Here is a 56,246-nt window from a genome sequence, read left to right on the forward strand (position 1 = left end):
GGACGAAAGGCCGGATCGATTCCAATCGTCGGTGTATCGGCCCAAAGGTCAGGCTCCAGCGTGGTGATCGCGGCCCATTCATCTGGACAATGATCAGCGGCAATCTCGGGACGACTGATTTGTTCCAGGTCTTGCGCCACAGACATCCCGCCCAGAGACGTTAAAGTAATCGCCAAGCACACACACGTGTTCGTCACACCCTTCCTGAGGCGCGAGGTCAAAGCAAACGCCCCTGCGGATCATTGCTGACCGTCACGCGACCATCGGCAAACTCGATCTCAAGCTCCCCTGCCTTCTCGGCGGAAGCCCTGTCCGTCACGACATCCCCGTCGCCGCGCACGACCGCATAACCGCGTTTGAGCGTTTCGACATAGCCCAACGTCTCGCGCAGTCGATCCAGCGCTTCCAGCCGCGCGACCCGTTCGGCCTGCTGTCGACCCGCGCGGTCCGACAGGCGCTGCAAGACCACCTGCAAACGCTCCGTTTGCCGCGCAAGCCGCGCCTGCAAAATCTCACCACGCAACCCACGGCCCGCCCGGTCAAGCGCCACCGCGCCATCCCGGGTCCTGCGTTTTAACGCAGGCACGAGCCGCGCCGCCAAACCATCCAGCCGCCGCCGATCCTCGGCAATCCGGCGGGTCAGCAGTCCGGGCCGCAATGCCGCCTCGGACATCTGCAACCGCTTTTTTGCCGCCGCCTGCCGCAACGCATTGGGCAAACGGTCAGCCAGATAATCCAGCCGCTGACGCGGGCTTTCCACCAGTGCCTCGGCCTGTGGCAAGGCGCGCGCCAGATCACGCACCCGCTGCTGCCGCTGTTGCAACCCGGTCGTCAGCGCCCGACTCAGCCGCGCGCCCTGCCCGTCGACCCAAGCGAGCAGTTCCATCCGCACCGGCACCGCCAATTCCGCCGCCGCCGTCGGTGTCGGCGCACGCTGGTCGGCCACGAAATCAATCAGCGTCGTGTCCGTCTCGTGCCCCACGGCCGAAATCAACGGTATTTCTGACGCTGCCGCCGCCCGCGCGACGATCTCTTCGTTGAAGCCCCACAAATCCTCAAGCGATCCGCCCCCGCGCGCCACGATCAACAGATCAGGGCGGGGCAGCGCACCGCCCGGCGTCAACCTGTTGAAACCCTCGATCGCCGCAGCCACGTCGGGCGCACATTTCTGCCCTTGCACCGCGACCGGCCAGACCAGCACCTTGCGCGGAAACCGGTCGCGCAGCCGGTGCAGGATGTCCCGAATCACGGCCCCCGAGGGCGATGTCACGACACCGATAATCTCGGGCAGGTAAGGCAGCGGCTTCTTCCGCTCGGGCGCGAACAACCCCTCGGCCTGCAACTGCGCCTTCCGCTTCTCCAGCATCGCCATCAGGGCACCAGCGCCCGCGGGCGCGATATCCTCGATCACCATCTGATACTTGGACTGGCCGGGGAACGTGGTCAGACGGCCCGTGGCCACAACCTCCATCCCCTCTTCCGGGCGATGGGCCAAAGCCTGCGCGCGGCCCTTCCAGATCACCGCCGCCAGAACAGCACGGTCATCCTTCAGATCAAGATACAGATGCCCCGAAGCGGGCCGCGACACGCGCCCGATCTCGCCACGTACCCGCACATGCGAAAACCCACCTTCGATGGCTTTCTTGACCGCCCCCGAAATTTCCGCGACCGAGAATTCAGGGGTGTTATCACCGGCTTCATCCTCGAAAAGGTCGCTCAATCAATCCACCTCGGCACGCATGTTCTGTAAGGGAAGCGATGAGAATTTCCATCGCAGGAATAGCGAACTGCCTATCACGAGGCTGCCGAACGCCGCAAACAAAAATGAGCCGAAGATGATGGCCAGCGCAAAGGCCGCAATCCCGACGATCCACATCAGCGCCGTCGACAAGGTTACGGTATCCACATCAGGGTCAGGCCAGAATTGGACGGCGGGACGACCGAATTCCTGCGTGTAGTATTCCAGCGTCCGCTCATATGCCGGATCTTCATCGATCGGAACATCACTGGGGGTGTGATGGATCGTCCGGCCAATAACGCGCGGGCAAAAGTCCTCGAAATAGGCCTTTTCATCGCTGACATGCAGGCGCCAGACAACATCCACGATCGGTGAGGGCGAAAGCGTTTCACCGGTGCTGCCCATCAGATACATGAAACGGCGATACTCTTCGACGAGGATATAGCAGACATCGATCGAATGCCCCGTCTCCTCGCGCAGACGATCGATCAGCGACCGGGACAGCGGTCTTTCATGAAAGCTATAACCTTCCAACCGGTGCCATAACCTGCGATCGCGCTTTTCGTATTTCATCCGTCACATCCGCCTTGCCGCGGTATCCCGCGTGAACCCAAAATGCTCAGCCGCGAAAGGCGAACGCCTCCGGCCACACAGGACGGGCTGCGTTCTTGTCCCCCATCACGGCTTGGTCTATCCGCAACTGTAACTTGCGTATGCAAGGCGACCTTGGCGATTTGATGGCAAAGACATGAACATTCTTATCCTCGGCAGCGGCGGGCGCGAACACAGCCTCGCTTGGGCGATCAAACAGAACCCGAAATGCGACCGCTTGATCGTCGCACCAGGCAATGCCGGGATCGCCGCGATCGCCGATTGCGCGCAGATCGACATCCTCGACGGCGACGCCGTGGCCGTCTTTGCCGAGGAAAACGCGATCGACTTCATCATCATCGGGCCAGAGGCACCTTTGGCCGTCGGCGTCGCAGACCGGTTGCGCGCGGCGGGATGTCTGGTGTTCGGACCCAGCAGGGCAGCAGCCCAACTCGAGGCCTCCAAATCTTTCACCAAAACCATCTGCGACGCCGCCGGCGCACCGACGGCCGCCTATGCCCATTTCACCGATGCGGACAGCGCCCGCGCCTACATCCGCGACCAGGGCGCGCCCATCGTGGTCAAGGCGGATGGGCTGGCCGCTGGCAAGGGTGTGATCGTCGCCATGACCGAAGATGCGGCGCTGCAGGCCATCGACGACATGTTCGACGGCAGCTTCGGTGACGCGGGCGCCGAGGTCGTGATCGAGGAATTCATGGAAGGGGAAGAGGCGTCTTTCTTTGTCCTTTGCGACGGCAAAACAATCCTGCCGATCGGCACGGCACAGGACCACAAACGCGCTTTTGACGGCGACAAGGGCCCGAATACTGGCGGTATGGGTGCCTACTCTCCTGCTCCTGTCATGACAGACGCGATAACGAAAAAGGCCATCAGCGAAATCATCCGACCCACCATGGATGAGATGACCAGGCGCGGCACACAATTCCAGGGCGTCCTTTTCTGCGGACTGATGATCCAGAACGGGCAACCGCGGCTGGTCGAATACAATGTCCGCTTCGGCGATCCGGAATGCCAATGCCTGATGATGCGGCTGGGCGGGCAGGTCCTTGACCTGATGCAGGCCTGCGCAGAGGGACGATTGGCCGAAACCCAGGTCAACTGGGCCGACGATCACGCGCTGACGGTGGTGATGGCCGCCAATGGCTATCCGGGCGATTACGAAAAAGGATCGGTGATCGCAGGGCTCGACCGGCAGCCACAAGACAGCGCGCACATGGTGTTCCATGCCGGGACAACGACGAAGGATGGCCAAGTCACTGCAACCGGCGGTCGCGTGCTGAACGTGACAGCGCGGGGTGCAACGCTGACTGAAGCGCATGAAAGGGCTTACGCCATGGCGCAGGGCATCGACTGGCCCGGGGGGTTCTATCGCTCTGACATCGGATGGCGGGCCCTTTAGGTAGGACAAACCAAAAGCGCTTTGGCGCGGAACTTCGCCGACACGATATCAGAAATTGCTTTCGAAATCCGTGCTGGCTAAGCTGCAACAAAGTTATTTGATTCAGTTTCTAGTCTGCATTTGCACCACTTATCCATGTCATGGTCCCGCATCACCGAAACACCACTTGGGCTGGCCGCCCGATCGGTATACGAATCCGATCAGTCCCGGCAGTACCACAACTGGGCACACGTGAACCGGCTTTATTGGCATGCGCGCGAGACATTCGATCTGGACTACGACCCGGACCTCGATCTGGCTATCCTCGCCCATGACGTCATCTACGACGCCGCGCCCGACAAAGAGCGCCGCTCGATCGCGTGGCTCCAAGACAACAGCGACACCGACATCGGGGGGGCACGCGCGCATATCCTCAAAACGATCGAACACCGCCCTTCCGAAGATAACCGGATGATCATGCTTGATTTGGCCGATTTCCTCTATCCCGATCGCGCGACGCAGAATCTGGACAAGATCAAAGCGGAATCGCAGGCGCTTTACGGCGTGACCACAGCTCAATTCCTCGTCGCCAACATCGCGGTCATGACCGGCCTCTACGACCGGATCGGCGAAGGCCTGCCCGGCGACGTGCCGAGAGCCGAAAGAACCTGGCTGACGAAAATCCGCACGGGGATTCAGAACAACATCGCCGAGGCGAAAAGACAACTGGCCAGCGCTTGACGCAACGACCGTAACGATCGTAACGATCGTAACGATCGTCGCGCTGAAGCGATCAGATATAAAGCGTCAGTTGCTCGCGCCGCTTTCGTTCAGGCGCAAACTGTCCACATAATCCGCTGCGTCGTCGGTCTCACGGTTTACCGCCGCATCCCCGAAAAGAAAGTTGTCGATGTCCATCGACCCATTCGACCCAACCATCACGGCTGGGATGCGGCCCGAATGCTGAGTCGTAAAGATATCAAGAAAATACCGCGTGATCTCGGCATCGTTCAAATCCGCTTCGCGTGCGGCACCGACGAAATGCCGCACGTGACCCTGAACAACACTGTTGCCACTGTCGGTGTCACCTTCCGTGGACAGTACCGCAAGATCATCGATGATCTTGGACGCGAAATAGTCCAGTTTACGTTTTTCCGCATCCGACGCTTCGATCTGGGTGGATTGCGCTGCCGGTTGCGTTGTCATGACCGGCTGCAGGGCAAGGCATGCTGCCGATACTGCGATTGTTTTTGAAATGGTATACCGCATACTTCTACTCCATCGCTGCACGATTAGCTGCCAGCTGGCGTAACAACGGTAAGCCCAACCGACAACCAGCCCTGCATGCCACCGCGATAATAGCGGATTTTCTCAGGTGGATAGCCGACAGAAAGAAGGTTCTCGATCGCGCGGTGCGACTGCCCGCACCATGGCCCGTTGCAGAACATTGTCAGTTCCAGCGGGTCGTCGAACGTCCACGCGCCGTTAGCCTGCTCGCCACCCAGTAACTGCAGCACCGGCACGAGAAACGGGTTGGAATCCGGATTTTCGAACGTCGTGAAAGACAGACTCATCGCACCCGGGATCGTCCCGCGATCGTACCACTCCCTCAGGCGCGCATCGATGAGGACGCCCGTGCCTTTGGCGACATGCTCTTCCAGAAAGGCCAGAACCTCCAGTTCGCCGACAGTCTCAACGCCCTCGCCCGCCGACATGGGCTGAACGCAAAACGGTGGACATTGGCGGGACGTTTGCGAGAAAAAATCAGGGATCCGTGCTTCGGGGTCCTGGTTGCGCTCAATAAAGACAAACTCAGACCCGGTGTCGAATTCGAGAAATGGCAATTCAGGTGTAATCAAAACATCCTGCGCCTGCACCGGCATCGCGCTGAATACAAACGCAGTCGCAAGCGACAGTTTGCAAATCTGTGCCCACGCGCGCGCGGTCGTACGGCTCAAGGAAAAAAGCGATTATGTGTCAGAAACATCGTGACGACCTATCAGTAACGGTTATGTCCAAGGCAATTCTAAAGCCGAGTATTTGTATTGGCTTTGACCAAACACGCCAAACATGTTCGAAAAAGGGTCACAACTTGTTATTATGAAAATTGTAGGCATTTTTTTCAACGGGGAAGCTGCCCAAGCGAAGGGTAATTAAGACAGCCTTGCGTTATAAATGTGATCATGATCCTCTTCAGTATTTTCGATGCGCGATCGTCGATCATTCCCCTACAATAAGATGTGATCTTTAACGCCGACGTTTGGCAAAACCGACCGCACAGCTTTGATCCTGACACTCCGCCCCACAAAAAAAACCGCGCTCGATCGGCGCGGTTTTCGTACATTTTTAACGATGATCAGGCCGCGCGGCTCACCAGAACAGAGTCGATCTCGGCCGCAGCTGCATTCTCATCATTGCCAGCCACAGCCGCGATTTCGCGGGTCAAACGCTCCAGCGCGGCTTCGTATAACTGACGCTCGGAATAGCTCTGTTCGCGCTGGTCGTCCTGGCGGTGCAGGTCACGGACAACTTCCGCAATCGCGATCAGATCACCCGAGTTGATCTTTTGCTCATACTCCTGCGCCCGGCGCGACCACATGGCTTTTTTGACCTTTGCCTTGCCGCGCAAGGTCTTCATCGCATGGCTGACAACATCGGGCGTTGCCAATGCGCGCATGCCAACTTCTGTCGCCTTGTGCGTGGGCACACGCAGGGTCATCTTGTCCTTCTCGAACGCGATCACAAACAGTTCCAGTTCAAAACCGGCCACTTCCTGTGTCTCGACCGAGACGATTTTGCCAACCCCATGTGCCGGATAGACGACAAACTGCTCTGGGCTGAATTCGCTTTTCTTCTTGCTCATAACATTCCTTCCTTGGTCCCGTCCGCAGACGACAAAAAACCGCCGGGGACCCCTGTCACCGCCGGTCAAACACCTGTTTGTCTGTTGTTATGTCGTTCGCAGCATTATGCATAGTATACCACAAAAACGCCGCTCTCGGAAGCGCGGTGATTGTGTAACGAAATATGGAAAACGTGGCGTTTTTGCGCCGAATCAGCCGCCTTCGCCGGGCGCTTCGGAAAACAGCTCCATCTTGCCCTCTTTACCGTCCATTTCCTCGGCGGTCGGCAACGGGTCTTTCTTGGTGATGATCACTGGCCACATCTCGGAATATTTCCGGTTGAACTCGACCCACTTCTCCATGTCCGGCTCCGTATCGGGCCGGATCGCGTCGGCAGGGCATTCGGGTTCGCATACCCCGCAATCGATACATTCGTCAGGATGGATCACCAGCATGTTCTCACCCTCGTAGAAACAATCCACAGGGCAAACTTCGACGCAGTCGGTATATTTGCAGGCGATACAACTATCGTTGACGATATAGGTCATAAGGGGTTCCGCATAGCTAACGATGGGTAGCTATGACAGACGCATCGGACGTTCAAGGTCCAAAGCCATGTCGCCTTCATCGTGCGACATCATACCTAACGTCGCATTCGCTGATGCCACGCGGCACCAATGATCAAGTATCTTGATCCAGACCAGAAGTCGTCTAACCTGTCATGCATTGAACCAAATCCGATTTAAGGAACATATTATGATTGATGGGGGCGCTATCACCAGCCCGGTGACAGACGGGCCGTGCCATTTGATAAAGCATGTGCCGACGAAAAAACTGATCGATTTGTACCGTGCAGAGCACGGCATCGATGTCAGCCGCTTTTTCAGCGGTCTGGAAAGTATCGATCTGATGCAGTGTGACACGACCGGATACGAATTCTTCCATCCCTTCTCGGTCGAAGGCGATCCCGCCTTTTACACAGACCTTTATTCAAAGGATCAAAGCAAAGATTGGGCCTACAGCGCACGTCGCTGGGAATTTGACTGGGTAACCGAACGGCTGGACAAAACGGACCGCGTCCTTGACGTCGGCTGCGGCAGCGGGGAATTCCTCCTCGGTCTGTCCGGCAAGGTGGCCCGCGTCCGGGGATTGGAAACCAGCGATTTCGGCTGCGCAGAAGCAGCAAAAGCCGGTCTCGACGTCGTGCAAGACACGATCCAGACCCACGCGATCGACAATGCCGGTGCCTACGACGTCGTCACTTGCTTTCAAGTCCTCGAACACATCCAAGATGTCGGTCCATTCGTGGAATCGCTGATCACCGCGACGGCACCCGGCGGCAAGATCATCATCGCCGTACCCAATAACGCCAGCTTCGTCGGTGAGCAGGACGAGCTCACGCTCAACTTCCCCCCGCATCATGTCGGACATTGGCGGCGGGACAGCCTCGCGGCACTCGCCCCGGCCTTGGGGCTGGAATTGATCGCGGCCGACTGCGAACCGCTTCAGGAGGAACTGATCGACTGGTACAAAACCTGGGTCGAGCGCAAATACCTTCCCAAATCCCGCCTTGCCCGCAGCCTCTATTATCGCTTCGGCGGGTCCACCGCGTTGGGCCGATACCTGTCCGACAATCGTCAGACGATCCAGGGCCACACCGTGCTCGCTGTCTTTCAACGCAAGGAAGGGGGCGACAGCTCAACTCCATGAACAATCTGCACATTCCGCGGATATAATCACAGCATCGCCCCCATCAGGCGCTTGATCGGGGTGGCTGTTTCACGGCTGACGGACCGTTCATATTCAGTTTTCGCGCGCGGAAAGAAAATCCTCGAATGGTTTCAAAGCGACTATGTGCCGACATAAAACCCGAAAGGTCACCAGCAAAGGAACCGCCATGATCATTCCCATTATCGACCATAGCCAAGCCCAGAACGCGACAGCGATCAGGATCACAACTGTGTTAAGGCGCAGCTGCCGCCCCACGAACCAAGGCGTAACAAACTGACCTTCGATTGACGTCAGGGCGAAATAGACGACCGCAACGATCGCGGCGTCAAAACCGGTGGGAAGCGACACCAAGGCAACTGCGAAAGACAGCGCGATTCCGACCACAGCGCCCAAAAACGGGACATAGTTCATCCCGAAGGCAAGCAGGCCAAATATTGCCGGGTTCGGCATGCCCAGCGCCGCCATGGCCAGCCCGATCGCCATCCCCAAACCCGCATTGATCAAAGTAATCGAGAACAGGTATCGCGACACTTCATGCTCGACATCATAGGCTATCTGCAGCGCTCTTTTCTTGTCCGACAACGTCGGCATGATACCGACGAGCCGTTCATAAAAAAGACTGCCTGACGCCAAGATGAACAGCATCAAGATCAACACGAAAATGGTTTGGGCCACAATCAATGGTGCGCCCAGCGCAACGGTCGTCAGTGGGCCACCATCATCGATGATAACTTCGACAGGTTGGTTGGTATTGCCGGTTTGTGCGCCGGCGGCTTTTTCAACCTCTTCACTAGCTTCTATCACGGCGTTGGCGATGCCAACGATGCTTTTTAATTTTCGCTCGGCCTCGCGCGCCATTTCTGGCGCATTTTCAATCCAACTTGAAACGGGAATTGCCAGTATCGCCGTTGATGCAATAATGGCGGCGAGCAGAAAAACAGTGATAACCGTCGCAGATATCGGTTCTGGTATGCCGCGCCGCCGCAGCCATCTGCAAAGGGGACTGAACACAAGCGCCAGCAGCATTGCCAGAAAGACGGGAACAACAAAAAGACGCGCCACAGCCAACGCGGTCAACGTTGCAAGAATTGCCAATACGGCAAGAGACCAGGCTATCGCAGTGTCTTGATTACTGGCCAATACACTTTTCCTGAACGGTCACGCTGAGTAATATCTTCAAGGTCTCAATTCCGCTTTGGAATCAAAGCACGAAACTCACTATTGCGGCGACAATGACGACCAATCCGACAAAATAAATGATCCGGTTCATAACGTGCTCTCCTCATATTCATAAGCTACGTTATGATAAAAGGGCCAAACGCTCGGTTTGGTTCCACACAATAAGTGAAGATTACTATCCTGCTGGCGTTTCTTGCAAAAAACGAGGCCGAGCATGTCAGTCCATTTCCATGTCCCGCCGATCTTTTTTGGTCGGGCGCCCACCCTTTTCGTATTTCGGGTTTGCGCCCCGCGCCTCCACCGGGCGATCCTTGGGGGTGGGTGTCAGGTCTTCATATAGCGCCTGTGCCTCGGGCGCGGGTCCGCGCCGTTCGCCGCAGGCGATGATCCGCACCACCTTCGTTTCGCGCGCCTGGATAAAGGTCAGCACATTGCCCGGCCCCACCGCGCGTGACGGCTTGCTGACCGGCTGACTGTCAACCCGTACCTTACCCGCACTGACGACGCCGGCGGCCAGGCTGCGCGATTTGAAAAACCGCGCGTGCCACAGCCATTTGTCCAGACGGATCGTGGACCGGTCCTCTGTCAATCCTTCTTGAACCCGGCCAAGGCCGCGGCAAAGGGATTGTCAGGGTCAATCGCCTTTTCCTTCTTGGGCTTGGCCTGATAGCTTTGTGGCTTGTTGCGGTCGCCGCCGGGCTTGCCTTTGGGTTTACCCTTTCCGCGCGGCTTGTGCTGTCCTTGCGGGCGCTGGTTCTGGCGCGGCGCACGACCACCCCATGTGAAGGTGTAGAAGACTTCCATCTCGGGGCCGGTATCGGGCGCTTCCAACGTCACATTATTCGGCGCCTCATCTGTTGGCGGCGGCACCTCGACAGGTGCTTCACCGGGCGTTTCCGCCGGGCCATCGGGCGGTGTTTCATCGGGCGTTTCGACAGGCACCTCTGATGGTGGGGTATCAGGTGCCGGCTCCTCGCGCCCGACAGCCTCGGTCGCCACCGCCCGCACCTTCTCACGCTCGCCCTTCTCGGCCTTGTAGCCAAGACCCGTCATCAGATCGGCGAACTGATCCAGCGTCATGCCGGTGATCGACAGCATATCCGGGTTCGCCTCGAACCCGCCCCGGCTGTCCTGATCGCGCAGCATGTCTGCAAGACGTTCCAGCATATCGATCCGGATCGCCCGTTCACCCGCAGCGCGATAGCCCGCCATGGCATAATAACCTGGCACCGCATCCTTCGCCGCAGGCACTGTCACCAGACCGGGCGGCGGGCTTTCAGGGAACTCGGACAGACCTTTAGACAGAGACCACAATACCAACCGCAGCCGCGTCGGCGCGGGCTTTAACAAGAGCGGCTGAAAGATCGTGAACTGCCCGAACCGCACACCATGCTTGCGCAGGGACCCGCGCGCGTCCTGATCCAGCGCCTTGACCTCATCGGCCACTTCACCGCGTGGAATGATCCCGAACCCTTCGGCCATGCGATAGGCAAAGCCCTTGGCCCCGCCCTCAAGCGTCTCATCATTCTTCAGCGCCAGCAGGCCCTCGAACCCCGACGCGACCTTGCGATCAATGAAATGCTGCAAACGGCGCTGCACCTTGGCAGTCACATCCGGCCCCGCCTCATCATCGACAAAGGCCACGACACCCGGCTTGTACGGATCGTCACCCGCGACCAGCTTGCCCACCGCCTGATCACCCCACATCAGACCGCCCTGTTCGGTGAAATCGATCTCTGGGTCCGGCGCGTTATAGAATCGATCCGCCAACAGATGGAAATGCGGGACCAATGCAGCGACCGAGGCCTGCCGCAGCGTCTTGGCCTCATCCGGGCTGCCCGCCTTGTCCATGCGGAACCGGAACCCTTCCAGCCGCCCGACGAACTCGCCCTCAACCGTTACTTCACCCTTGTCGTTCACGTCCGCCACAAGGCTCTCCTTCTGTTTGAGCCGGCGAAGCAGGATACTGGTCCGCCGGTCCACAAATCTTTGCGTCAACGCGCCGTGCAGCGCATCCGATAAACGGTCTTCTACCGCGCGGGTTTCGTCGCGCCAATGAGATTCGTCGCGCAGCCAGCCATTGCGTTGGGCCACATAGGTCCATGTGCGGATATAGGCGAGCCGCTTGGACAGCGTATCGATGTCGCCATCGCTGCGGTCAATCCGCTTGACCTGCAGGGCGAACCAGTTGGCATCAACATGCCCACTCTGGTGCAAATCGGTGAAGATGCGGGTCAACAGGTTCGCATGTTCGCCCGCTGATATCCCTCGGAAATCCGGCACACGGCAAACATCCCACAAGAGGCGGACCGACGGCCCGTCCGTCGCCCGCGCGACAACCTCCGCGTCATCCGCCAACGCCTTCAACGCCCGCAGGTCGTCGCTCTCCCGCACGCGGGTCAGCCAAGGGTCATCGGTCCGTGCCTCCAAATTGCTGATCAGCCGCTTGATCGAGCCAAATTGCAGATCGCTGTTGCGCCATTGCAGTTTCTTGACGGGGCGAAAGCGATGATCACAGATCGCCTGCGCCACACCTTCGTCCAGCGGCTCGGCCTCGCCCGTGACGCCGAAAGTGCCGTTGTCTGTATAGCGCCCCGCCCTGCCCGCAATCTGCGCCAATTCCTCGGGCTGCAAATGACGCATCCGGCGGCCATCAAACTTTGTTAACGCAGAAAAGGCCACATGGCTGATATCCAGATTCAGCCCCATCCCTATCGCATCGGTCGCCACCAGATAATCCACATCGCCATTCTGATACATCTCAACCTGCGCATTCCGCGTGCGCGGGGACAGCGCGCCCATCACAACAGCCGCCCCGCCTTTTGTGCGGCGGAGCAGTTCGGCCATGGCATAGACATTCTCGACCGAAAACCCGACGATCGCCGACCTAGCAGGCATCCGGCTGAGTTTCTTCGACCCAGAATAGGTCAGCTGCGACATTCGCTCCCGGCGCATGAATTGTGCTTCCGGCACCAAAGCGGCAATCGCCCCGCGCATCGTCTCGGCGCCTAGAAACAAGGTCTCATGCGTCCCCCGCGCATGCAGCAAACGGTCGGTAAAGACATGCCCCCGCTCGGCATCGGCACAAAGCTGGATCTCGTCCACGGCAAGAAAATCGCAGCCCATCCCCTCGGGCATCGCCTCAACGGTACAGATCCAAAAGGCAGCACGCGGCGGCACGATCCGCTCTTCCCCCGTGACCAAAGCCACGACAGACGGCCCACGCACCGCAACGATCCGATCATAGACTTCGCGGGCCAACAGGCGCAAAGGCAGCCCGATCACACCCGTCCGATAGGACAACATGCGCTCGATCGCGTAATGGGTCTTGCCGGTATTGGTGGGGCCTAAAACAGCCGTCACGCGGGACGCTAACATGTCATTCCCCGATCGGGCGACAGGCTTACAGGGCCTGCCCCTCTAGTTGCACACGCAGATATTCGACGGCGGTTTCCGACTCGACCGATTGCGGACTCATTTCCAGGATCATCTCATGTAGTTCCAGCGCATCCTCGGGTCGCTCTAACTCAATCATGATCGAGGCCAGACCACGCATCGCCTCGAAATGGCGCGGGTTCAGCTCCAGCGTCATGCGGATATCCTCAAGCGCCGGGCCGATCTTATCGAGCAGGAAATAGGCGGTCGCGCGCCCGTAATACCCTTCGGAAAAGTCCGGCGCATGGTCGACAAGCGCGGTGAAATGCTCGGCCGCCACATCCGGCGTGCCTTCTTCCAATGCTTCCTGACCGCGCCGCAAAAGCAGATCCATCGCTGGCGATCCACTCTTTTCCCACTCGGCGATGATCCGCTGTTCGATGCGGGCATAGCTTGCCTCATCGGCCTCTGCGAGGTCCTGATAAAGCGTGTCCAAGTCCGATTGCTGGGCGTGACCGGGTAAGGAAAACCCGACTGCGAAAAAAAGTGCCGCAACGATACGTTTGAAGCGATGTGTGTGCGTAAACATAGTGGTAATGTAACGCACTGTACGGTCAGCGCCAGAGGGCCGTCAGTCACATCAACCAGAAGGATGAAAAATATGAGTGATGTCGTGACCGAGGCCGTGGCCGCCCTGAACGCAAAGATGGACGGTGGCTTTGACGGAACCGCGAAATTCATCATCGAAGATGAAGGGTCGATCATGATCGACGAAAATGGCGCGCGCGCAGGCGACGACGATGCCGAGGTGTCGATGACCGCCACCGCCGAAACCTTCAAAGCCATCCTTGATGGTGAACAAGACCCGACAGCCGCCTTCATGACCGGCAAGCTGACGGTCGATGGCGACATGGGCAAAGCCATGGCATTGGCAGGTGTGCTCAGCTAAATGGACAAGGCGCCCCTTTACGACGACATCGCCGATGCACCTGACGGAGGGGTCGCCCACTGGATCACCACATCCGATGGCCTGCGCATCCGCGTCGGCCATTGGACCAAGCCCGGGGTCAAAGGAACGATCCTGATCTTCCCGGGCCGCACTGAGTTTGTGGAAAAATATGGCCGCGCAGCCAAAGCGCTTTTAGAACGGGGATATGCCAGTATCGCCATCGATTGGCGCGGGCAAGGCATCGCCGACCGGATGCTGCCAAACCGGGCCATCGGCCATGTGGGCAGGTTCAGCGACTATCAAAAGGACGTCGCTGCTGTGCTAAAGCATGTTAAAACGCTCGACCTGCCCCGCCCCTATTTCCTGATCGGCCATTCCATGGGCGGCTGCATCGGCCTGCGCGCCGTGATCGAAGGGCTGGATGTGAAGGCGGCCATGTTCTCCGCCCCCATGTGGGGCATCCAGATGTCTGTCGCGCTGCGCCCCGTGGCATGGGGCCTCTCCGCCGTCAGCACGCCCCTTGGTTTCGACGATAGCCTCGCGCCCGGCCAATTCGAACAATCCTATGTCTTGCGCGCCGATTTCGAAGGCAACGCGCTCACGAATGACCCCGACATGTTCTGCACCCTGCGCGAACAACTGGAAAATCACCCAGACCTCGCCCTTGGCGGGCCATCTCTGCGGTGGCTGAATACGTCATTGCGTGAAATGCACTGGCTCAGCCAGCAACGCGCGCCCAACCTGCCCTGCATCACGTTCTTGGGCAGCAAAGAGGCCATCGTTGACCCCTATCGCATTCAGGACCGGATGCGCGACTGGCCCGACGGTGCGTTGCATACGATCGCCAACGGGCAGCATGAAATGATGATGGACGCGCCGCAAATCCGCGAGACGATCTTTGATCAGACAACGGCGCTGTTCGACAAGAAGCTGGCGGCCTGAAACAAAACACTTGTTTTGCAAAACACAAACGCTTAGGTCAGCCCCTCACACAGAGGAGCCGTCATGATTACGGTCTTGGAAAATCTGACACCACGCGCTGCATCAGCTTCGGCTTTTGCGGGCGAAGATGCGTGGAAGATCGACCTGCCTTTGTGAGGAACACTCTCGGAGGCTGATGGCCTCCTTATGTTGCGACGCAACCCCGGATGGCCAGACGCCCGCCGGGTTTTTTTATTTTCGGGCCACGGCCTGAACACAAGATTTGGCGCGCCAGATGCCAATGGCCGTCCTGCCCCGCTTGGCCAGCGGATGTGGGGCGGCGCTCGTAGCAAGAAGGAGTTAGAAAAATGGCTACGAAACTGAACATGAATGTCGGCACCATCGGTCACGTCGACCATGGCAAAACGACCCTGACCTCGGCCCTGACGCAAGTGCAGGCCGCCCGCCTTGGCGGACAGGCTATGTCGTTTGACCAGATCGACAAGGCACCCGATGAAAAGGCGCGCGGCATCACGATCAACACGTCCCATGTGGAGTATGAATCGGGCACAAGGATCTATGCCCATATCGATTGTCCGGGCCACGCCGATTATGTGAAAAACATGATCACCGGCGCGTCCCAGATGGACGGGGCGATCCTGCTCGTGGACGGCACGGAAGGCGCGGCCAAGCAAACGATCGAGCATATCCTGCTCGCCCGTCAGGTAAACGTCGGCCATATGGTGGTCTTCGTAAACAAGATGGACATGCTGGGCGAGGCCGAGCGTGCCGACATGGCCGAACTGATCGAGATGGAAACAGGTGCGCTGCTCGAAGCGCAGGGCTATGAAAACACGCCCTTCGTCTTCGGCTCTGCCCTGCAAGCGCTTGAAAAGGCCATCGCCGGGGAGATCGATGCTCCGGAAGTGGACTGTGTGAAAGCACTGGTCGACGCCATGGATCGTCATTTCCCGGACCCGGTCCGGGATTATGACAGCCCGTTCATGATGCCGATCGAGGCGGTTCACACCATCCCGGGTCGCGGCACGGTCGTCTCTGGCCGGGTTGAGCGCGGGTCGATCAAGGTCGGTGAGCCAGTGGAGATCATCGGTCTGTCCAATGACGGGGCCGAGGTTGTCGTGACCGGCACGCAGGCATTCCGCAAGGATATCCCCGAGGCGCGGGCAGGCATGAATGTCGGCCTCCTGCTGCGGGGTCTCAAGCGGGACGAGGTCCAGCGCGGCCAGATCCTGTCTGCACCGGGCGTGATCAAACCGTTCACGCAAGGCCGGGCCGAGATCTTTGTGCTGAACGCCGATGAAGGGGGCCGTCATACGCCCTTTTCCACCGGCTACGCGCCGCAGTTCTTCTTCGGCGTGACCGATGTGAGCGGCGTGGTGAACGTGACGGACGACCTGCCCGTGATGCCCGGTGACCGGGCCGAGGTCGGGTTCGTCCTGCACAAGCCGGTGGGCATTGAGCCCGGCATCCGCTTCGCCCTGCGCGAAGGGGGCCGGACCGTCGGCGCCGGTATCGTGACCGACGTCACCGCCTGAAAGCCATAGCCATGGCCCCGCGCAAGTGGGGCCATGGCGACGTAGGGTGGGTGAAACCCACCCGGTGCAAATATTTACCTCTCGATAACATCTGTGGCGCGCGGTCGGTTAAGCCCATGAAATCCCGCAAGGTGGTCCGATGGAATTCCGATACAATTCCGATGGTTTTCCGATAGCGATTTTCAGCGTCATTGCCCTTGTTAACATAGGCTTCCAAGCGATTAACGGCGGCCCGACCGGCCAGGCCCGTGACCCGCACCCAACATGCGCTATCATCCCTTTCATGACCGACGTCCTCACCTTCACCGACCGCGGAATATACTGCCCCGCAGGCGATTTCTACATCGACCCCTGGCAACCCGTGGACCGCGCCCTGATCACCCACGGCCACAGCGACCACGCCCGCCCCGGCATGCAGCGTTACCTCGCAACGAAAGGCACAGCGCCCGTCATGCGGCACCGGCTGGGAGAGATTACGCTTGAGACCATAAGCTACGGGGAACAAAAACAAATCGGCGATGCGACCGTGTCATTCCACCCCGCCGGCCACGTCCCCGGCTCTGCCCAAATCCGGGTAGAGGTCAAGGGCGAGATCTGGGTCGTCTCCGGCGATTACAAGACCGTCGCCGACGGCCTTTCCGAGCCCTTCGAGCCCGTCAAATGCCACGCCTTCATCACCGAATGCACCTTCGGCCTGCCCATCTTCAAATGGACGCCGCAGGACATTCTCACCCAACAAATCAACGACTGGTGGGTCACAAATGCCGCCGCCGGACGCATCTCGATCCTCGGCGCCTACGCGCTTGGCAAAGCTCAACGCCTGCTCGCCAAAGTGAACCCCGATATCGGCCCCATCATCACGCACGGCGCCATTGAAAACACCAATGAAGTACTGCGAAATCAGGGGCTTACCCTGCCAGATACGATCTACGCCACACCCGAGATCACGGCAAAAACCCACCCCGGCGCCCTCGTCCTCGCCACGCCAAGCGCCCTCGGCACGACCTGGACACGCCGTTTCGGCCCCGCCTCCACCGCCTTTGCCAGCGGCTGGATGGCCTTGCGTGGCGTGCGCCGCCGCAGGGCAGCTGACCGTGGGTTCATCGTGTCTGACCATGCCGATTGGGACGGGCTGAACGACGCGATCAAAGCCACTGGCGCCACCAAGATTTTCGCCACCCATGGCTACACCTCTGCCTTCCAGCGTTGGCTCTCTGACCAAGGTTATGACGCCCACATCGTCAGCACCGACTACCACGGCGAAAGCCTTGATAATGCTGAGGAAGTCGACGCATGAAGGACTTCGCCACCCTCTTCACCCGCATTGATGAAAGCACCAAAACCACGGTCAAAACAGCCGCATTGGCCGACTATTTCCGCACCGCTGACCCCAGCGACAAGCTCTGGACCATCGCTCTGTTCACAGGGCGGCGGCCCAAGCGGACCATCACCGCGACTCGCTTGCGCGAATGGGCGGCCGAGGTCGCGGGCCTGCCCGATTGGCTGTTTGACGAAAGCTATAACATCGTCGGCGATCTGGCCGAAACTATCGCGCTGGTCCTGCCCCCCGCCGAACAGGATGATGACCAGTCTTTAACCTTTTGGATCAATAAGATCAAAACGCTCTCAACGCTTGAGGAGGACGAGCGCAAAGCAGGCATCCTGCAGGCCTGGAACAGCCTGCCCACGACGCAACGGTTCCTGTTTACCAAACTGCTGACGGGTGGTTTCCGCATCGGTGTCAGCGCCAAATTGATCACCCGCGCGCTTGCGCAAGCCACAGGGCAACCCGAGCCGGAACTGACCCACAAGTTGATGGGCAACTGGACGCCCGATACCGCCACTTGGGAAAGCCTGATCGAGGCGGATGATCCTACCGCCGATCTTTCGCGCCCCTATCCGTTTTATCTGGCCTATCAACTGGATAGCCTTGATGACCTTGGTGAACCGAGCGATTGGAACGCCGAACGTAAATGGGACGGCATCCGCGGCCAGCTGATCATCCGCGGCGGTGAACATCATCTCTGGTCGCGGGGCGAAGACCTGATGACCGACCGCTTCCCGGAACTGGCACAGCTGAAGGACTACCTGCCCGATGGAACCGTCATCGACGGCGAAATTCTCGCATTTGCCGACGAAAAGCCGTTATCTTTCAACGCCCTGCAGAAACGGATCGGACGCAAGACGGTCCCGAAGAAGCTGCTGACGGAATCGCCTGTGGTACTGATGGCCTATGACCTGCTCGAACATGATGGCAAAGACATCCGCGAAACCGCTCTAAAAGAACGACGCAACCATCTGAAAACGCTCATTAATGAAGCGCCAAGCGAATCTCCCATTCGCCTCTCGAGCGCTGTCGATTTCACCACATGGGACGACCTCGCCAAAGCCCGCGCACAATCTCGCGATATCGGCGCCGAGGGCCTCATGCTCAAACGTCTCGACAGCCCTTACCTGTCCGGGCGCAAACGCGGCGATTGGTGGAAGTGGAAGATCGACCCGCTGACCATCGACGCGGTCATGATCTATGCGCAAGCCGGTCACGGCAGGCGCGCAAACCTGTTCACCGACTACACATTCGCCGTCCGCGCGGGCAACGATCTGGTCCCCTTCACCAAGGCTTATTCCGGCCTGACCGACGCCGAATTCCGCGAAATCACATCGTGGGTCCGCAAGAACACGCTGCAACGCTTCGGCCCTGTCAGACAGGTGCCGCCCGAACATGTGTTCGAGATCGCGTTCGAAGGCATCCAGGCCAGCCCCCGCCACAAATCCGGCGTCGCCCTGCGCTTTCCACGCATGTCCCGCTGGCGCAGGGACAAGCCGGTGGATGAGGCGAATACATTGGAAGACCTCAAGGAAATGTTGGCGGCCTACGGCTAGCAACCCATGTCGCCACGGCCTATGTAACGCGAAACAATCAGAGGTGAGACATGCAATTCCCGACACCCGTTTTCGACGCGAACGCCAACGGTAGCAAGGACCTCGGCGATCTGCCTGAATGGGATCTCAGCGATCTTTACAAAAGCACCGACGCGCCCGAGCTATCACGTGACCTGAAATGGCTCGAAGGTGAATGTGCTGACTTCGCAAAGACTTACGAAGGGAAACTCGCCGAACTGGATGCCGCCGGCCTGTTGAAAGCTGTCCAACGCTATGAACAGATCGACGTTATCGCGGGCCGCATCATGTCCTTCGCTGGTCTGCGGTACTACCAGATCACGACAGATGCCGAGCGGGCAAAGTTCATGTCCGATTGTCAGGACAAGATCACGACGTTCACCACACCGCTGGTCTTCTACGGCCTCGAATTCAACCGGCTGGACGATGATCACCTGAACGGCCTGCTCACTGAAAACGCCGACCTCGCACGCTATAAGCCGGTGTTCGATCGCTTGCGTGCGATGAAGCCGCATCAGCTGTCGGACGAGATGGAAAAGTTCCTCCACGATGCCTCGGTTGTTGGCGCCTCTGCTTGGAACAAGCTCTTCGATGAAACGATGGCGGGGCTGGAGTTTGACGTGGATGGCGAGACGCTGCCATTGGAAGCCACGCTCAACCTTCTGACCGAACAAGATCGCGCCAAGCGAGAAGCTGCCACCCACGCGCTGGCCAAGGTCTTTCATGACAACATCAAACTCTTCGCCCGCGTCCACAACACACTCGCCAAGGAAAAGGAAATCGAGGACCGCTGGCGCAAGATGCCAACACCGCAAACCGGACGGCACCTGTCCAACCATGTCGAAGCCGAAGTTGTCGAGGCGCTGCGCAACGCTGTTGTCGCCGCCTATCCGCGCCTGTCGCATCGGTATTATGCGCTGAAAGCTAAGTGGCTGGGCCTTGACAAAATGCAGGTCTGGGACCGTAACGCGCCGCTGCCGATGGAAAGCGACAAGATCGTCGGTTGGGACGCCGCGCGCGACACGGTGATGGACGCCTATGCCGAGTTCGACCCGCAAATGGCCGAGATCGCCAAGCCATTCTTTACCGATGGCTGGATTGATGCCGCGGTGAAACAGGGCAAGGCACCGGGGGCGTTTGCCCATCCGACGGTGACGCCGGTGCATCCTTATGTGATGCTGAACTATCTGGGAAAACCACGTGATGTCATGACCTTGGCGCATGAACTTGGGCATGGGGTGCATCAGGTTTTGGCGGCAGAACAGGGTGAACTCTTGTCCTCTACGCCGCTAACACTTGCCGAAACGGCATCGGTCTTTGGTGAAATGCTGACCTTCCGCAAGATGCTCGACGGCACGGACAGCCAGGAGGAACGCAAGGTCCTGCTCGCCAACAAGGTCGAGGACATGATCAATACGGTCGTCCGCCAGATCGCGTTCTACGATTTCGAATGCAAACTGCACGCCGCGCGGGCCAAGGGCGAGTTGACGCCCGACGATATCAACGCGCTCTGGATGTCGGTGCAAGCCGAAAGCCTTGGGCCCGTTTTCGAATTCGCCGAGGGCTATGAGACATTCTGGGCCTACATCCCGCACTTCGTCCACTCGCCCTTCTACGTCTATGCCTATGCGTTCGGCGACGGCCTCGTGAATGCGCTTTACGCCGTCTATCAGGAAGGTGATCCGGACTTCCGCACCAAGTATTTCGACATGCTGCGGGCGGGTGGGTCGAAGCACCACAAGGAATTGCTGGCCCCCTTCGGCCTCGACGCCTCGGACCCGAAATTCTGGGACAAGGGCCTGTCGATGATCGAAGGCTTCATTGACGAGTTGGAGGCGATGGAGGCGTGATCACGATCCAGCCGTTGCAACGCGCGCAAAAGGATCGCGTGGCGCATTTGATTCTGACTGAGCCACAGTACCCCTTTGTGGGTGAAATACACGAATTGACGGCGGAGAAAGACCCGCAGACCGATTTTCACACCGGTTTGCGGGGTGAGACCCATGTGGGTTTTTTCAAGATCGACCGCGATTTCTCGCGGGTCGTGGATCGGCTGCCCATGGGGACTTTCGGGTTTCGCGGTCTCTTGATTGGCGGGCAATATCAGGGGCTTGGCTACGGGACAGCGTTGTTGACCGCTTTGCCGGACTACCTGCGCAAGACCTATCCAGAGCTGACCGAGATCTGGTTATCGGTCGACAAGGCCAATGACCGCGCGATCCGATGTTATGAAAAGACCGGTTGGTTGGTCGACGGACCGGGGCGCGATGGACGGTCAGGGCTGGAGCAGGTGATGCGGTTGGGTTTGTCATAAACGAAACGCAGTCCCGAATTTAATCTGGGACCTCAAAGCCAACTTCGTAAGAGGCCCCGGATTACGTCCGGGGCTACGCCACCTTCAAACTCAATCCAATTCCGTCCACGGCCACGGCTTCACCTCGCTCGCCGCGGTCTGGTATCGTGCGGCCTTGGCCATCCAGACGCCCATGGTCGTCCCGATCTCGGCCAGTGGCTCGTTCGGTTCACGCTTGTTGAAGACCATGATCACGAATTGCGCGATCGTCAGGAGCGCCAGCAGATTGCTCGCAATCCCCATCAGCACCGCGATAATGATCATGTGGACGAGACGCAACCAGATGCTCTCAAAGTCTGATTCAGCCTCAGCCGCTTCGTGATCTTTTGCCATGCTGCCCTCCTATGCCGCCCCGCCGGCGGCAAAGACCATATCTATCATTCTCTGCGTCCCGCGCGAAAACTCAAGGGGGCATGGATAGGGCGCACCACCTTCGGCAGCTTTGACGAAGTTTTCCACCTGCAGAACGTAATGATTGGTGGATGGCCAGCGTTCTGTCGTGACAGTCTGGCCACCTGTTTCCAGCGTGATCTGAGCGATATCGAAGACATTGGCGTTGAATGGACAGGTCAGGCGCAAGACGCCTTTTTCACCGATGAATGTGATCCCTTGATGGGGGAACATCCGCATCGAGACGACCGCAGAATAGGTGAAATCGGGGAAGTCAGCGGCGACCTGAGCAAAGACATCCACCCCATTTTCAAAGCGCAGGTTGGCATGAGGTATCGCGGTGGGTTCTTGTCCGGTCACGAACCGCGCGGACCCAAACGTGTAAACCCCGATATCCCGCAATCCACCACCGCCTGCATCCGCCTGATTACGAATGTTCCCGGTATCGTCGTTGTAGAAACTAAACGTCGCGTCCACATGGACCAACCTGCCAATCGCGCCGCCCTGCACCAGCTCGCGGGCGCGGATAAACTGCGGGTGGTGCACGATCATGAAGGCTTCGGCGGCGAACTTGCCTGCCTTGTCGCGCGCCGCGATCAGTTGGTCGAAATCGGACTCAACCAGCGCAATCGGCTTTTCGCACAGCACATGTTTGCCGGCCTCAAGCGCTTTGACGGTCCATTCCACATGCAAGTGGTTCGGCAACGGGACGTAGATCGCATCAATGTCCGGATCGGCGACGAGAGCATCGTAGTCCCCATGCACCCGAATTCCCGGCGCGAAGGCCTGAAATCCTTGGGCCTTCGCCGGATCCGACGTGGCCAAGGCCGCCAGTTCTGCACCCTTCGCCGCGTGGATCGCCGGCCCCATATACTCACGCGCGAAATTTGCTGCGCCTAGAATGCCCCACCGCATCAAAAACTCCATTTTTGCGGATGTTAGCGCCAACGGTTACCCAAGGGAAAGCGCCCCACCCCTCTTTTGGCCAAAAATATCCCCGCCGGAGGCATCCGACGGGGAAACTAGATTAGATGGTTTGAGCGAGGCGCTAAGCCTCGACCAGCATACCTTTCTGCTTGGCCAAGTCCTTCATCTTCTTCTGCAGCTTTTCAAAGGCACGCACCTCGATCTGTCGGATCCGTTCGCGGCTGACATCGTACTGGCCGCTCAGATCTTCCAAGGTGACGGTCTCTTCTGCCAGACGACGCTGCACCAGAATGTCCTTTTCGCGGTCATTCAGCACATCCATCGCCTCGGCCAGCAATTCGCGACGCGCCTCGAGCTCATCGCTTGCCTCGTAATCCGCGGCCGTGTTGGCGCTTTCATCCTCAAGCCAGTCCTGCCATTGCATGGACCCTTCACCATCCGATCCGACCTGCGCATTCAGCGAGGCATCGCCGCCCGACAGACGCCGGTTCATCGAGATGACTTCATTCTCTGTCACGCCCAGATCGGTCGCGATCCGCTTGACGTTTTCGGGGCGCAGATCGCCATCCTCCAATGCACCGATACGGGATTTCGCCTTGCGCAGGTTGAAGAACAGTTTCTTCTGCGCGGACGTCGTGCCCAGTTTCACCAGCGACCATGATCGCAGAATGTATTCCTGGATCGAGGCACGGATCCACCACATGGCATAAGTCGCCAGGCGGAAGCCTTTTTCGGGGTCGAACCGCTTGACCGCCTGCATCAGGCCCACATTGGCCTCGGAAATGACTTCGGCCTGCGGCAATCCATAGCCGCGATAGCCCATGGCGATTTTAGCGGCGAGGCGCAGGTGCGATGTCACCATCTTATGCGCCGCTTCGGTGTCTTCATGATCGACCCAGCGCTTGGCCAGCATGTATTCTTCCTCCGGCTCCAACATGGGAAATTTCCGGATTTCCTGCATATAGCGGTTCAGGCCTTGTTCCGGCGAAGGCGCCGGTAAATTCTGATAATTGCTCACTGTCGTGCCCTCCTAATGTTTAAAGGCTTAACATGGATATGGTAACGTTGACGTGACGTTTCAAGAGAAAAAGTTAACTTTTGACAAAACTGAATATGAACTGACCGGTTTAGTTTGAAAAGTCACATTTAAGTGCGCTCACGCACATGGCATTGTTTGTTTCGGACCAGAACCGCCAAGAGCGCGCAAAAGTTCACGCATGTCGGCAGGAAGTTCGGCAACATACTGCACCGTCTCACCGCTGACCGGATGAATGAAGCCGAGTGTGGCCGCGTGCAATGCCTGTCGCGCAAAGACGGCGGCAGTCTGCGCACCGATCGACCCCACCGCCTTTTCCGACAGTTTCCGCCGTCCGCCGTAAATCGGATCCCCGATCAAGGCATGCCCGCAATGGGTCATGTGCACCCTGATCTGATGCGTTCGCCCCGTCTCAAGCCAACATTCGACCAAAGCCGCCGCCGCAGGCTGTCCCAATGGATCCAGAATGCGCACCCGCGTTACCGCATGTCGGCCTTTGTCAAAATAAACGGCCTGCCGCTGTCGGTCCGTCTTGTGTCGTCCCAGGAACGTCTGAACCTTCAGAATGTTCCCTGCCTCGAACGACGTTCCCTTTATCCCACGCAAACGCGGATCGTTCGCATCGGGCACACCGTGACAAATCGCAAGATAACGGCGTTCGACGCTGTGGGCCGCGAACTGGTCGGCAAGATGATGATGTGCCCGATCGGATTTCGCGACGACCAGCAGGCCGGATGTGTCCTTGTCGATGCGATGCACGATGCCGGGCCGCTTCATGCCCCCCACCCCCGACAGGCTGTCGCCGCAATGATGGATGAGGGCGTTGACCAAGGTGCCGCCCGGTGTGCCCGGTGCCGGATGGACGACCATGCCAGCCGGTTTGTTGACCACGATCAGGTCGTCATCCTCAAACACGACATTCAGGGGGATATCCTCGGGGCCGATATGGCTTTCCTCGGCGGCTGCAACTGCAACGCTGACTTCGGCCCCTTCGCCGATCCGAAAACGGGGATCGGTGATGATCGTGCCATCAACGTGAACTGCACCGTCCGCGATCAGTTTGACAAGGCGCGACCGGCTGAGGGCGGCATCCGCGGGCACGTCACGGCCAAGCGCTTTGTCCAGACGTGGCGGTGGGTTGGGGCCGATCATGAAAGTGACGGTGGTCATATCGTTGCGCTCCAGTTGCCACCGGGTGTGACCACATTTGGCTGCGCCAAACGTTTCCCCACACTCTTTCAAAATTCTTGAATTTTGAAAGTGGTACCACCTCCTGGTCTCGAACCAGGGACCTCTTGATCCACAATCAAGCGCTCTAACCAACTGAGCTAAGGCGGCACTGGCAGCGGATTTAGCCCTAGAGGGCTATGAATGCAAGAGGGCTATAGCCGGATTTGCCACGTCTCCTCGACCAGATCGACACCGAAAGAATGCACCGGCGCGGCCTTGATCCGGGCGAACCCGTTGCGCCGGTAAATGCCACCGGCCGCGCGGTGGCTTTCGTGGGTCCAAAGGGTCATATCCCGATACCCAACGTCGCGCGCGAAGCCAAGGCATCGATCCAAAAGCGCCTGCGCCACCCCCCTGCCCCGCGCCGTGTCGACCACGTAGAATAGACGCAGCTTGGCTGTTTCGGGCGTCAGTCGGACGCAAAAGACTGTCCCCAGGCGGTCTTCGCCATCATGGGCCATCCATCCAGCCTCGGCCAAAGGGTCGTGATCAGCAAGGAATTCCGCAACGATCCCCGCGACGAGCGGGCCGAATGTGTCGTCGAACCCTTCCACACGGGCATGGTGATCGGCGTGTTGGGACACTAACCAACCGGCATCCGTCGGAGTGAAGGGCCTTATCGTAAAATGCATGACCACACCTTGCCAATCAAGCTGCCAAGGCGCTAGGACAAAAGCCAAAGTCAGTGAGGTGCGGCCATGGGGATCAACAGCGAAAAAGACATCGAAGCCAACCTGCAGATCGGGCCGACCGATCAGGGCATGGTGCGCATCTTTGTCGAGGCTGGCGGCATCGAGGTGCCGATGGATTTCGACCCGGAAGAAGCCAACGAGATCGCCGAAGAGATCAAGGCGGCCGCAATAGCGGCGCAAGCGATGGGCAAAGCGAAACGGTGACGATCTATTGGATCGTCGAACGGTGCCGGCCGACATATGTCCTGCTGGACAGATATGACACATAGTGCAATCAGTATTGCATATACGATTTTCTCTAAGGGATTGATAAGATGGGCACACTGAAGATTATCAGCGAAACCGGCATGTTCCACAGCGCATGTCAGGTCACCACGGTGCAGGGTGCCAACTGGTACGGCTTTCTACCGGCGGTCAAAAGCAGCCCATATGCAGACGGCAAGATCGACCGGCAAGACAGATCGGACCTAATCAATCATTTTGTGACGTTCTCTGTCACCGACACGATACTGGATGCTGCCGTCACGCGGGTGACCGCTGATTATGCAGGTAAGAAATACGCTGTACTGGTAAGGGACTGCGTCAGTTTTTCAGCCGATTTGGGGCGTTACTGCGGGCTGACCATGCCCCCGGTAAACATGACGCCTTACGGGCTTATTGAAATTCTCAAAGTATATAATGACTATGAAGACAGTGCTTGATCTTACAAATACGCGACGCAAAGCATCTGTCGGTCGGATGACCTGCCGTCAAAAGGTGATCACCATCGCTGGGTCCCTGGCCGCCTGCGCGCGGATCGCGGCGTGCCGGGCGAATTTCTGAACCATGACCTTGCGGCGGGCGGGGGCAAGTTTGCTTTCGGGACCCATCCGAATGATTTCGGCATCATAGGCATCGGCAATGATCAGACCGGTATCGTCGGGCAGTAACTCGGTCGGGAATTCACCATCGACCGCCCAAAAGAACCTGTCGCACCATTCCAGATAACCCTGCCATTTGTGGTCAGACTGAAAATCAGCGCGGCTGGATTTGCATTCCACGATCCAGATTTCGCCTTTCGGGCCCAAACCCATGACATCCACGCGCAGACCGGATGTGGGAACCAGTTCCTCGACACTGACGAAATCATGGCCGCGCAGATGACGGCTGACCCCGCGCGCCAGTAGTTGGCCGGGCATGAGCGGGGGCTGAAGAACGTCATCGGGCATATCGGAAACCATGAACAATACGTGAACAAAAATCAAGTGCTTGACATGATACCTTTCGGTATCATACGCATGAGATACCAAAAGGTATCACTTTACGGAAACGCCATGCCAGACACGCAACCCACCTTTCGCGCGCTTGCCGACCCGACACGGCGCGACATTCTGATCATGCTGCGCAATCGCGACATGACCATCGCCGAGGTCGCCGACAATTTCGACATGACCCGCGCCGCCGTCAAAAAGCATCTGACCGTGCTGTCGGATGGCGGACTGATCACGGTACGGGCGCAAGGCCGCGAACGTATCAACACCCTCAACCCCTTGGGCATGGCGCCCGTTCTGGATTGGCTGACCTTCTTCGATGCCTTCTGGGATGACCGTCTGAGCGCCTTGAAATCCGCTATCGAAAAGGACACCACATGACGATCAACAAATCCATTTACCTGCGCGCCAGCAAACATGACGTTTGGGAATATCTCACCGAACCCGACAAACTGGCCATCTGGTTTCACAAACCGCCACAGGCGCTGAAAGCGGGTGAAAGCTATGAAATGTTCGGCAGTGAAAGCGGAAACAAGTTGATGTGGGGCGAGGTGTTGACGGCGGATCCGCATGACTTGCTGGTCTATACATTTACCATCGGCCCAATGGGTGATGCGGTCAGCACCGTGATATGGACGCTGGAAGAGGTTCCCGGTGGCACGCGCTTGTCGCTACTGCATGAGGGGCTGCCTATGGGGATTGCGGCGTTCGACCTGACGCTGGCCCTCGACAAAGGATGGGACGATCATATCGGGCGCATGCGGAACGATTTGCATGAAACCGTGCCCGCCTGAAGTGGCAGGTCTTTGCCGACGCGAATCTGATTGTCATACCACGATCGGATTCGCGCTGACGCCGCAGCTCCAGATTTCGAATAAAACGCTTCAAAATCAGTGCGTTCATCTTCGGCTGGCTGAATTATCTTTTGAATTCAGTAGATAAGCGAAATCTCGCCGACAGGTCGTTCATCGAAACCGCGCAAGAATGTGACGCGATTGGGGCGGGTGCTGTAGGTAAGTGGATGCAAAACCACGCCCGCGTCACGTTTTTGACCGGATTAACCTCCATAAACATAAGGGTAAGACGTTAGGAGGCTCACATGGCACTGTTCGCTGATATCACATTTCTGGAAGTCTGTATGGCGCTTCTGACTGTGGGTCTGGCTGAACGCGCATTGCTGGCCTATGCCCCGATCGAAATGGTTGGTCCCGATGGTTGGCTTTTGAAGGCCGACGTCGAAGAATAGTCGCACGACACCTTGTTATCACCACGATACCCGCCTAAATCTAACCACGGCGGGTTTCTGCGCCTCTCGTAGCTTCCGGCACAAATCCAGTGGCCTTAAGCAAATCCGAGGGAGCTGGCTCTGTTTAGATCCTGGTCTGATTACCTGGCGCCCACCTGTACATACAGGTCCTCGGGATTAGTTGCCTTTACGGCTGTCGCGGTGCCCGCCACCTGACCGCAAACGTTCCATCAGTTGAATGATCTGTGCACCGGCGTGTCTTGACCGGTCTGTCGATGTATCCGCATCGGATAAAAGGCCCATGTCCGCAAGATCGCGAGGGGTCAAACGATCGGCCTTTTCATCAAGGCCCTGAACATCGATTGGAGCAAACCGTTTAACAGACATACTTACATCCTCTGGCAGATAGCGCGAACAGCACGAACCTCTGAATCCTAACTGATCAGAATGGCTGCGATCCGTCCATAAACCCAAGATAGATGCGGTGCTTATTGTGCCTCAGTTTACGTCCGATTTGATCATTTCATGACAAAGACCAAAGAAAACATGATGGTTTCAATGACTTGCCCCAACGTCAACCCGATCGTTTACAAATGACTTGCAATCACGCCGCTTTGGGCCACGCTCGACGCATCAACAAACAGGAGACGGACGATGTGTGATCAATGCGTGATGAATGCCGTGAAAAACAAGATGATATCGCGGCGTACTTTCTTTGCGTCGGCAGGTACAGCTGCACTGGGTGCCACCGTGGCGACGACGATGGCGGCCCCACCCGCCTTGGCCGCCGGTCATGGCACGATCACCGATATGACGCATACCCTGCACCCGGGCTTTCCAACCTATTTCGGCGAACCGGGTTTCGCGATGGAGACGTTAGCGACCTTTGGCGAGACAGGGTTCAACAACAACCGGCTGCTGACGGTCGAACATACCGGTACACATATCGACGCGCCGCTGCATTTTTCTGCCGATGGCACGTCGGTCGATGAAATCCCGGTGGGCAATCTGGTGGCGCCTTTGTGCGTGGTCGACATCGCGGCCCGGGCCGAAGAGGATGCGGATACGCAGGTGACGCCCGACGATCTGCAGGCATGGATCGATGCCAATGGTGACATTCCCGACGGGGCCTGTGTGGCCATGCATTCCGGTTGGGGCGCCAAGGCCGATGGCGACGGTTTCCGCAATTTCGACGGTGAGGCGCAGCACTATCCCGGTTTTCATATCGAGGCGACGCAGATGCTGATGGAAAGCACTGGGGCTGCGTCCATGGCCGTCGATACATTGTCGCTGGATCACGGTATCTCTGCCGATTTCGCCACCCACTACGCCTGGCTGCCATCGGGACGCTTTGGGATCGAATGCCTGGCCAATCTTGATCAGGTTCCGGCGAGCGGCGCCACGATCGTCATTGGCGCACCGAAACATGCCGGCGGATCAGGTGGACCGGCCCGGATTTTCGCGATGGTTTAAAGGCGGCGGCTTTTCGTGCCGTTGTTGGACACCCGGATCGGCACCAGCATGCCGCCGGGCGGACCGTCGTCTTCGTCGTCATCTTCAGCGTTTAACATGATGGAGATTGCGAATTGGACGCTGCCGAAAATCGTGCCGTTGAAGAACCAAAGCAAGAACAGGGCCAGATACCCCACATCGGATCCGGCGATGAGGCTGCCGATGCGTGCGATGTCGAAATACAGGATCAGTCCGACGAAGATCGCCGACAAGGCAAATCCCACCGCACAATGGCGAAGGTAAAGTCTCATCAGGTCGGGCTCTTGACTGCTGCTCATACATCAAAAGATAGCGCGAGAGGGCGACATGACAACGCCCTTAGAATGCGTTCGGCTGCGCCTCACGCGCCATATGGTCTAGGACCGCGTTGACGAATTTCGGTTCTTTTTCGTCATGGGCAAAGGCTTCGGCCACGCGGACGAATTCGCTGATCACCACTTTGGGCGGCGTCTGTTTATCGATCAGTTCGGCCCCTGCCGCGCGGAACAGCGCGCGCCACGTCGGGTCAATCCGGTTGATCGGCCATTTGGCCACCAGCGCGCGGTCGGTCATCTGGTCGATCTGTGCCTGATTGTCGACGGCCTTGTCCATCAGCAGACGGAACGTGTCGATGTCACCCTCGGCCATCTCACCTTCATCATAGGTCGCACCAAAGCGGTGATCTTCGAATTCCGCGATGATGCCTTCGACCGTCTGGCCCGATGCCTCCATCTGGAAAAGCGCCTGCACGGCATAAAGCCGGGCGGCGGATTTCATTTTGCGGCGCTGGTTGTTTGATATCGTCATGCTGTGCTGTCGCCGCCTGCAAGCATGATATCCTTGGTAAAGCCGACGCCTTTCGTCGCCTTGCCCCATTTCCGGGCGATGGCAATCAAATGCAACGCCGCTGCCGCCGCGCCGCCGCCCTTGTTCATCTGGTCGGGGTCAGCGCGCACCGCGGCCTGTTCGTAATTCTCGACCGTTAAGATGCCGTTACCGATGCAAACGCCCTGCAGCCCAAGCAACTGCACCGCGCGGCTGCTGTCGTTGCAGACGGTGTCGTAGTGCGTCGTTTCACCCCGGATCACGCAGCCCAGCGCGACGTATCCGTCGAAGTTCGACATGCGTTCGGCGATGCCGATCGCTGTCGGGATCTCCAGTGCGCCGGGCACTTCGATGATGTCCCAGGTGGCACCTGCCTTTTCGATCTCGGCCTTGGCCCCGGCGATCTGGTGGTCGCTGATATCCTTGTAGTAAGGCGAGGCGACGATCAGGATTTTCACCGGTTTGTCGAAATCCGGCAGCGGCATGATGTAATGGGACGGTCCGGCCATTATCCGATCTCCGAGATTTTGCGGGTGCTGACGATGCGCAGGCCGTAGGCATCGAGACCGACGACTTTGGGCTTGGGCGAGTTGGTCAAGAGTTCGATGTCGTGCAGCCCGAGCGAGCTGAGGATTTGCGCGCCCAAACCATATTGCCGCAAGGTCTGCGGCGACACCTCTTCGCTTGGGTCGAGCTTCATATGCACATCGCGCAGCAGGACCAGCGCGCCTCGCCCTTCGGCCGCGATGACCTTCATCGCGTCGCCGAATTCATCGCGCCGCCCCTTGGGGCCAACACCCACGACATCCAGCATCGGATCAAGCGCATGCATGCGGACAAGAACCGGTTTCGGCGTGGAAATATCGCCTTTGATCAAGGCGATATGTTCGGCGCCCTGCGTTTCGTCAGTGTAAATCCGCATCTCCCACTCACCGCCGAATTCGGACTGGATCGTGTTGGTTTCGCGAACCCGAACGAGGTTGTCATGCCGACGCCTGTAGGCGATCAGATCGCTGATCGTGCCGATTTTCAGACCGTGTAATTGGGCGAAGGCGATGAGGTCGGGCAGCCGCGCCATTTCGCCGTCTTCCTTCATGATCTCGCAAATCACGCCAGACGGGTTGAGGCCGGCGAGACGGCTGATATCGGTCGCGGCTTCGGTATGGCCGGCGCGGACAAGGACGCCGCCGTCTCGGGCGCGCAGGGGGAAGACATGGCCGGGTGTGGCGATATCGGCAGCGCCTTTGGAGGCGTCGATGGCCGTCGCCACGGTCAGTGCGCGGTCGGCGGCGGAAATACCGGTGCTGACCCCTTCGCGGGCTTCGATGCTGACGGTGAAGGCGGTTTCGTGCCGGGACGAGTTATGCGAGGCCATCAGCGGCAGGCCAAGCGCGTCGATCCGTTCGCCCGGAAGTGTGAGGCAAATCAAGCCCCTACCATGGGTGGCCATGAAGTTGATCGCATCGGGGGTCGCCATTTGGGCGGGGATCACCAGATCGCCTTCATTCTCGCGGTCTTCGTGATCGACAAGGATGAACATGCGGCCGTTGCGGGCGTCTTCGATGATTTCTTCGATGCTGCTGATCGCATCGGACCAATCCCGTTCGACCGGCCCCGGTGTTTCGAAGTTCTGGTTCATGCGCATCCCCGTGATCGCTTAGGGCCAGATAGCCCAGCGCCCGGGATTTGGAAAGGGTATCGCACCCGACGGACGCGGCGTCGCTGCGAGAGGATGGTTAACCCGTTGGGATCGCCAAAATGACCAATCGGAATTGCATCTGAATTCTATCGGAATTTCATCGGACCTTTGCGCGCGCCCGACCCCTGGTTAACGCAACGCGCGGTGAAACGTTAAGGATGGGTTGATGCGCCGGGCGCACCGTCGCCATCGAAAAATTCGGGTGCCGCCAGATAGCCCGCCATCTTCGCGGCCTCGGCCCATTCCCTCTCAAAAGCGGTGTCGCCGATCAGCACGTACCGATCTGCCGGTTGCCCGTCGCCGGTGACGATGACGCGGAGCTGATCGCGCATGTCGGACCATGTGGCGGAAAACGGCGGCGCAGTGCCCGCACGGTCGATTTGGGGCAGCCCGGCGAGGTAATCGGGCGAAACCCGCGCATGAGTGATCGCGATCCGGGCGGTGTGTTGGAGCGCGTCCAGCTTGGCCGCCCTGTCATCGGGCAGCACTGCACCATCGCGCAGGACCTGCAGCGCGTTGTTCGAGAACAGGAAGCCGATCAGGTCGTGCCCGGTGCTGGCTCTGATCCCGGCATAGGTTTTGTAGGGCAATCCCAGCTCTTTCGCGCGCCGTACCCGCAGGCGGACGATTTCGACAGGCAAAGTGCGGATCAGCTGTTTGCGTGCCTTGGTCCAAGCGTGTTTGCGCCAGCTTTTACCCGGTGCGTCCACGCGCCCTGAATTATGTCCGATGCCTGCTGTCATGGTGATCCGTCCATTTATTCTTGGGCCAGCGTCGCGCGCGGGCTGGCCTGTTGTCAAACGGAAAGGATCATTCGGCGGCGTGGCGGACGGGCACGATGTAGGGTGTTGGTATATGTTCTGCGGCCTTCTGCTTTTGCTGACGCCGATGCACCAGCGCGAACATGGGGGGCGTGAAATAGAAGCTGACGACTGTTGACAGCAGGACTCCTCCCGCGATGGAGACTGCAAAGGGTGGCCAGAAGGCCCCGCCATCGAGGATCAGTGGCAGGAAGCCCCCGAAGGTCGTGATCGTGGTTGAGATGATGTGTCGGCTGGAGCCAGTGACCACACGGGCCATCGCGTCACGGTCCCCCGCCGCGGCGTCTTCATCCGCCTGCAGCGCGGTGAGGATGATGATGGCCGCATTGATCGATACCCCGATCGAGCCGATCACGCCGATGATCGCGACCACGCCGAACGGGTATTGCATGATCGCAAGCGACAGCATGGATAGCCCGGCGGCGAGGACGCAAACGACAAGTGTAACGGCGGCCAACCGGAAGGAGTTGAACGTCAGCACGATGGTCGCAATCGTCAGCGTGACGATCAGCCCGACGGAGGCGAGAAGATTGCCGACCGTGTTCGACCGGGCATCGCTGTCGCCGCCGAGGCTGAGCGTGTAGCCAGCGGGGACGTCAAACCCGCGCGCGTCGATGGCTGTGAGCACCTGTTGCAGGGCCTCTTCCGGCAGGACGTTGGGGACGAGAAATGCCTGGATGACGTTTTCACGGGCCCCATCGACCCGGGTGATCACGCTTTCGGCGGGTTCGACCACGGGTGTTGCGATTTCCGACAAGGGCACCGCGGGGAACGCGCCTGTGGCTGAGATTGCCGGGGCGTTGGGCAGCAGGATCGGCATGTCGGCGATGGCCTGAAGGTCGCTGCGCAGGTCGTCGCCAAGGCGGACGCGGACGGCGAGTTGTTCGGTCCCTTCCACCAGCGATCCACCGGTGACGCCAACGAGCGCTCCGTCGAGTTGCGCGGCGACATCAGCCACGTCGAGCCCCAACAGCCGCGCCTTGTTTTCGTCGATGTCGAACCTGATCTGCGGTGCGCCGCCATTCACCCCGGCGCGGACCTGCGTGACAAGGTCGAGGTCGGACATGATCGCGCGGACCTCATCCCCCAGGGCGCGCAGGGTCGCGATGTCTTGACCCTGGATCTTGATTTCGACGGGTGCATCGACAGGCGGCCCTTGGACCAAGCCGCGCACAATGACTTGTGCCTGGGGGAAATCCCGGTCGAATTGTTCCTGCAGGCTGGAGACCAGACGTGCGGCGTCGGCATCGGTTTCTGTGGTGATCATCGCCTGGGCAAAGCCCGGTTCCTGGCTGCGCCCGCCCACGATGTTGTAGTAGAAGGCCGGGCCGGAGGCACCGACATTCCAGTAGATGCTGCGCAGCCCGTCATCGGCGCGGATCACATCATCCATTTGCTGGACGACGCGGGTGGTTTCGCTGATGGCGCTGCCGGGGGGCATCGCGACCTCGATATAGAACTGGTTGCGTTCGACGCCGGGGAAGAATTGCGCGGTGAGCGTGGGGAAGGCCGCAAAGCCGAGGACCGGCAGGATCAGTGACAGTGCGATGGCGCGCATTGGGTTTTTGACGGCGAGGCGGATTGATCCTTCGAACAGGCGCGCCAGCCAACTGATCTGGATGCCGTTGGCGAAGGCCCCGCGTGTTTCAGCGGCGGGCAGGACCCAGCCTGCGATGGCCGGTGTGACGGTCAATGCGATCAGCAGTGACCAGAACAGCATCAGAACGACCGCGATCGCGATGGAGCCGACGAAATCGCCCGCTGGCCCCGGCAGCAGGATCATCGGGGTAAAGGCAAGCGCCGTTGTGACGGTTGAGGCGAAAAGCGGGGCGGCGAGCCGTTTGACGGCATCGCCGACGGCAGTTTCGCGGGCCATTCCGGCCTTGAGCCGTTTGCGCACCTCATCCGCCATGACGATTGCCGCATCGACCAGCAGGCCTAATGCCACGATCAGACCTGTGACGGACATCTGGTGGATCGGCAGGCCGATCATGTTCATCGTGGCCAGTGTGGCGAGCGACACGACGGGCAAAACAGCGGCCACGATCAGCGCGGCGCGCACACCGAGGGTGAGCAGCAGAACCGCGACAACCAGCCCGACACCGATCGCCATGTTAGTGGCGACCTCGCCCAGGCGGGCGATTGTATAGGTGCTTTGGTCGAAAAGGAGCGTTTCCTCGATTCCCAGAGGGACCTGATCCGCGCCTGCGGCCAGTTCATCGCGCACGAAGCCCATCCAGCGGTCGATCTGTTGCCCGTCCTGGGCCAGCGTGCCGATCAGGATGGCGGGTTTGCCGTTGGCGAAGGCCAATTCGTCGGTGGGCGTCTTGGGGCCGCGCGTCACCGTGGCGATATCGCCCAATCTTACAGAGGCGCCGTTATCGGCCTCGCGCAGGACAACCTGGCGCAAACGGTCGAGCGTTTCGATTTCGCCGCTGACCCCGATGGTGAGGTCGGCGTCACCTTGCAGCCGCCCGGCCTGCACCTTGCCATCGGCCTGAGACACGCGCGTAGCGATTTCTCCGGCGGTCAGGCCAAGTGCGGCGGCACGTTCCGGATCGACCCAGATCAGCACCTCTTCTTCCGGGAGGCCGAAGTAATCGACCGCACGGGTGCCGGGGATTGCGCGCAGGCGGTCGCCCAGAGCCTCAGCATGTCGCGCCAGAAGGGTCAGTGGCATGTCAGGCATGGTGGAGGTGACCGAGATGACACCGGAATAGGCTGCGATGCCTTCGGCGTTGAAATCGGGGGCGAGGACGCCGGTGGGGAAATTGCGCCGTGCGTCTTCGACGGCATCGCGCGCCTCGGACCAGACCTGTTCGATTGTGGCGTCGTCAAGCGTTTCGAGCAGTTCGATCGAGACGACGGACACGCCGGTGCGCGAGACGGATGCGATTTCGTCGATTTCGGCGATCTTGCGCAGTTCTTCCTCGATCTCGGCTGTGACGAGGGATTCGACGCGTTCGGGATCGGCGCCGGGGAATTGGGTCGTGACCGTCGCGAAGATATTGGTGATGGTCGGGTCCTCTTGCCGGCCGAGTGACATGAATGATGACAGACCGGCGGACACGAGGACGAGGATGATCAGCGCGACGATGCGGGGCTGGCGGAAGGTGAGCGTTTCCATGACCTGTACCCCCTACGATCCGGTTGCGGGTTGTGGATCGACGGTCTGACCGACCGTGACACGCTGTGGACCGGTGGTGATCAGGCGGATATCTTGGGGGAAAGCACCGGCGACGAAGACCCTGTCCCTTTGGCTGTGCAGAACCTGCACGGTCAGGCTGCGCACGGTGTCGTCGGTATCGACGGCGAGAAGCGTCCATTGTCCGCGCAGTCCCTCTTTGAGCGTTGTAACAGGGACCCAAAGACCCGGGGTTTCGATCGTGTCCGACAAAAGAACGCGCGCGGTTTGGCCAAAGGCGAGGTTATCGTCGGTCGCGACCTCGAACAGGGCGGTGCGGGTGCGTGTGGCAGGATCGACATCCGGACGAAGGGTCAGGAGTTCAGCCTGGTATTCTGTGCCGCCGATATCGACCGTCGCTGTGGTGAGATCATCGGCGGAGAGATCAAGCGGGACACCGATGCGAAGTTGCGGCCTGCCGTCTTCTACGATGTCGATCAGTGCCTGCCCCGGTGCGATGCTTTCACCGCCATCAACGCGCCGTTCGGTGACCCGTCCGGCAAAGGGGGCGTGGATTTGCGATTTTTCTGTCTGAATGCTGTTGGTGAGCAGTGCTGCTTCGACCTCGGCGATCCGGGCGCGCAGTTCGTCGGCGCGCGAGAGCGCTTCGTCACGGGCGGCCTGGCTTGCAAAACCTTGATCGCTGAGTTGCGATTGGCGTTCCACGGTCTGTTCGGCAAAGCGCAGTTGCGCCTCTAGCGCTGTCTGGCTGGCCTGCAGTCGCGCTCGGTCGGCATCCAGTAGCTGTGTGTCGAGTGTTGCGACGTGTTGGCCTGCGGCAACTGTGTCGCCTTCGTCCACGATGATGTCATTGAGCCTGCCGCTGAGTTCGAAAGAGATGGACGTCGTGCGCCGCGGTTCGACCTGGCCCACAAACGACCGGGTTATGTCGTAACCGGGGGCGAGTGTGATGGGTGTCGTCTCGACCGGCATCAGCGGTGCGGGCGCGGGTGCAGGCGCCGCATCGGCACGACGGGTGAGTTCGTCGCTCCCCGTCTTCACGGCGAAAAGCGCGGCAGCGATGACGATCAGCGTCACGGCGGTCCGGATCGTGGCGCGCGCGAACCTTTGCAAAAGGCCTGGCGTGCGGATCTGCGTCATGTCTTTTGCTGCGGTCATTGAATCGCCCTCGCAATGTTAGTGCATCTAACTTATATGTTAGTCTCTCTCACTTTGACAAGTGTTACGGCTTCTGAAAGAAAACGGATCATGGAAAACACTGAAAAAGCGAAACCCGCGGAGCTGAAAAAATCGGCTTATCACCATGGTGATCTGCGTGCGGGATTGATCGAGGCAACGCGAAAACTGGTCGAGGAAAAGGGTCCGGACGGGTTTTCGGTTTCAGATGCGTGCAGGTTGGCAGGTGTGTCGACGGCTGCGCCCTACAAGCACTTTAAAGACAAGTCGGAAATGCTGGTCGCGATGGTCATGGAAGGCATGGCGCGGCATCGCCACAACATGGTTGCATCGCTTGAAGATATCCCGCGCGGCAGTCCTGAACGGGTCAAGGCCCTTGGTCGGGAATATGTCGATTTCGCCTTGAAGGAGCCTGGGCTTTTCCGGCTAAAATTCGGCGGTTTCACCGACCGTCTGGACGATCCGAAACTGCAGGAAGCAGGCGAAGGCACGTTCACGATCGTGTTGAAAGAAGTCGCCGACTGCCTTGGTAAAGAGGAGATTACCGCCGACGTCCGCCGCCGGGGTTTCATGCTGTGGAGCTTTGTCCACGGGTTGAGCTTTCTCATGGCTGACCCCAAGCTGACGACGATGGGCGGCGAATTCGTGCTTGATGATCTGCTGGACGAGATCGCAAATCGTTTATTGGCCTAATGGGTCGTCGCTGGTGGCTCTTTCGCGCCGGTCATGAAGGCCACAGCGTCGGACATTGTGTAATCCTTCGGGTCGATCACGCAGAGCCGCCGCCCAAGTCTGTGGACATGGATCCGATCGGCGACCTCGAACACGTGCGGCATGTTGTGGCTGATCAGGATGATCGGAATGCCGCGTGACCGCACGTCGAGGATCAGTTCGAGGACCTTGCGGGATTCCTTTACGCCCAAGGCTGCGGTTGGTTCGTCGAGGATGATCACCCGTGATCCGAACGCTGCCGCCCGCGCCACGGCCACGCCTTGGCGTTGACCGCCTGAGAGGGTTTCGACCGGCTGGTCGATGTCCTGGATCGTCATCAGGCCAAGGTCGTTCAGCTTTTCCCGGGCGAGCGTTTGCATCGCGGCCTTGTCGAGCTGTTTGAAAAGCCTGCCCCGCCAACCCGGTTTGCGGATTTCGCGCCCCATGAACATGTTGTCGGCGATGGACAGCGCCGGGCTGACGGCGAGGGTCTGGTAAACCGTTTCGATCCCCGCATGCCGTGCGTCGTTGGGGGAATGAAAACGCACCGGCTTTTGTTCGAGTTCGACCACGCCATTGTCAGGGACGACGGCGCCGGACAACGCCTTGATCAGGGTAGATTTTCCCGCGCCGTTATCCCCGATCACGGCGAGAATTTCACCGGGATAAAGATCGAAGTCGCAGTTATCGAGGGCGACGACCTTACCGTAGCGTTTGGTCAGGTTGCGGCCTTTGAGGATGGGTTCCATTATGCGGCTACCTTTCTGATCCATTGATCGATTCCGACAGCGAGGATGATGAGCGTGCCGATCAGCATGAAGGTCCATTGCGGGTTCACACCGGCCATACCGAGGCCCAGCATGAAGACACCCACGATCAGCGCCCCGAAAAACGCGCCCCAGATCGAGCCGCGTCCGCCGAAAAGCGAGATGCCACCGATCACGACGGCGGTGATGGACTCGATATTACCCTCCAACCCCGTCGACGCGCTGGGAGAGACGGAGGCGAAGCGCCCGATCAGCGACCAACCCGCAATGGCGGAGATTGCACCCGCGAGCATGTAGACGGACATGAGTGTTCGCTTGACGTTGACCCCGGCCAATTCCGCCGCTTCGGGGTCATCACCGACGGCATAGACATGACGCCCCCATGCGGTTGAGCGCAGCATGTAGGCCAGAAGGAAGGTCAGCCCGACCAAAACCAGTACCCCGTAGGTGATCTTGGTCTGCCAGATCAGGTCGAGCCAGAACTGGTCGGTGTCGTTCGGCCGGATCCGTTCGTAGGCAATGCCGCGCAGGTTTTCGATCCAACGAACAAATTGTTCGTTCGGCTTCAGGCCAAGCCATTGCAGCATCGGCGCCTCTTCCCGGATGGTGCGGGCACGGATCGTTTCGTTGCGCGAATAGATGTAATTGGCCGCCAGCACGATCTGCCAGACGCCCAAGGTGGCGATGAATGGCGGGATCTTGATCCGGGTGACGAGCCAACCTGACAATGCGCCGATCCCGGCCCCGGCGGCCAGCCCGCAGGCGACAGCGACGGCGGGTGGCAATCCGTAGGTGAAGGTGAATTTACCCATGATGACCGAACAGAAGACGGCGATCGCCCCCACGGATAGGTCGATGCCGGCCGTCAGGATGATCAGTGTCTGCGCCAGCGCGAGGATGCCGACGATCTGAATTTGCTGGAAAACCAGAGTCATCTGCGGCAGGAATCGTGGCCCCAGCCAACCGGTGAAGATCATGATCGCGCAGACCAGCACGATCAGCGGTACGAGCGACGGCGTCCTGTGCAGCGCACCCTGAAAACGCATCAGCAGGGATTTATCGCCGACCTCGAACGCGGCCACCGTTTGCGATGCCCCTTCCAGACCGGATTCGTAATTGTCGGATTTCTCCGCCATGGCGACCTCCCCCAATGAGCGTTGCCGTTTGCGCTTGTGAAAAGGGCGGACCGCGGCCCGCCCTTGGAGTTTCAGCTTGGGCTGTGAAGCCCTTTCAGATCAACCCCAGCAGAGGTCTGTGCCTTCTTCGACCGAGATGCTGTCGACCCCATCGACCGGGCTGCCCGTCACCAGCGCCACGCCGGTATCGAAGAATTCCTTGCCTTCGGTGTTCTGGGGCAGCGTACCGTCTTCGGCGAATTTCGCGATCGCCTCGATCCCCAAAGATGCCATCAGCAGTGGATATTGCTGCGACGTTGCGCCGATCACACCGTCAGCGACATCAGCGACACCGGGGCAGCCGCCATCGACCGAGACGATCAGGACGTCATCCTGACGACCGACGGCGACAAGCGCCTCATACGCTCCGGCGGCGGCCGGTTCGTTGATCGTGTAGACGACGTTGATGTCCGGATCGGCGGCGAGGCAGGTTTCCATCGCGGTGCGTCCGCCCTCCTCATTGCCAGCCGTGACTTCATTGCAGATGATCCGTTCGTCCGTTTCATCTCCCCACAGGCTTGGATCGACGACATCGATGCCGAAGCCGGTCAGGAAGCCCTGATCGCGCAACACCCCAACGGTCGGCTGGCTGATGGCGAGGTCGAGCATGGCGATTTTGGCGTTCGCGGCCTCATCCCCAAGTGCGCCGGCGGCCCATTGGCCGATCAGTTCACCGGCGAGAAAGTTGTCGGTGGCAAAGGTCGCATCGGCGGCGTCGATCGGCTCGAGCGGGGTGTCGAGCGCGATGACCAGAAGGCCAGCCGCGCGCGCCTCTTCCACCGGCCCGACGATCGCTGCCGTGTCGGATGCGGTGATCAGAATACCCGATGCGCCATTGGCGATGCAGGTTTCGATCGCCGCCACTTGCGCCTCGTGGTCGCCGTCAACCTGACCGGCGTAGGAATTCAGGGTAATGCCCAATTCGGCTGCTTTGGCTTCGGCGCCTTCGCGCATTTTGACGAAGAACGGATTCGTGTCGGTTTTGGTGATCAGACAGGCAGAGGTGCCATGCCCATCGGCCATGGCGGCCCCAGCGGACGTGATCGCGGCAGCGGCGGTGCCGATCAATAGCTTTTTCATAATGTCCTCCCAGACTTTGTTTTTCAGGGCCTCCGCCCTGCGTTACTGGCGGTACATATCACGCCAGTGGTGCCTAGAAGGCCAGATTCGACCGGGGGTGTCAATTAATTAGTTAACTTTCTTTATTTATTTATATCGCCTATGATCCATTAGGGAGGAGACCTATAGAAACGCCGATGGAAGACGGATTGGTCAGATCGATCAGCCTGGGGCTGAGCCAGCGTGGCGTGCGTGATCACAACGAACGCCTGCTGCTGTCGTTGATCCAACGGCATGGCGCGATGCCGGCAAGCGATCTTGCGAAACGCGCGGGGCTGTCGCCGCCGACGGTCTCTACCATTTTGAAACGCCTCGAAGCAGAAGGGCTGGTGGAACGGGGTGACCCGGTGCGCGGCAAGGTGGGCAAGCCGTCCGTGCCAATGGGGTTGGCCGCGGATGGTGCGTTTTCGTTCGGATTGAAGATCGGTCGCAGGTCGGCGGAGCTCGCCCTGATCGATCTACGCGGCGTGCTGCGCCACGAACGGCATCTGACCTATCGCGAACCGGTGGCCGATGATATTTTCACATTCGTTGATACGGCGATTTTCGAGATTACGGAGGCCCTTTCTGACGCCCAAAAGCATCGGATTTGCGGGCTGGGGGTTGCGGCGGCGTTCGAGCTTTGGAATTGGTCGGAAAATGCATCACATGCGCGGACGGAGTTTTTGGCGTGGCGGGGCGTTGACCTGCGTCGCGACCTGCAAGCCCGTACCGGTCTGCCGGTATCGCTGCTGAATGACGCGACCGCGGCATGTCAGGCGGAACATACCTATGGGCGCGGTAAGGAGTTTCGGGACTATGCCTATTTCTTTATCGGTGCCTATATCGGCGGCGGTATCGTATTGGATAACGCCGTTTATGAAGGCCGCCAGGGAAATGCCGGGGCGCTGGGATCGTTGCGAAGTATCGGGCCGAACGGCGAAAGCATGCAGTTGATCGAGATGGCGTCGATCCGGCAGTTGGAAAAGCGCCTGAACGAGGTCGACCTTGATCCGCGGCAGCTATGGAGCGACCCGAACAGCTGGCTCGACCTGTCGCGCTATGTTGACCCGTGGCTGGGCCAGACGGCGCAGGAATTGGCGAAGGCGTCGCTGTCGACCTGTTCGGTGATCGACTTTGAGGCGATCCTGATCGATGGGGCCTTTCCAAGCGACATTCGACAGGAGTTGGTCGAAAGGGTCAGGCGATACGTCGTGACCCAGGATACCCGCGGGCTGATCCCGCCGCGGATCGAGGCTGGCAGTATCGGTCGCAAGGCCCGCGCCATCGGCGCCGCGACCCGCCCGATCAGCGCGCAGTTCATGCTGTGACGCTATTGCGAGGTCAGTCAGCTTGCGCTTTGGGCCGGATCTGCGCCGAGTAGGCGGGATCGACGCTGGACCCTTAGGCGACCGGCTTTCGCTCAGGCAGACAGGGGGCGACCGCATAGGCGCACACCCGGCGTTCAAGACCACTGCCGGTCATGTAACGCCCTTCCCGGGGATTGATCGGAAACACGGCGCTGGTGTCGTTGCGCGACGATTATGCGTCAGAACCTGGGCCCGCGGGCTGCGTTTCAGTCGGTAACGCAGTGTCGCGCAGGGGCCGGTATATTCTTTGCAAGCCATCGCATCAGGTCAGACCTGCGGCTGCCAGTCATGCATGCGTTTGACACCCAATTTCGACCCAATGGTCGCCGATTTCGTCGTCAACCGGCCGCAGACAACCAGTATGTTCACAGAATTTCTGTCGGTGACCAGTAGTTTACCTGGCGGTGGGTGATCAGTGCCAGTTGTAGCTCTCGACAATCCGAACCACCAGCATTCGCATGCTCTTTTGTCTCGACAACGTCAGAGCATCGGTCAAGCAGATTTGCAAATCAGCCCATGCGCCCGGGAACCCATCGGTCTGTTCCGGCTTCGATAGCCAATATGATTTTGCAGCACGCCCCCAGTCGGGCACAAACCGCTTTACCTCGCGCTGTCCGAGAACGCCAAATTCGCAGCCATCGGCCGGCTCTTTGTCTTGTGAAGTGCGCCAGTCTTCCTGAATGTCACCCCGTCGTAGCATGAAGATGCGGCGACATACCGCGAGGCTTTTGTATCCCATGGGAACATGGCTGGTCAGCACATCCCAACCAAAAGCATCGTGTTGACCAAGATTGGAGTATCCACTCGCCTCGACGAAGTAATCAGCGTTAAATCGTCTCTCAAATGGGTTTGGGTTTCCCGGCGGAAAATCGTATCGGACCGTGACCTCAACCATATTCCCGCAACCGCGCGACATACCGCGCCATCGTGTCGATTTCGAGGTTGACGTGATCGCCGACCGCGACATGTCCCCATGTGGTTTCCGACTTGGTATGGGGGATGAAGTTGATGCCGAAATCACGGCCGTCGACTTCGTTCACCGTCAGCGATGTCCCGTTAAGTGCGACGGACCCTTTGGGCGCGATGAACTTGGCCAGGTCCGCGGGCGCCCGGAACGTCACGCGCGTACTGTCGCCCTCATCCTGCAAGCCCACGATTTCGGCGACGCCATCTACGTGCCCCGACACGATATGTCCGCCCAGTTCGTCACCTACCTTGAGCGCGCGTTCGAGATTGACCACCCTGCCCTTGGCCCACGTGCCGAGGTTTGTAGCGCCAACCGTTTCCGCCGAGATTTCGACGTCGAACCAGTTTTGCGGGTCCGTGCCCAGCGCGATCACCGTCAGGCAGACCCCATCGCAGGCGATGGAGGCACCGATGTCGATCCCGTCGACATCATAGCCGGTTCCGATCCGCGCACGCAGGTCGCCGCGCTGTTCGAGGTCGAGGATTTTGCCCTGATCGGTGATGATGCCTGTGAACATGCCGCGCCTCCTGTCTTGGTATTGACCTAGCCCGCCGCTTTGCGACTGTCACGGGACAAAAGATGTGGCATAAGCATTTGGACACCAACCACCGCAAGGCCGCGTATCGTGACGACGCCCCGGCACTTTCTGTTTCTGCAAGGCCCGCACGGCCCGTTTTTCGCGCAGTTGGCGCAGGCGTTGCGCAAGACCGGCGCGCATATTTGGCGGGTCGGGTTCAACGCGGGCGATCAGGCGTTCTGGCGCGGGGCGGGGTATGTGCCTTATCTCGGGCCGCTGGATGATTGGGCCGAGACCTGTCGCGACCTGATTGCAGAGCACAGGATCACCGATCTGGTGCTTTACGGCGATGTCCGGCCGGTTCATGCGGAGGCCGTTGCTGTGGCCCGTGCGGAAGGTCTGCGCATTCATGTGTTCGAGGAAGGTTATCTGCGCCCCTATTGGGTGACCTATGAGCGGGGCGGTTCGAATGGCCATTCGCGCCTGATGCAGATGTCGGTGGCGCAGATGTGTGCCGCATTGGCCGAGAATGACCATGACATGCACCCCCCGCCCGCCGTTTGGGGAGATATGCGCCAGCATATGTTTTATGGGGCGCTTTATCATTGGTTCGTGCTGTTCCGAAACCGGCGCTATCGCAACTTTGTCACCCATCGTGACCTGTCGGTCGGGCGCGAGGCGCTGCTTTACACCAAGCGGTTGTTCACCATGCCCTATGGGGCCCTGTCCCGCTATGCAGCGCAGCGCCGCATCCGCTATGGCGGTTTTCCCTATCATCTGATGCTGTTACAGCTTGAACATGATGCGAGCTTTCGGGCCCATTCGCCCTTTGCGGATATGGAGGCGTTTCTGCAGGTCGTCATCGACGGGTTCGCTGCGGGTGCCCCATCGCATCATCATCTGGTGCTGAAGGCCCATCCGCTTGAGATCGGGCGCGTGCCGTTGCGCCGGATCATCGCGCGCATGGCGGGCGAGCACGGTATCGCCGCGCGGGTGCATTTCGTGCGCGGTGGCAAGCTCGCCCCCCTGTTGGATCAGGCGCGCAGTGCGGTGACGGTAAATTCGACCGCAGCACAACAGGCGTTGTGGCGGGGTATTCCGCTGAAGGCGTTCGGGACGGCGGTTTATGACAAGCCGGAATTCGTGTCAGATCAGGCTTTGCCGGATTTCTTCGCCAATCCGCGCCGCCCGGATGCGCGGGCCTATCGCGAATATCGCCGGTTTTTGTTGGAGACCTGTCAGGTCCCCGGCGGCTTTTATTCTGCGCGTGGCCGGCGGCAGTTGCTGCGCGAGGTCGTGGATATGATGCTGGCAGATGTCGATCCTTACGACGCCTTGCAGACCGACGCGCCACGTCGCGATTTTCGGGTTGTTGGTTAGGCCTAGATGTCTGACCCGCAGGCGCGCACTCAGTTATATGTCTATAATGGCGGGTTTCTGACGCAGGGGCGTGTGCGCCGTATTCTGACGCTGGCGGGTTATGACATTCGCCTCGGCGCCCCCGGGCCGGAGGATGCGGTTGGTGTGTGGGGCCAAAGCCCGACCGCGCCTCGTGGTGAGGCGGTGGCAGAGCGCAGGGATGCACCGGTGATCCGGGTTGAGGATGCTTTTTTGCGCTCGGTCGGGTTAGGCCGCGATGGCGATGTGCCGATCGGGCTGCATATCGATCGGCACGGCGTGCATTTTGACCCGAGCGTATTGTCTGATCTGGAGCGGTTGCTGGCGGAGGCGCCGTTGGATGATACCGCCCTTCTGGACCGCGCGCGCGCCGGGATTGCGGCGATGCAAGCGGCGCACTTGTCGAAGTACAACGCCTTTGACCCCGAGGCGGCCGTGCCTGAACCGGGTTATGTGCTGGTGATTGACCAAACCCGCAAGGATGCGTCGATCCGCGCGAGCGGGGCGGACAGCAATACGTTCAAGGAAGTGCTGTTCTATGCCCAGACAGAACATCCGGGCGCGCGGATCGTGATCAAGACCCATCCTGAGACATTGGGCGGGCATCGCGAGGGGTATTTTTCGTCGGACGAGATGACGGATCGGATTAGCCTGTGTGATCAGCCTGTGTCACCCTGGGCGCTGTTGGAGGGCGCGATCGCCGTCTACACCGTGTCGTCTCAGATGGGGTTCGAGGCGATATTGGCGGGGCATCGTCCCATCGTCTTTGGCCAGCCGTTTTATGTGGGGTGGGGTCTGACCGATGATCGCAAACCACTGCAACGCAGGCAACGACGTCTGACGCGGGCGCAGTTGTTCGCGGCGGCGATGATCTTGTATCCGGTCTGGTACGATCCTTATCACGACCGTCTGTGCAGCTTTGAAGAGGCTGTGGCGACGATGACGGCGATGGCCCGTGCCGCGCGCGATGATTATCGCGGTTGGGTTGCGGCTGATATCCGGTTGTGGAAGCGCGCGCATATGCAGCGGATTTTCGGCAAACCGCGACGGATGATCTTTGCCAAGGGCGATGCCGCGCAGGTCGCGAAAAAGGCGGAGCGTCGGTTGATGGCCTGGGCCGCGACGGGCCGCGAAGATGCTGTGCTGGTCGAGGACGGGTTTTTGCGGTCGCGAGGTTTGGGGGCCGATCTGATCCCGCCGCTGAGCCTGGTTCTGGATGATCTGGGCATTTACTATGACGCGACCCGCCCGAGCCGGTTGGAGGCGCTCATCAATGAAAGCGCCGATCTGGATGCCGGGGCCCGGCAGCGAGCCACGGCGTTGATTGCGCGTATCCGCGAGGCGGGATTGTCGAAGTATAATTTGCAGGGCCGCGATGCGTTGCCCGATTTGCCTGCGGGGCGTCGGATATTGGTTCCGGGTCAGGTGGAGGATGATGCTTCGATCCGGTTGGGGACGGGTGAGGTGGCGACGAACGGGGCGTTGTTGCAAGCGGTACGGGCGGCCAATCCGGCAGCCATTATTCTGTATAAACCGCACCCCGATGTCGAGGCTGGGTTGCGACCGGGTGAAGTGGCCGATGCGAGCGCTTTGGCGGATGTTATCCTGCCCAATGTCGATCCGATTGCGGCGATTGATGCGGCGGATGAGGTTTGGACCATGACCTCGCTTTTGGGGTTTGAGGCGCTTTTGCGCGGCAAGGCGGTGACCTGTCTGGGGACACCGTTCTACGCCGGGTGGGGCTTGACCGATGATCGCGCGATGCCTGTACCCCGGCGAGAGGCGCGGGTTGATTTGGCGGCGTTGGTATATGCGACGCTGATCGCCTATCCCCGCTATGTCGATCCGGTGACCGGCCTGCCCTGCCCTGTCGAGGTGATCGTAGATCGGCTGGAGCATGGGGATGTGCCACGCCCGGGGCGGTTCAACCGGGTATTGGCCAAGCTGCAGGGTCTGTTGGCGAGTTATGCATTCTTATGGCGTTGATAGTCGGCGAACCCAGCGATGCAGAATGTCGCTGCCGATGGAGCGGACCTCGGCCAAGGTAAAACGGGGAGCGCTGGCCAAGCTGTCGATCCCCATTGCGCCGAGCGCGGGTGCACCTTCGGCCCCGACGGCCATACCGGCGGTGAAAACGACCAGTTCATCGACAAGGTTCGCGGCCAGCAGCGATGCAGCCAGCATGCCGCCACCTTCGCAGAACACGCGGGTGATGCCTTGCTCCGCCAGATTGGCCAATGCCGCGTTCATATCGACCTGACCGGCCACGACTTGCGTCGGCAGGCTGCGGGCGCCCTCGCGCGCCCATGCCGACACGTCGGCATCAGAACCATGGCACAGCCAAACCGGATGGCTCCCCGCTGTTTTGGCCAACTGACAGTCGGTGCCGATCTTCATCCCGCGTGAGACGATGATGCGCACAGGTTGCCGCGTGATCCCGAGACCGCGCACCGTCAGCGACGGATCATCGGCACGCACCGTTCCCGCGCCCACCATGACCACATCGTGGCGCGCGCGCATTATATGGACGGCCCGCCGCGCCTCTGGCCCCGTGATCCATTGGCTTTCGCCGGATGCGGTTGCGATGCGCTCATCAAGCGTGCCGGCCAGTTTGAGCGTGACGAAAGGCCGATTCTGGGTCGTGCGCAGTAGGAAACCGGCGTGATCTTTGCGTGCCTCAGCCTCCATGATGCCGGTTTCGACTGCGATCCCCGCCTTTTGCAACATCGCGATGCCACGCCCGCCGACCCGGCTATCGGGGTCGCCGGTAGCGATCACGACGCGGGCGACTTGCGTGTCGATCAGGGCCTGCGCGCAAGGCGGTGTCTGACCGTGATGAGAGCAGGGTTCGAGTGTGACGTATGCCGTGGCACCTTTGGCGGCGGGTCCGGCTTGCGACAACGCGATCGTTTCCGCGTGCGGTCTGCCACCATCCGCTGTGCGCCCACGCCCGATGATCCGCCCATCCTTGACGATCACGCAACCGACCGCCGGGTTCGGCCAGACCCGTCCCATCCCGCGCCGCCCGAGGCTGAGGGCCAGCGCCATGAACCGGGCGTCGGTGGCGGCGTTCACTCTTCTTCTTTGGGCGCTTCGGGCCGTAGTTCGCTGACGAATTTGTCGAAATCGTCGGCGGCCTGGAAATTCTTGTAGACGCTGGCAAAGCGGACGTAAGCGACCGTATCGATCCGGGCGAGGCTTTCCATGACGATCTCACCGATGGTCTGGCTGGGGATGTCGGTTTCGCCCATGCTTTCGAGCCTGCGGACGATACCGCTGATCATCTGGTCCATCCGTTCGGGCTCGACAGGGCGTTTCTGCAGCGCGATACGGATCGAGCGTTCCAGTTTGGGACGGTCGAAATCCTCGCGCCGCCCGTTGGATTTGATCACGACGAGGTCGCGCAGTTGCACCCTTTCGTAGGTGGTGAATCGCCCGCCGCAAGCCGGACAGAACCTGCGTCTGCGGATGGCGACATGATCTTCGGCGGGGCGGCTATCTTTGACCTGGGTGTCGACATTTCCACAAAATGGGCAACGCATATCCTGTCCTTATCTGTTCGTCCCGAGGTCTATGCCTTGTAGGGCGCCGCGGTTTATCCACAGGCACTATAGGAAGACGGATAAGTTTTGGGTAGTGGGCAAATGGTGTCGCTAGATCGTGACAAGCGAAGCGTTGCTTTTGAGACTCGGATCAGGCCGTTACTGCAAATCCATCCGGATAAAACCGCGCCAGATGCCGTTTGAGCGGATCGAGATGATCGCCGTAACGCCGCCAGCGCTGGATCGATGTGTCATAGAGCGGTTCACGCACCTGACGGGCGGAAAGGGTCCGGCTGGCATCACCCTTTTGGTATTCCAGGCAGGCCGGGTCCCAATCGAGGCCGAGGAAATCCACCGCGCGCCGCGCCTGCCCTTCCAGATCGTTTACGATGTTTTCGTAGGTCACCGTCAACATGGGATTGGGCAGTACTTTGGCCCAATGATCCATAAGGCCCCGATAATGCACGTAGGCGTGGCCCAACGTGTCGAGTGACTGCGTGTAGGTGTGCCAAGGGGAAAGTGTCTGCATGTAGCAGGATAGGCAGGTATCCATGGGATCGCGCAGCATATGGATGACGCGCGCCTTGGGTAGGAGGGCTGCGAAGAGCCCCAGAAGTTCGAAATTGTGCAGGGACTTGTCGATCACGCGCTGCGCGTCGCTGTTCTCTGCGGGCCCAAGATAGGTTTGGGCGAGCCGTTTTGCGTCGTCAGCGGGTATTTGTTTGACCGCCTGCACCATCTTATCCCCATCTCGCCGGTCCACACCGACTTTTTGAACGATACGGTGCAGGTTCGGGCTTTCTCCGATACTGATCACTTGCGGGTGGCTGGCGAGAATTTGTTCCAGCAAGGTCGAGCCGCTGCGGGGCATTCCGACGATCAGGACGGGGCGGTCATCGCCGATGCCCTTGCCAAAATAATCGGCACGCGAGATGTGGGTGCGCAGTTTTTCCGTCAGATTGCGGTAACCCTTTGCGTCGTATTTCAGAGGAGCCGCGGCTTTCGCCGCGGTGATGGCCTGAAAAGCGGCGTCGTGGTCGCCTTGGTCGTTCAGGCATTTTCCAATGAGTTTCAGCAGATGAGAGAGGCGTTTGCCGCCTGCCTTGCGGTAGCGGGGCAACATCTGGTCGCGCATGTGAATGAAGACCGGATCATCTGCGGCGACCTTGGCCGCATCGACATAAAGCCCGATGACGTTGATATCGTCGGGGCGATCTTTCCACAGCGCGCGTGCATGGTTGGCGGCGGCCTTGGCATCGCCGGTTCCCAGCAGGGCCCAGCCCTTTTGCACCTGCGATGGCCTATGTTGCGGGTCATTTGCCAAGGCGTGGTCGATATGGACCAGCGCATTCGCGAAGTCGTTGCGCTGCATCGCGACATAAGCGGCGGCGTGCCGGACATCGGCGCTATCCGGTGATAACGCGACCGCCTTTTCAGCATGCATATGCGCGCGGCCCAAGCGAGCGGCATTGGCATAGATTTCAGCGGCGAGAGCATGGGTTTCAACGGCGTTGGGACGCACCGTTAGCAGTGCTTCGACCATCGGCAACGCTTTGCGAAACTGATGGCTGTATCGCAGGTGAAACATGATCGCGGCACGTAGCAAAGCCGGGCGCGGCTTCTTGGTCGACAGCAGCTTATCATAAAGCGCATCCGCCTCTTTCAACCGTCCGGCTTTCGTCAGTTTTTGCGCCTGATCAAGCATCCTGCCCCCTGCCTTTCCGCGGTCTTATCCCGCTTGCTGCAGATGCGCCAGCACTTGCCTTTGATGTGGACGGTCACGGTGTTCGAAGAGATAGATGCCCTGCCATGTACCAAGCCCAAGCTGTCCATCGGTGACCGGAATGCTCAGATGCGTGGGCAACAGCGCGGCCTTGATATGCGCGGGCATATCGTCGGGCCCTTCATATGTATGGGTCAGGTAGGCCATTGATGGATCGGTCGAGGGCGGCACGAGGCGTGCGAAGAAATTCCGCAGATCGGCTTGCACCTCTGGGTCGGCGTTTTCCTGAATGACAAGGCTGGCAGAGGTGTGCCGGATGAACAGCGTCAACAGACCGGTGCCTTGCGCCCAGAGCCGTACTTCGTCGGTGAATTCATACAGGTCGGGGCCGCTGGTGCTGATGGTGAATTGCGTTTGCATGCCCCCTTTCTTGCGGGGATCAGCGATCTGTGCAAGCTGCGTCGGATCTCAGCGGTAGGCCGAATGCAGCGGCCATATAAGGGCTAAGCTGCGCCATACAGGTCATAGCCACACCGATGTTGTTCGATGGCACCGGTGCGGTCTGGTTTGTTCGTTCTGCCCCGCGTGCAAAGCTCGACGTTGCGAAAAAGAGCGAGACAATGATCGCTGTCACGCACAAAACCGCGTGCCACAAAAAAGTTTTCATCACGAACAACACGCAAACCACACAAAAACACTCGTCGATTTTGTCAAAAATTGCTTCGACTTTTCCGACGCAGTATTAATAGATCATGTCATGCGGATGGAATCTGTGCCGGTTCGCACAGTACACGATCATTCGGTCAGGCAGGCGACTTGGAGATCAGGTTGTTCCGGCATCAGATCGTTCAGGCCCAAGGCTGCGAGCAATTCGGGCGCAGCGGGGGGAATGCACACGGCATCGGGATCAGAAAGGTGCTGCCCAGCGGTCATTGAAATGTCGATGATGGAAAACGTCGGCTCGGTCCCATAGGCCTGCGCGGCGGTCGCGAACGACGATATAAGAGCGATGGTCGAAGCAAGGCGGAGCATTGTATTATCCTTTCTCCTTCAACCATCTGGGGTCGAAAACGTTCCTGGGCAATAGGGTGAAAGCGTATATCACGTGTTCGTAAATGCAGATGATGCCGCGTGATGGGATGTTTCATGTGCGCGATACAAAGTAATGTCGCGAACTTCAGGAGCGGAAACAGTATTTGCCGCACGCGACAATTTGCTTCAAAATGCGGATATTACGAACAAAGTTATAGGATGGCGATATGGCACATACTCCATACGACTTGAATCTTGGTGGAGAACCGCAGGGCATGCTCGCCCAATTCCTGGAACAAACAAAAAAACTTCATGTCCGACCTGATTTCGGGTCCGATGGCGTATGGATTGGCTTTCGTGGTCGATGTTCAGCAACGCATCATAGATGCGTTCGAGACGGAAACAACCAAGAGTTTCTCGGATGCCTTGGACGGGCTGGATAGTATCAGACCACACCAATTTGATGAAGTCGGGCTGAGCGGACAATCGTTGGACGCCAAGTTTGCCGGCCTTAACCAGTTATCCGGTCTTGTCTGGCGTGGCGTGCGTAAGGCGATCAAATATCTGTTGTCGCTGGTCAATTCCATCCTTAGTTCTCTGGGCAGACTGACGATGGCGGCAGACGCGATTCAAGAGATGAAAGACCTGATCGAGAGCAAGACCGACTTCGTCAGCGACGAAGGCTAGACGGCCTAATCGAACAGCCGATCGCCCTGTTCGTCGATCATCTGCTTGGCCTTGGCGATCGCGGCGGAGGCTGCGGCGTCGGCGTCCTGAAATGTATCCGCACGGATCAGGCGATGTTCGCGAGTCGTGCCGTCGATGTCTTGTTCGATCCGAGCAGAGAGGCGGTAGGTGTTCCCTTCGCGCATGGGCTCGGCATAGATGCGCATGCCGTTGTATGTTTCTGGCTGGGCTGTATCCGTAGGTTTATTGCTGCCGAAGAGTCGAGAAAGAAGTGACATTACTATTCCTCCGTCTTGGATCGGTAGCACATATACACCTACAACTCAGATCAACACAGTGCCGAGACCGACATCCATTTGTAGCTACTGATCGAAAAACTCGGGCACGCGGCAAGTTGACTCTTATCCAACGAATATGGCCGACTATCACTGAGCACCTCAAGCGCTGCTTACCAAAAATTACCTTCACTTATCTAGCTAGTCCTACCCGTCTACCATGGTGTTTTCAACGTGCCCGAGTGCAGCAAACCGATATGAAGATTGCATGATTGGAAGTGGCCTAAGTGCAATCATCCATCGCTTCCTAGTTCAGCTCATCTGGGCATCCAATTTATCGATCAAATCACACAAGTTATCTCTCAAGAGTGCGCAAATTCCGAACGAGTATGTGTGGGAGATTACAAGCCTGTCACCGCCGGTGTCTGGTTCAATGGCCAGCCAAGCCGTTTCATCTTCGCTCCCCTGCTCTTTCTGCCATTCTTGCAAATAGTGTTTCTTTTCAATCGCCAGTTTTAATTCATCCCGCTTCCTCAAACGATCAATATACCCAGAAAAATGGATAAGACTGTGCCTTACTTGAAGGGCAACATCAACCTGCTGAGCAAAACGTAATTGTTCTTTGGTGAAACCATAATGGCCCAGCACATCCCAGCTTGCCTTCAAAGCGTCAGTTGGCTTGCTCGGTCGACAAATTGAATTGACACTCTGAATAAACCTCGCCTCGTACAAGGCAATGCTGAGAAGTACACCGGTCTGGTTGAGAAAACGCGGAAATTCCAAATCCAACTTCGACCCCTCAAAGGTCGCTCTCAAAGCCCGCATTTTATCCGAACCCGGCATCCATTCTGGAAAGTATGCATCTAGCTTTTTACGCTCAATATCGCGCTGGAAAGTCAAAAAACTAGGCAACTTCCAAATTAGATCGCCCAGTTGGTTGAACTCTTCACAAACCGCCGACGCGACCGACGATTTTGGAAGATACATCTCATAGCGGGTCATGCTCTCTACTGATCGAGAAACGACCGCAACTTCCGGCTCCGGCTCGGATGCTTCAGTTTACGGAGCGCCTTGGCCTCGATCTGGCGGATTCGTTCGCGGGTGACGCTGAATTGTTGACCGACTTCCTCCAGCGTGTGGTCGGTGTTCATACCGATACCAAAACGCATGCGCAGGACCCGTTCTTCGCGTGGCGTCAGGGATGCCAGAACCCGCGTCGTCGTCTCTTTCAGGTTTTCCTGAATGGCTGAATCCAGCGGCAGGATGGCGTTCTTGTCTTCGATGAAGTCGCCAAGCTGGCTGTCTTCCTCGTCGCCGATCGGTGTTTCCAGCGAAATCGGTTCCTTGGCGATCTTCATCACCTTGCGAACCTTTTCCAACGGCATCTGCAGCTTTTCGGCCAATTCCTCGGGCGTGGGCTCGCGGCCGATTTCATGCAGCATCTGGCGGCCGGTACGGACCAGTTTGTTGATCGTTTCGATCATGTGGACCGGGATACGGATCGTGCGGGCCTGATCGGCGATGGACCGGGTGATCGCCTGACGAATCCACCATGTCGCATAGGTCGAGAATTTGTAGCCGCGGCGATATTCGAATTTATCGACCGCCTTCATCAGGCCGATATTGCCTTCCTGAATAAGATCAAGGAATTGCAGGCCGCGGTTCGTATACTTTTTCGCAATCGAAATCACCAGGCGCAGGTTCGCCTCGACCATTTCCTTTTTCGCTTGCCGCGCTTCTTTTTCGCCCTTCTGGACCTGCTGGACGATACGGCGGAATTCGGTGATGTCGACGCCGACATATTGACCGACCTGTGCCATGTCGCCGCGTAGTTCTTCGATTTTACCGGTCGAGCGTTCGATCAACATCTGCCAGCCGCGGCCGGTCTTTTCCGACATTTCATCCAGCCAGTTCGGATCAAGTTCGCGGCCCCGATAGGCGTCGATGAATTCGCGCCGGTTGATGCGTGCCTGGTCGGCAAGTTTGACCATGGACGAGTCGATCGACATGATCCGGCGGTTGATGCCATAAAGCTGGTCGATCAACGCTTCGATGCGGTTGTTATGCAGATGAAGCGAATTCACCAATTCAACAATTTCGGATCGCAGCGCCTGATACTTTTTCTCATCCTTGTCGGAGAACGACGAATCCTCGTTCAGCGTCGCGGACATCCGCGCGTCCTGCATGTCTGACAGGGTTGCGAAGTCACGGGCGATGATTTCGAGCGTTTCCAGCACGCGCGGTTTCAGCGCGGCTTCCATCGCGGCCAGTGACATGTTGGCCTGTTCGTCATCATCGTCGTCATCATCTTTGACAATCGGATTGCCATCCGCGTCGAGTTCCTGCGTCTCTTCTTTTTTCTCGGTGGGTTCGGCGCCCGCTACGGGTGCGGCGACGACATTTTCTTCCTCACCATCCTCGCCCAGCTGGTTGCCGAACGTGGTTTCGAGGTCGATCACATCGCGCAGCAGAATATCTTCGTTCAACAATTCATCGCGCCAGATCGTGATCGCCTGAAATGTCAGCGGGCTTTCGCAAAGCCCAAGGATCATCGTGTTACGCCCGGCCTCGATCCGCTTGGCGATCGCGATTTCGCCTTCGCGGCTAAGCAGTTCGACCGATCCCATTTCACGCAGGTACATGCGCACCGGATCATCCGTGCGGTCGAGTTTTTCCTGTTCCGCCCCGCCCAGCGTCACCTCGCGCGAACCGGCGACGGTTGCGACCTCGGTGCTGCCTTTGTTATCGTCTTCGGCCTCTTCGGATTCTTCCTCTTCCGTGACCTGGATGCCCATTTCGGACAACATCGACATCACGTCTTCGATCTGATCCGAAGACACCTGGTCAGGCGGCAAAACCGCATTCAGCTGATCATAGGTGATGTAGCCCCGTTCGCGCGCATCGGCGATCATCTTTTTTACCGCTGTCTGGCTCATATCCAGGCTGATATCGCCATCATGGTCGCGGTCCTTGCGATCGTCGTTATCTTTGGCAGCCATCAAAGCACCTTTCGGTCGGAATTACTTGGGGGCCGAAATGATTCGGCTGATTCGGTTAATAACGAATCAACAAGGCATTCAGGTGATTCGCAAGCGGGCGCTGTCGTGTTTTCTCAGTCTGTGTCGATTGGTCACGACTTAGGTGGCAAACCCTTTTTGGCAAAGCCGATCTGATTCAAAAGGTCCTCGAACGCGCTCAATTCATCTTTTTTCATCCGCGCGCCGCTGTCGCTGACGGCGTATTGTGTCTGGTCATCCTTGCCCCCCTTGAGCGCATCATCCAACGCCCGGGTGGCGGCGATCAACCGGTTGTCGATCACCTGAGAGGGGAAATCACCCAAATCCTCCTCGGCCTCTATCGTTTCATTGAGCGCCGACCGCCGCGCCGACACCACCGCTATATTGTAAGTAAGTTCGTGCAAAACAACGTCCGCAGGCAATTTTTTTCGCACGCAGGGCTGAATGCTGATCATGCGATCTTCCAGCAGGCGATCTGTGGCCCCCTTGCCGACGGCGGCTTC

At 59.0% G+C, this 56,246-nt stretch carries 60 protein-coding genes and 1 tRNA gene (2 of these 61 running past the window's edge); 21 read left to right on the forward strand and 40 right to left on the reverse strand.

The features are described 5' to 3' along the window. The 3 genes from V8J85_RS06395 to V8J85_RS06405 form a co-directional block, all read right to left on the reverse strand. On the reverse strand, positions 1-140 hold the beginning of the coding sequence (locus V8J85_RS06395) for a hypothetical protein (RefSeq protein ID WP_339952844.1). The gene continues 379 nt to the left of window position 1, outside the view; the window shows 140 of its 519 coding nt (coding positions 1-140); the start codon lies at positions 138-140; the stop codon falls past the left edge of the window. Between the two features lie 77 nt (positions 141-217). Further along, complete coding sequence (gene xseA / locus V8J85_RS06400; protein ID WP_339952845.1) at positions 218-1,720, reverse strand: exodeoxyribonuclease VII large subunit; 1,503 nt, start codon at positions 1,718-1,720, stop codon at positions 218-220. Next, positions 1,721-2,311 (reverse strand): glycine-rich domain-containing protein, encoded by a 591-nt coding sequence (locus V8J85_RS06405; RefSeq protein WP_339952846.1) that lies wholly within the window; start codon positions 2,309-2,311, stop codon positions 1,721-1,723. A gap of 175 nt (positions 2,312-2,486) precedes the next feature. On the opposite strand from V8J85_RS06405, the gene purD reads away from it, so the two are divergent. Both purD and V8J85_RS06415 read left to right on the forward strand, forming a co-directional pair. Continuing rightward, the gene (gene purD / locus V8J85_RS06410) at positions 2,487-3,749 is read left to right on the forward strand and encodes a phosphoribosylamine--glycine ligase (protein ID WP_339952847.1); all 1,263 of its coding nucleotides are present in this window, start codon (positions 2,487-2,489) and stop codon (positions 3,747-3,749) included. Between the two features lie 135 nt (positions 3,750-3,884). Continuing rightward, a complete protein-coding gene (locus tag V8J85_RS06415) occupies positions 3,885-4,469 on the forward strand; it encodes a hypothetical protein (protein WP_339952848.1) in 585 nt (194 codons plus the stop codon). 66 nt (positions 4,470-4,535) lie between these two features. Here V8J85_RS06415 and V8J85_RS06420 read toward each other — a convergent pair whose 3' ends face one another. From V8J85_RS06420 to fdxA, 4 genes are all read right to left on the reverse strand, one after another. Continuing rightward, positions 4,536-4,934: a hypothetical protein gene (locus V8J85_RS06420; RefSeq protein WP_339952849.1), complete on the reverse strand. Its 399-nt coding sequence runs from the start codon at positions 4,932-4,934 to the stop codon at positions 4,536-4,538. An 86-nt stretch (positions 4,935-5,020) separates the two neighbouring features. Continuing rightward, positions 5,021-5,686: a rhodanese-like domain-containing protein gene (locus V8J85_RS06425; protein ID WP_339952850.1), complete on the reverse strand. Its 666-nt coding sequence runs from the start codon at positions 5,684-5,686 to the stop codon at positions 5,021-5,023. A gap of 398 nt (positions 5,687-6,084) precedes the next feature. Next, the gene (locus tag V8J85_RS06430; RefSeq protein WP_339952851.1) at positions 6,085-6,591 is read right to left on the reverse strand and encodes a CarD family transcriptional regulator; all 507 of its coding nucleotides are present in this window, start codon (positions 6,589-6,591) and stop codon (positions 6,085-6,087) included. A gap of 192 nt (positions 6,592-6,783) precedes the next feature. Further along, positions 6,784-7,119, reverse strand: coding sequence for a ferredoxin FdxA (gene fdxA, locus V8J85_RS06435; protein WP_339952852.1), 336 nt, complete (start codon positions 7,117-7,119; stop codon positions 6,784-6,786). Between the two features lie 208 nt (positions 7,120-7,327). Here fdxA and V8J85_RS06440 point away from each other — a divergent pair, with 208 nt between their 5' ends. Next, positions 7,328-8,281 (forward strand): class I SAM-dependent methyltransferase, encoded by a 954-nt coding sequence (locus V8J85_RS06440; RefSeq protein ID WP_339952853.1) that lies wholly within the window; start codon positions 7,328-7,330, stop codon positions 8,279-8,281. A gap of 93 nt (positions 8,282-8,374) precedes the next feature. Here V8J85_RS06440 and V8J85_RS06445 read toward each other — a convergent pair whose 3' ends face one another. The 4 genes from V8J85_RS06445 to V8J85_RS06460 form a co-directional block, all read right to left on the reverse strand. Beyond that, complete coding sequence (locus V8J85_RS06445; protein WP_339952854.1) at positions 8,375-9,442, reverse strand: AI-2E family transporter; 1,068 nt, start codon at positions 9,440-9,442, stop codon at positions 8,375-8,377. Positions 9,443-9,698: 256 nt separating this feature from the next. Beyond that, positions 9,699-10,070, reverse strand: a complete 372-nt coding sequence (locus V8J85_RS06450) for an RNA-binding S4 domain-containing protein (protein WP_339952855.1) — start codon at positions 10,068-10,070, stop codon at positions 9,699-9,701. Next, positions 10,067-12,859, reverse strand: coding sequence for a helicase-related protein (locus tag V8J85_RS06455; RefSeq protein WP_339952856.1), 2,793 nt, complete (start codon positions 12,857-12,859; stop codon positions 10,067-10,069). Before V8J85_RS06455 ends, V8J85_RS06450 begins: the two co-directional genes overlap by 4 nt. Positions 12,860-12,884: 25 nt before the next feature. Next, a complete protein-coding gene (locus tag V8J85_RS06460) occupies positions 12,885-13,445 on the reverse strand; it encodes a tetratricopeptide repeat protein (protein ID WP_339952857.1) in 561 nt (186 codons plus the stop codon). Between the two features lie 72 nt (positions 13,446-13,517). Here V8J85_RS06460 and V8J85_RS06465 point away from each other — a divergent pair, with 72 nt between their 5' ends. From V8J85_RS06465 to V8J85_RS06495, 7 genes are all read left to right on the forward strand, one after another. Further along, entirely contained in the window at positions 13,518-13,805 is a 288-nt protein-coding gene (locus V8J85_RS06465; protein ID WP_339952858.1) for an SCP2 sterol-binding domain-containing protein, read from the forward strand. Then, complete coding sequence (locus V8J85_RS06470; protein ID WP_339952859.1) at positions 13,806-14,747, forward strand: alpha/beta hydrolase; 942 nt, start codon at positions 13,806-13,808, stop codon at positions 14,745-14,747. Positions 14,748-15,094: 347 nt separating this feature from the next. Then, entirely contained in the window at positions 15,095-16,282 is a 1,188-nt protein-coding gene (locus V8J85_RS06475; RefSeq protein ID WP_339952860.1) for an elongation factor Tu, read from the forward strand. A 283-nt stretch (positions 16,283-16,565) separates the two neighbouring features. Next, complete coding sequence (locus V8J85_RS06480; protein WP_339952861.1) at positions 16,566-17,579, forward strand: ligase-associated DNA damage response exonuclease; 1,014 nt, start codon at positions 16,566-16,568, stop codon at positions 17,577-17,579. After that, positions 17,576-19,165: an ATP-dependent DNA ligase gene (locus V8J85_RS06485; RefSeq protein WP_339952862.1), complete on the forward strand. Its 1,590-nt coding sequence runs from the start codon at positions 17,576-17,578 to the stop codon at positions 19,163-19,165. Before V8J85_RS06480 ends, V8J85_RS06485 begins: the two co-directional genes overlap by 4 nt. Positions 19,166-19,215: 50 nt before the next feature. Then, positions 19,216-21,033 carry a M3 family oligoendopeptidase gene (locus tag V8J85_RS06490; RefSeq protein WP_339952863.1) on the forward strand — a complete coding sequence of 606 codons (1,818 nt, stop codon included), beginning with the start codon at positions 19,216-19,218 and terminating at the stop codon, positions 21,031-21,033. Then, positions 21,030-21,497, forward strand: a complete 468-nt coding sequence (locus V8J85_RS06495) for a GNAT family N-acetyltransferase (protein ID WP_339952864.1) — start codon at positions 21,030-21,032, stop codon at positions 21,495-21,497. Before V8J85_RS06490 ends, V8J85_RS06495 begins: the two co-directional genes overlap by 4 nt. 90 nt (positions 21,498-21,587) lie before the next feature. On the opposite strand, the gene V8J85_RS06500 is transcribed toward V8J85_RS06495, so the two are convergent. The 6 genes from V8J85_RS06500 to V8J85_RS06525 all read right to left on the reverse strand — a co-directional run bounded on the left by V8J85_RS06500 (position 21,588) and on the right by V8J85_RS06525 (position 25,751). Then, a complete protein-coding gene (locus V8J85_RS06500; RefSeq protein WP_339952865.1) occupies positions 21,588-21,869 on the reverse strand; it encodes a DUF4389 domain-containing protein in 282 nt (93 codons plus the stop codon). Positions 21,870-21,878: 9 nt separating this feature from the next. Next, positions 21,879-22,841, reverse strand: coding sequence for a Gfo/Idh/MocA family protein (locus tag V8J85_RS06505; protein WP_445285876.1), 963 nt, complete (start codon positions 22,839-22,841; stop codon positions 21,879-21,881). Positions 22,842-22,974: 133 nt separating this feature from the next. Continuing rightward, positions 22,975-23,871 carry an RNA polymerase sigma factor RpoH gene (gene rpoH / locus V8J85_RS06510; RefSeq protein ID WP_339952867.1) on the reverse strand — a complete coding sequence of 299 codons (897 nt, stop codon included), beginning with the start codon at positions 23,869-23,871 and terminating at the stop codon, positions 22,975-22,977. 138 nt (positions 23,872-24,009) lie between these two features. Beyond that, the gene (locus tag V8J85_RS06515; protein ID WP_339952868.1) at positions 24,010-25,059 is read right to left on the reverse strand and encodes an RluA family pseudouridine synthase; all 1,050 of its coding nucleotides are present in this window, start codon (positions 25,057-25,059) and stop codon (positions 24,010-24,012) included. 91 nt (positions 25,060-25,150) lie between these two features. Next, a tRNA-His gene (locus tag V8J85_RS06520) sits at positions 25,151-25,227 on the reverse strand. A gap of 44 nt (positions 25,228-25,271) precedes the next feature. Beyond that, positions 25,272-25,751, reverse strand: coding sequence for a GNAT family N-acetyltransferase (locus V8J85_RS06525; protein ID WP_339952869.1), 480 nt, complete (start codon positions 25,749-25,751; stop codon positions 25,272-25,274). 66 nt (positions 25,752-25,817) lie between these two features. On the opposite strand from V8J85_RS06525, the gene V8J85_RS06530 reads away from it, so the two are divergent. Both V8J85_RS06530 and V8J85_RS06535 read left to right on the forward strand, forming a co-directional pair. Then, positions 25,818-26,015 (forward strand): DUF6324 family protein, encoded by a 198-nt coding sequence (locus tag V8J85_RS06530; RefSeq protein WP_339952870.1) that lies wholly within the window; start codon positions 25,818-25,820, stop codon positions 26,013-26,015. 110 nt (positions 26,016-26,125) lie between these two features. Beyond that, positions 26,126-26,512, forward strand: coding sequence for a hypothetical protein (locus tag V8J85_RS06535; RefSeq protein WP_339952871.1), 387 nt, complete (start codon positions 26,126-26,128; stop codon positions 26,510-26,512). 48 nt (positions 26,513-26,560) lie between these two features. Here V8J85_RS06535 and V8J85_RS06540 read toward each other — a convergent pair whose 3' ends face one another. Beyond that, entirely contained in the window at positions 26,561-27,019 is a 459-nt protein-coding gene (locus V8J85_RS06540) for an MmcB family DNA repair protein (protein WP_339952872.1), read from the reverse strand. 69 nt (positions 27,020-27,088) lie between these two features. On the opposite strand from V8J85_RS06540, the gene V8J85_RS06545 reads away from it, so the two are divergent. The 3 genes from V8J85_RS06545 (at position 27,089) to V8J85_RS06555 (ending at position 28,307) form a co-directional block, all read left to right on the forward strand. Then, positions 27,089-27,442, forward strand: a complete 354-nt coding sequence (locus tag V8J85_RS06545; protein ID WP_339952873.1) for an ArsR/SmtB family transcription factor — start codon at positions 27,089-27,091, stop codon at positions 27,440-27,442. Next, positions 27,439-27,855: an SRPBCC family protein gene (locus V8J85_RS06550; RefSeq protein WP_339952874.1), complete on the forward strand. Its 417-nt coding sequence runs from the start codon at positions 27,439-27,441 to the stop codon at positions 27,853-27,855. Before V8J85_RS06545 ends, V8J85_RS06550 begins: the two co-directional genes overlap by 4 nt. Positions 27,856-28,160: 305 nt before the next feature. Continuing rightward, positions 28,161-28,307, forward strand: coding sequence for a hypothetical protein (locus tag V8J85_RS06555; protein WP_339952875.1), 147 nt, complete (start codon positions 28,161-28,163; stop codon positions 28,305-28,307). A 177-nt stretch (positions 28,308-28,484) separates the two neighbouring features. On the opposite strand, the gene V8J85_RS06560 is transcribed toward V8J85_RS06555, so the two are convergent. After that, positions 28,485-28,694 carry a hypothetical protein gene (locus tag V8J85_RS06560; protein WP_339952876.1) on the reverse strand — a complete coding sequence of 70 codons (210 nt, stop codon included), beginning with the start codon at positions 28,692-28,694 and terminating at the stop codon, positions 28,485-28,487. Between the two features lie 267 nt (positions 28,695-28,961). On the opposite strand from V8J85_RS06560, the gene V8J85_RS06565 reads away from it, so the two are divergent. Further along, a complete protein-coding gene (locus V8J85_RS06565; protein ID WP_339952877.1) occupies positions 28,962-29,780 on the forward strand; it encodes a cyclase family protein in 819 nt (272 codons plus the stop codon). Here V8J85_RS06565 and V8J85_RS06570 read toward each other — a convergent pair. The 7 genes from V8J85_RS06570 to V8J85_RS06600 form a co-directional block, all read right to left on the reverse strand. Beyond that, on the reverse strand, positions 29,777-30,097 hold the full coding sequence (locus V8J85_RS06570) for a hypothetical protein (RefSeq protein ID WP_339952878.1): 321 nt from the start codon (positions 30,095-30,097) through the stop codon (positions 29,777-29,779). The genes V8J85_RS06565 and V8J85_RS06570 overlap by 4 nt on opposite strands. Positions 30,098-30,137: 40 nt before the next feature. Beyond that, positions 30,138-30,605 (reverse strand): transcription antitermination factor NusB, encoded by a 468-nt coding sequence (gene nusB / locus V8J85_RS06575; RefSeq protein WP_339952879.1) that lies wholly within the window; start codon positions 30,603-30,605, stop codon positions 30,138-30,140. Next, positions 30,602-31,132 (reverse strand): 6,7-dimethyl-8-ribityllumazine synthase, encoded by a 531-nt coding sequence (locus V8J85_RS06580; RefSeq protein WP_339952880.1) that lies wholly within the window; start codon positions 31,130-31,132, stop codon positions 30,602-30,604. The genes nusB and V8J85_RS06580 overlap by 4 nt, the downstream gene beginning before the upstream one ends. Next, the gene (ribB, locus tag V8J85_RS06585) at positions 31,132-32,262 is read right to left on the reverse strand and encodes a 3,4-dihydroxy-2-butanone-4-phosphate synthase (RefSeq protein WP_339952881.1); all 1,131 of its coding nucleotides are present in this window, start codon (positions 32,260-32,262) and stop codon (positions 31,132-31,134) included. Before ribB ends, V8J85_RS06580 begins: the two co-directional genes overlap by 1 nt. A gap of 212 nt (positions 32,263-32,474) precedes the next feature. Next, complete coding sequence (locus V8J85_RS06590) at positions 32,475-33,065, reverse strand: hypothetical protein (protein ID WP_339952882.1); 591 nt, start codon at positions 33,063-33,065, stop codon at positions 32,475-32,477. 67 nt (positions 33,066-33,132) lie between these two features. Beyond that, positions 33,133-36,270: an efflux RND transporter permease subunit gene (locus V8J85_RS06595; RefSeq protein ID WP_339952883.1), complete on the reverse strand. Its 3,138-nt coding sequence runs from the start codon at positions 36,268-36,270 to the stop codon at positions 33,133-33,135. Positions 36,271-36,282: 12 nt separating this feature from the next. Then, on the reverse strand, positions 36,283-37,446 hold the full coding sequence (locus tag V8J85_RS06600) for an efflux RND transporter periplasmic adaptor subunit (RefSeq protein WP_339952884.1): 1,164 nt from the start codon (positions 37,444-37,446) through the stop codon (positions 36,283-36,285). Positions 37,447-37,536: 90 nt separating this feature from the next. On the opposite strand from V8J85_RS06600, the gene V8J85_RS06605 reads away from it, so the two are divergent. Further along, the gene (locus tag V8J85_RS06605; protein WP_339952885.1) at positions 37,537-38,157 is read left to right on the forward strand and encodes a TetR/AcrR family transcriptional regulator; all 621 of its coding nucleotides are present in this window, start codon (positions 37,537-37,539) and stop codon (positions 38,155-38,157) included. Here the strand turns inward: V8J85_RS06605 and V8J85_RS06610 are convergent. The 3 genes from V8J85_RS06610 to V8J85_RS06620 all read right to left on the reverse strand — a co-directional run bounded on the left by V8J85_RS06610 (position 38,154) and on the right by V8J85_RS06620 (position 41,197). Next, positions 38,154-38,924 (reverse strand): ATP-binding cassette domain-containing protein, encoded by a 771-nt coding sequence (locus V8J85_RS06610; RefSeq protein WP_339952886.1) that lies wholly within the window; start codon positions 38,922-38,924, stop codon positions 38,154-38,156. The genes V8J85_RS06605 and V8J85_RS06610 overlap by 4 nt on opposite strands. After that, the gene (locus tag V8J85_RS06615; protein WP_339952887.1) at positions 38,924-40,078 is read right to left on the reverse strand and encodes an ABC transporter permease; all 1,155 of its coding nucleotides are present in this window, start codon (positions 40,076-40,078) and stop codon (positions 38,924-38,926) included. The genes V8J85_RS06610 and V8J85_RS06615 overlap by 1 nt, the downstream gene beginning before the upstream one ends. Before the next feature lie 99 nt (positions 40,079-40,177). Next, positions 40,178-41,197 (reverse strand): sugar ABC transporter substrate-binding protein, encoded by a 1,020-nt coding sequence (locus V8J85_RS06620; RefSeq protein ID WP_339952888.1) that lies wholly within the window; start codon positions 41,195-41,197, stop codon positions 40,178-40,180. 176 nt (positions 41,198-41,373) lie between these two features. Here V8J85_RS06620 and V8J85_RS06625 point away from each other — a divergent pair, with 176 nt between their 5' ends. Continuing rightward, positions 41,374-42,546 (forward strand): ROK family transcriptional regulator, encoded by a 1,173-nt coding sequence (locus V8J85_RS06625; protein WP_339952889.1) that lies wholly within the window; start codon positions 41,374-41,376, stop codon positions 42,544-42,546. A gap of 451 nt (positions 42,547-42,997) precedes the next feature. Here V8J85_RS06625 and V8J85_RS06630 read toward each other — a convergent pair whose 3' ends face one another. Then, complete coding sequence (locus V8J85_RS06630) at positions 42,998-43,480, reverse strand: hypothetical protein (RefSeq protein ID WP_339952890.1); 483 nt, start codon at positions 43,478-43,480, stop codon at positions 42,998-43,000. Further along, entirely contained in the window at positions 43,473-44,069 is a 597-nt protein-coding gene (locus V8J85_RS06635; protein WP_339952891.1) for a riboflavin synthase, read from the reverse strand. The genes V8J85_RS06630 and V8J85_RS06635 overlap by 8 nt, the downstream gene beginning before the upstream one ends. Positions 44,070-44,177: 108 nt before the next feature. Here V8J85_RS06635 and V8J85_RS06640 point away from each other — a divergent pair, with 108 nt between their 5' ends. After that, positions 44,178-45,449, forward strand: coding sequence for a capsule biosynthesis protein (locus V8J85_RS06640; RefSeq protein ID WP_339952892.1), 1,272 nt, complete (start codon positions 44,178-44,180; stop codon positions 45,447-45,449). Positions 45,450-45,455: 6 nt separating this feature from the next. After that, positions 45,456-47,453 (forward strand): capsular polysaccharide biosynthesis protein, encoded by a 1,998-nt coding sequence (locus V8J85_RS06645; RefSeq protein ID WP_339952893.1) that lies wholly within the window; start codon positions 45,456-45,458, stop codon positions 47,451-47,453. Here V8J85_RS06645 and ribD read toward each other — a convergent pair. The 5 genes from ribD to V8J85_RS06670 form a co-directional block, all read right to left on the reverse strand. Continuing rightward, complete coding sequence (ribD, locus tag V8J85_RS06650) at positions 47,442-48,542, reverse strand: bifunctional diaminohydroxyphosphoribosylaminopyrimidine deaminase/5-amino-6-(5-phosphoribosylamino)uracil reductase RibD (protein ID WP_339952894.1); 1,101 nt, start codon at positions 48,540-48,542, stop codon at positions 47,442-47,444. The genes V8J85_RS06645 and ribD overlap by 12 nt on opposite strands. Next, on the reverse strand, positions 48,539-49,009 hold the full coding sequence (nrdR, locus tag V8J85_RS06655) for a transcriptional regulator NrdR (protein ID WP_339952895.1): 471 nt from the start codon (positions 49,007-49,009) through the stop codon (positions 48,539-48,541). Before nrdR ends, ribD begins: the two co-directional genes overlap by 4 nt. 151 nt (positions 49,010-49,160) lie before the next feature. Beyond that, positions 49,161-50,714: a tetratricopeptide repeat-containing sulfotransferase family protein gene (locus tag V8J85_RS06660; RefSeq protein WP_339952896.1), complete on the reverse strand. Its 1,554-nt coding sequence runs from the start codon at positions 50,712-50,714 to the stop codon at positions 49,161-49,163. A 24-nt stretch (positions 50,715-50,738) separates the two neighbouring features. Then, positions 50,739-51,152, reverse strand: a complete 414-nt coding sequence (locus V8J85_RS06665) for a secondary thiamine-phosphate synthase enzyme YjbQ (protein WP_339952897.1) — start codon at positions 51,150-51,152, stop codon at positions 50,739-50,741. Between the two features lie 375 nt (positions 51,153-51,527). Beyond that, entirely contained in the window at positions 51,528-51,764 is a 237-nt protein-coding gene (locus V8J85_RS06670) for a hypothetical protein (protein WP_339952898.1), read from the reverse strand. A 312-nt stretch (positions 51,765-52,076) separates the two neighbouring features. Between V8J85_RS06670 and V8J85_RS06675 the strand changes: the two genes are divergently transcribed. Next, complete coding sequence (locus V8J85_RS06675) at positions 52,077-52,451, forward strand: hypothetical protein (protein WP_339952899.1); 375 nt, start codon at positions 52,077-52,079, stop codon at positions 52,449-52,451. 5 nt (positions 52,452-52,456) lie between these two features. Here V8J85_RS06675 and V8J85_RS06680 read toward each other — a convergent pair whose 3' ends face one another. The 4 genes from V8J85_RS06680 to dnaG all read right to left on the reverse strand — a co-directional run. Then, a complete protein-coding gene (locus V8J85_RS06680) occupies positions 52,457-52,729 on the reverse strand; it encodes an HlyU family transcriptional regulator (RefSeq protein ID WP_339952900.1) in 273 nt (90 codons plus the stop codon). 309 nt (positions 52,730-53,038) lie between these two features. Then, a complete protein-coding gene (locus tag V8J85_RS06685; RefSeq protein WP_339952901.1) occupies positions 53,039-53,728 on the reverse strand; it encodes a hypothetical protein in 690 nt (229 codons plus the stop codon). 5 nt (positions 53,729-53,733) lie between these two features. Continuing rightward, complete coding sequence (gene rpoD / locus V8J85_RS06690) at positions 53,734-55,725, reverse strand: RNA polymerase sigma factor RpoD (protein WP_339952902.1); 1,992 nt, start codon at positions 55,723-55,725, stop codon at positions 53,734-53,736. Between the two features lie 131 nt (positions 55,726-55,856). Next, on the reverse strand, positions 55,857-56,246 hold the 3' end of the coding sequence (gene dnaG, locus V8J85_RS06695) for a DNA primase (protein WP_339952903.1). It continues 1,572 nt past the right edge of the window; 390 of the gene's 1,962 nt are visible here — the last part of the coding sequence; the start codon falls outside the window, past its right edge; it ends in the stop codon at positions 55,857-55,859.

The organism is Yoonia sp. 2307UL14-13, from assembly GCF_037572755.1.
Classification (GTDB): Bacteria; Pseudomonadota; Alphaproteobacteria; order Rhodobacterales; family Rhodobacteraceae; genus Yoonia.

Excerpts from the sequence above, each read along its gene's own strand:
- nusB (WP_339952879.1), bottom strand. The coding sequence starts at position 30,605 with ATGACGATATCAAACAACCAGCGCCGCAAAATGAAATCCGCCGCCCGG.
- ribB (WP_339952881.1), bottom strand. The coding sequence starts at position 32,262 with ATGAACCAGAACTTCGAAACACCGGGGCCGGTCGAACGGGATTGGTCC.
- V8J85_RS06440 (WP_339952853.1), top strand. The coding sequence starts at position 7,328 with ATGATTGATGGGGGCGCTATCACCAGCCCGGTGACAGACGGGCCGTGC.
- V8J85_RS06490 (WP_339952863.1), top strand. The coding sequence starts at position 19,216 with ATGCAATTCCCGACACCCGTTTTCGACGCGAACGCCAACGGTAGCAAG.
- V8J85_RS06635 (WP_339952891.1), bottom strand. The coding sequence starts at position 44,069 with ATGTTCACAGGCATCATCACCGATCAGGGCAAAATCCTCGACCTCGAA.
- V8J85_RS06455 (WP_339952856.1), bottom strand. The coding sequence starts at position 12,859 with ATGTTAGCGTCCCGCGTGACGGCTGTTTTAGGCCCCACCAATACCGGC.
- V8J85_RS06405 (WP_339952846.1), bottom strand. The coding sequence starts at position 2,311 with ATGAAATACGAAAAGCGCGATCGCAGGTTATGGCACCGGTTGGAAGGT.
- V8J85_RS06615 (WP_339952887.1), bottom strand. The coding sequence starts at position 40,078 with ATGGCGGAGAAATCCGACAATTACGAATCCGGTCTGGAAGGGGCATCG.
- V8J85_RS06470 (WP_339952859.1), top strand. The coding sequence starts at position 13,806 with ATGGACAAGGCGCCCCTTTACGACGACATCGCCGATGCACCTGACGGA.
- V8J85_RS06590 (WP_339952882.1), bottom strand. The coding sequence starts at position 33,065 with ATGACAGCAGGCATCGGACATAATTCAGGGCGCGTGGACGCACCGGGT.
- V8J85_RS06580 (WP_339952880.1), bottom strand. The coding sequence starts at position 31,132 with ATGGCCGGACCGTCCCATTACATCATGCCGCTGCCGGATTTCGACAAA.
- V8J85_RS06630 (WP_339952890.1), bottom strand. The coding sequence starts at position 43,480 with ATGGTTGAGGTCACGGTCCGATACGATTTTCCGCCGGGAAACCCAAAC.
- V8J85_RS06610 (WP_339952886.1), bottom strand. The coding sequence starts at position 38,924 with ATGGAACCCATCCTCAAAGGCCGCAACCTGACCAAACGCTACGGTAAG.
- V8J85_RS06680 (WP_339952900.1), bottom strand. The coding sequence starts at position 52,729 with ATGTCACTTCTTTCTCGACTCTTCGGCAGCAATAAACCTACGGATACA.
- V8J85_RS06535 (WP_339952871.1), top strand. The coding sequence starts at position 26,126 with ATGGGCACACTGAAGATTATCAGCGAAACCGGCATGTTCCACAGCGCA.
- V8J85_RS06600 (WP_339952884.1), bottom strand. The coding sequence starts at position 37,446 with ATGACCGCAGCAAAAGACATGACGCAGATCCGCACGCCAGGCCTTTTG.
- V8J85_RS06675 (WP_339952899.1), top strand. The coding sequence starts at position 52,077 with ATGTCCGACCTGATTTCGGGTCCGATGGCGTATGGATTGGCTTTCGTG.
- V8J85_RS06460 (WP_339952857.1), bottom strand. The coding sequence starts at position 13,445 with ATGTTTACGCACACACATCGCTTCAAACGTATCGTTGCGGCACTTTTT.
- V8J85_RS06515 (WP_339952868.1), bottom strand. The coding sequence starts at position 25,059 with ATGACCACCGTCACTTTCATGATCGGCCCCAACCCACCGCCACGTCTG.
- V8J85_RS06415 (WP_339952848.1), top strand. The coding sequence starts at position 3,885 with ATGTCATGGTCCCGCATCACCGAAACACCACTTGGGCTGGCCGCCCGA.
- V8J85_RS06620 (WP_339952888.1), bottom strand. The coding sequence starts at position 41,197 with ATGAAAAAGCTATTGATCGGCACCGCCGCTGCCGCGATCACGTCCGCT.
- V8J85_RS06665 (WP_339952897.1), bottom strand. The coding sequence starts at position 51,152 with ATGCAAACGCAATTCACCATCAGCACCAGCGGCCCCGACCTGTATGAA.
- V8J85_RS06595 (WP_339952883.1), bottom strand. The coding sequence starts at position 36,270 with ATGGAAACGCTCACCTTCCGCCAGCCCCGCATCGTCGCGCTGATCATC.
- nrdR (WP_339952895.1), bottom strand. The coding sequence starts at position 49,009 with ATGCGTTGCCCATTTTGTGGAAATGTCGACACCCAGGTCAAAGATAGC.
- V8J85_RS06605 (WP_339952885.1), top strand. The coding sequence starts at position 37,537 with ATGGAAAACACTGAAAAAGCGAAACCCGCGGAGCTGAAAAAATCGGCT.
- V8J85_RS06625 (WP_339952889.1), top strand. The coding sequence starts at position 41,374 with ATGGAAGACGGATTGGTCAGATCGATCAGCCTGGGGCTGAGCCAGCGT.
- V8J85_RS06430 (WP_339952851.1), bottom strand. The coding sequence starts at position 6,591 with ATGAGCAAGAAGAAAAGCGAATTCAGCCCAGAGCAGTTTGTCGTCTAT.
- V8J85_RS06550 (WP_339952874.1), top strand. The coding sequence starts at position 27,439 with ATGACGATCAACAAATCCATTTACCTGCGCGCCAGCAAACATGACGTT.
- V8J85_RS06505 (WP_445285876.1), bottom strand. The coding sequence starts at position 22,841 with ATGCGGTGGGGCATTCTAGGCGCAGCAAATTTCGCGCGTGAGTATATG.
- V8J85_RS06645 (WP_339952893.1), top strand. The coding sequence starts at position 45,456 with ATGTCTGACCCGCAGGCGCGCACTCAGTTATATGTCTATAATGGCGGG.
- V8J85_RS06685 (WP_339952901.1), bottom strand. The coding sequence starts at position 53,728 with ATGACCCGCTATGAGATGTATCTTCCAAAATCGTCGGTCGCGTCGGCG.
- V8J85_RS06500 (WP_339952865.1), bottom strand. The coding sequence starts at position 21,869 with ATGGCAAAAGATCACGAAGCGGCTGAGGCTGAATCAGACTTTGAGAGC.
- rpoD (WP_339952902.1), bottom strand. The coding sequence starts at position 55,725 with ATGGCTGCCAAAGATAACGACGATCGCAAGGACCGCGACCATGATGGC.
- V8J85_RS06660 (WP_339952896.1), bottom strand. The coding sequence starts at position 50,714 with ATGCTTGATCAGGCGCAAAAACTGACGAAAGCCGGACGGTTGAAAGAG.
- V8J85_RS06670 (WP_339952898.1), bottom strand. The coding sequence starts at position 51,764 with ATGCTCCGCCTTGCTTCGACCATCGCTCTTATATCGTCGTTCGCGACC.
- V8J85_RS06465 (WP_339952858.1), top strand. The coding sequence starts at position 13,518 with ATGAGTGATGTCGTGACCGAGGCCGTGGCCGCCCTGAACGCAAAGATG.
- V8J85_RS06480 (WP_339952861.1), top strand. The coding sequence starts at position 16,566 with ATGACCGACGTCCTCACCTTCACCGACCGCGGAATATACTGCCCCGCA.
- V8J85_RS06570 (WP_339952878.1), bottom strand. The coding sequence starts at position 30,097 with ATGAGCAGCAGTCAAGAGCCCGACCTGATGAGACTTTACCTTCGCCAT.
- V8J85_RS06540 (WP_339952872.1), bottom strand. The coding sequence starts at position 27,019 with ATGCCCGATGACGTTCTTCAGCCCCCGCTCATGCCCGGCCAACTACTG.
- V8J85_RS06530 (WP_339952870.1), top strand. The coding sequence starts at position 25,818 with ATGGGGATCAACAGCGAAAAAGACATCGAAGCCAACCTGCAGATCGGG.
- V8J85_RS06525 (WP_339952869.1), bottom strand. The coding sequence starts at position 25,751 with ATGCATTTTACGATAAGGCCCTTCACTCCGACGGATGCCGGTTGGTTA.
- V8J85_RS06475 (WP_339952860.1), top strand. The coding sequence starts at position 15,095 with ATGGCTACGAAACTGAACATGAATGTCGGCACCATCGGTCACGTCGAC.
- V8J85_RS06545 (WP_339952873.1), top strand. The coding sequence starts at position 27,089 with ATGAGATACCAAAAGGTATCACTTTACGGAAACGCCATGCCAGACACG.
- V8J85_RS06565 (WP_339952877.1), top strand. The coding sequence starts at position 28,962 with ATGTGTGATCAATGCGTGATGAATGCCGTGAAAAACAAGATGATATCG.
- V8J85_RS06560 (WP_339952876.1), bottom strand. The coding sequence starts at position 28,694 with ATGTCTGTTAAACGGTTTGCTCCAATCGATGTTCAGGGCCTTGATGAA.
- V8J85_RS06485 (WP_339952862.1), top strand. The coding sequence starts at position 17,576 with ATGAAGGACTTCGCCACCCTCTTCACCCGCATTGATGAAAGCACCAAA.
- V8J85_RS06420 (WP_339952849.1), bottom strand. The coding sequence starts at position 4,934 with ATGACAACGCAACCGGCAGCGCAATCCACCCAGATCGAAGCGTCGGAT.
- fdxA (WP_339952852.1), bottom strand. The coding sequence starts at position 7,119 with ATGACCTATATCGTCAACGATAGTTGTATCGCCTGCAAATATACCGAC.
- purD (WP_339952847.1), top strand. The coding sequence starts at position 2,487 with ATGAACATTCTTATCCTCGGCAGCGGCGGGCGCGAACACAGCCTCGCT.
- V8J85_RS06555 (WP_339952875.1), top strand. The coding sequence starts at position 28,161 with ATGGCACTGTTCGCTGATATCACATTTCTGGAAGTCTGTATGGCGCTT.